This window comes from Flavobacterium sp. GT3P67 (genome assembly GCF_004349155.1).
GTDB lineage: Bacteria > Bacteroidota > Bacteroidia > Flavobacteriales > Flavobacteriaceae > Flavobacterium > Flavobacterium ranwuense.
On record NZ_SMLF01000005.1, the window covers coordinates 57672 to 115342 of the forward strand.

The window sequence follows — 57671 nt, forward strand, 5'->3', positions numbered from 1 at the left end:
TGATTATTCGGAGAAAATGAAACTTAAAAGTGTAATTTTGAACTTTTATAATCAGTTTTTGGAGGGTAAATTACAAGTAAACGGCATAGGATTACAACGTTATTCAAGAAAAAATCTTACCAAAGAATTGGTTGAACTGATCAAATAAAAGCTAAATTTCCAACAACTTTTAACCTTAAAAATTAAACTCCTACAATGGGAATAGTATTAAATCAATCTTTAAAGAATACGATAATTACCTATTTGGGTTTTGGAATTGGTGCAATAAATACCCTTTATTTGTATCCCTTTTTTTTAGGAACTGTATTTTATGCTTTAACAAACTATATACTTTCTTGGGCAAATATTATTATGCCATTGTTGGCTTTTGGGATGCAAAATACTTTGGTGAAGTTCTATACCCAGTATAAAACAGAAGAAGAACGCTCTCAGTTTCTATCATTTACAGTGCTAATCCCTTTCTTATTGTGCATTCCTTTGGTATCGATTGGCTTATTCTTTTTTGAACCTATTTCATTGTACTTGAGTAAAGAAAATCCTGTAGTTAAGGATTATTTGTGGCTTATTCCATTTATAGGGCTAAGTATGGCTTATTTCGAAATTTTTTATGCTTGGGCAAGAGTTCACATGCATTCGGTTTTTGGAAATTTTGTTAAAGAGGTAGGGCTCAGATTATTTTCTTTATTTGCCTTGATTGGAGTTTATTACAAATGGATTACTGTTGTTGAATTTATTTATGTTACTGCGATTATTTATTTTCTGGCTTTTATTATAACTATGTTTTATGCTTTCCATATAAAAAAACCTGTTTTCCAGTTCTCTATTCCTCAAAATGTGAAAGATGTTTTAGTGTATACCTTTTTCATTATTTTATCAGGGAGTGTTGCGGTTATGTTGTTGGATATTGATAAGATTATGCTTAATCAATATATTAAAATTGAGAATATAGCCTATTATTCAGTTGCGACTTATATTGCTTCTGTTATTGCTGTTCCAAGTCGTGCAATGCATCAGATTACATATCCCATAACAGCTAAATTGATGCATGAGAATAAACATGATGAATTAAATGATTTGTATAAAAAAACTTCCATTAATCTACAAGTAGTTGGAGGTTTTGTAATGCTATGCATTTTTGTTAATATCAATCAGTTATATGTAATGGTTCCAAAAGAATACTGTGGAGGAATTCTTGTGGTATTTTTGATTGGGATTTCTAAATATTTTGATTTGATTTTAGGAAATAACAATGCTATCATTTTCAATTCAAAATATTATCGAATGGTTTTGTTTTTAGGTTTATTACTTGTTTTTTTGACAGTAGGATTAAACATGTTTTTTATACCTAGATACGCTATAACAGGAACTGCAGTTGCTACTTTATTGTCAATTACTCTATATAGTTTGGCTAAACTGCTTTTTGTGGTCAAGCGTATGCATTTGTACCCATTTACAAAACAGACATTGTATTCTCTTGCAATTACTTTTGTATTGTTCTTGTTATTTTATTTTTGGGAATTTCCTTTTCATCCCATAATAAGCATTGGTTTAAAATCAATTTTGGTTACTCTTTTATATGTTTATATCAACTACAAATTTGTTATTTCTATTGAAATTAATGAAGCTTTAGATATAGTTTTGAAAAAATTGAAGAATTAATTTATAAATTTTTTTCAGTTCAAAAGAATGACTAATCTTAATTTCTAAAAATAATCTTTCTAACAAAATTTCATCTATGTTTAGCGTTTTTTCTCTTAAGAAGATAATGACATAAGTTTTTACTATATAAATGATTAAGGGATTTTATATGTGAATATTATAACTTTAAATGATTATTGTGTAACTTTTAAAGTATCTAAAAAAATATATTTGTATAGAACTTTAATAGTAAAAATTATAGTCGTTTAATTGTTTTTAGATGGATCAAAAATCACTAAAAGTGGGTATTGTACAAGTAAGAGACTATTCTTATTTTTGCAGTTGTTATCTTTATAAAAGACAATAATAAATAGCTAAAATAATTTCCCCAATAATTATGAAAAGCAATACATACATAAACGAAGAAAGCCTACAAAAATTTACTAGTATCATAGCTAATAAAATCCATAATGGATTTATAATTATCGAAAGGAACGATACATTGCCTTTTGCAGTTTTATCAAAAGGCAGGAAAGAAGTAGATCATACTTTTAATTTTTTTCTTTTTTGCGTAACATTAGGTCTATGGTCAGTAGCTTGGATTTATTTAACTTATGTTTCTTCTAAAGAGAAAAATATAGTGATAGCAATCGATGAAGATGGAAATACATTTGAAGAAAAATGCTATTTAGAATAGCATTTTTATAATTTTTCTTTTAGGTATTTTCCAGTAACTGAATCTTTTATTTTTACAATTTGTTCAGGTGTTCCTGCTGCCAATAATTTACCGCCATTTTCTCCACCTTCTGGGCCTAAATCAATAATCCAGTCGGCACATTTGATAAGATCAAGGTTGTGTTCAATTACTAGTATTGAATGACCTTTGTCTATCAATGCATCAAAAGAAGCCAATAACTTCTTGATGTCATGAAAATGCAATCCGGTTGTAGGCTCGTCAAAAACAAATAAAGCTTTGTCTTTTGTAGCGCCTTTTACTAAGAATGAGGCGAGTTTTATACGCTGTGCTTCTCCACCGGAAAGTGTAGAAGATGATTGTCCCAATTGCACATAACCCAATCCCACATCCTGTAAAGGTTGTAATTTTTGAGTGATTTTAGTTTGTTTATTGGCTATAAAAAAAGCAATTGCATCATCTATAGTCATGGTGAGAATATCGTGAATATTTTTACCCTCAAAGGCTACTTCCAAAACTTCTTTCTTAAATCGTTTCCCGTTACAGGTTTCACATGGTAATTGTACATCCGCCATGAAAACCATTTCTACATTTATGGAACCTTCTCCTTTGCAGGTTTCACATCTTCCACCATCAACATTAAAAGAAAAATGTTTGGCTTGATACCCTCTTATTTTTGATAGTTTTTCTTTGGCATACAATTCCCGAATGTCATCATACGCTTTAATATAGGTCACAGGATTAGAACGGGAACTTCTTCCTATTGGGTTTTGATCTACATATTCAATATGCTTGATTTGCGAAAAGGAACCGGTCATTTCAGTAAATTGACCTGCTTTTTCGCCAACATTCTCCAGCTTTTTTTGCATCGCGGGAAAAAGAATTTTCTTTACCAATGTGCTTTTTCCGCTTCCTGAAACTCCAGTAATAACGGTTAATACATCCAATGGAAAGATTACATCTATATTTTGAAGATTGTTTTCTCGAGCTCCTTTTATTTCAATAAAATTCTTGAAAAGCCTGCGTTTTTTGGGAACGGTAATTTCTAAGTCTCCATTCAAATATTTCGCTGTAAGTGATGTCGATTTTAATATTTCATCATACGTGCCTTGGGCCACCAGATTACCTCCAAAAGTTCCCGCTTCGGGACCAATATCAATAATCATATCCGCGGCTTTCATGATATCTTCATCATGTTCTACCACAATAACCGTGTTTCCTAAATCTCTTAACGATAACAATACTTTTATCAAGCGTTCTGTGTCTTTTGGGTGTAAACCAATGCTGGGTTCATCCAGGATATACATGGAACCGACTAAACTGCTTCCTAATGACGTCGCTAAGTTGATGCGCTGCGATTCTCCTCCGGAAAGCGTTGCTGAATTTCTGTTTAATGTCAGGTAGTCCAGTCCTACTTCGGTTAAAAAAGACAAGCGATTATTGATTTCTATTAACAATCGTTTCGCTATTTGTTTTTCATACACATCTAAATCAATATTTTCGAAAAAAGTAACCAAATGTTTAATAGGTAAATCAACTAAATCAGAAACTGTTTTTGAGTTAATTTTCACATACGAAGCTTCAATTCTCAAGCGTTTTCCTTTGCAGGAATGACATTTAGTTTTTCCTCTGTAACGCGAAAGCATAACTCTATTTTGGATTTTATAATTCTTTTCTTCCAGTTCTTTGAAGAAATCATTTAGACCTTGAAAATAGTTGTTTCCATTCCAAATCAATTCCTTTTGATCCTCAGATAATTGATAAAAAGGTTTATGTATTGGGAAATCAAATTTGTAAGCATTATTTACCAATTCGTCTCGAAACCAACTCATACTTTCACCACGCCAAGGAAAAATAGCATTTTCAAAAATGGATAAAGTTGTATTTGGTACCACTAATTCGGCATCAATTCCTATAATATTTCCATAGCCTTCACAAACGGGACACGCTCCGTATGGATTGTTAAAACTAAATAAATGAACGTTGGGTTCCAAAAATGTGATTCCATCCAATTCGAAATTATTGGAATACGAAAACTTTTTATCGGAGTTTAATTCCTGTAAATGGCAAATTCCTTTTCCTTCAAAGAAAGCAGTTTGTATCGCATCAGCCAATCTATTGTAGAATTCTTCTTCGTCTTTGACCACAATCCTATCAATAATGAGCGTTATGTCTTTATTGTCTAAAGAATGTTGGTCTATTTCGTCTAGCCGAACCATTTCATTATTCATCAGAATCCTTGCAAAACCTTGTTGTAGAAGCACTTTTAATTTGCCTTCCAGTTTTCGCCCTTCTTCTAAATGAATAGGAGCAAGAAGCAACCACTTGCTGTCAAGTTCAAAGCTTTTTACATCAGTAACCACATCAGTAACCGTATTTTTTTTGACTTCACGATCGGAAACAGGAGAATAAGTTCTTCCAATTCTGGCAAAAAGTAATTTTATATAATCGTAAATTTCTGTGGATGTTCCTACAGTAGAGCGCGCATTGGTTGTGTTTACCTTTTGTTCAATCGCAATTGCGGGAGCTATACCCTTTATATATTCCACTTTTGGTTTATCCAATCTTCCAAGAAATTGTCGTGCATAGGACGACAAACTTTCTACATAACGACGTTGACCTTCGGCATATAAAGTGTCGAAAGCCAAACTTGATTTTCCAGAACCCGAAAGTCCTGTGATAACCACTAGTTTATTTCGAGGAATCGCAACATCTACATTTTTTAAGTTATGTACTTGTGCGCCTTTTATAATGATATTTTTCTTGGGATCTAATTTCGAAAGGTCAACTTGCATAAAAATGATAATTTTTACAAAAGTAATCAATTTTCAACTGACTAAAAGGGTTGAACAAGTCACAAATAATGATTAAAAAAGATTGCAGTTGTTATTCCTTCAACGGTTATTATTTATCGATTCCGTAGTTTTATATGTTAAAGAATGTCAGTTGTTTATGTGGATATTGAGGGCTAAAAATAAGGTTTTTCAAAGTTCATTATTGGGCAAGTGGTATTTTGTTTTCTTAGTTTCAGAATTCATTTTGAGAAAAAAGGTTCCTAATGTTATTCATCAGTTTACTGTTTTTTATAGGAATGTAAAAAAAGAAGAAAAATTTTAACAAATTTGGAGCTACTTATGTTAATTTTTATTAATTTTACTTGCATGTTAAAACAATAATTAGTTAAATTTGAAAACTTAACAAACCTAAATAAACACTAGCCTATAATAGAAAACTACTTTTTAGAGATATCTCTTATTTATTTTAAAACTAAAAAGTATTATTATGGTTAATATACAACTCCCTGATGCGTCATTGGTAAAGGATTATGTCGCAGGTAACGAGGATGCCTTAGCTAAACTAATAAAAAGGCACGAATCAAAAATTTATGGTTTTATTTATTCGAAAATTCCGGATAAAGACATTACCAACGATATTTTTCAAGATACTTTTATCAAAGTAATTAAAACTTTGAAATCAAATTCATATAATGAAGAAGGTAAATTCTTACCTTGGGTTATGCGTATATCTCATAATCTGGTTGTAGATCATTACAGGAAAACAAAAAAAATGCCCATGTTCAGGGAAACAGAAGAGTTCTCTATTTTCTCTATAATGTCTGATGGGGCTCAGACTATAGAAAATAAAATAATTTCGGAACAAGTCGAAATGGATTTAAAAAAGCTAATCGAAGGACTTCCGGCTGATCAAAAAGAGGTATTGGTGATGCGAATGTATCAAGATATGAGCTTTAAGGAAATTTCGGAATCGACTGGAGTTAGTATCAATACCGCTTTAGGCAGAATGCGTTATGCTTTAATGAATTTGAGAAAAGTGATTGACAAACACCAAATTGTTTTAACCAATTAACAATATGTTTAAACTTGCTACGTTGTAATATAAAGAAAAATATATATTACTCTATGGCAAAAACTTACTCAAAAAAAGCATCAGTTTCAAAAAACAGGAAACCAAGTAAAGAAACAATTTCTTTCTTATTAAGCTATTCCAAAGCGTTGAGCATAATAAAAATAGACAATAAAAGTTTTGAAATCATATCTAATTAAAATAGCTTAACTCCAATTATGGTTGGTCTTATGTAAATTTAATTTGGTTTTAAATTATTAAAAAATCCCATTATTTTTTTAAAAAAAATAATGGGATTTTTTGTTTAATGAGGTTTTACTTTTTATGATAGGAATCAATAACCGTTTTTCTTCCAATTGTTTTAGTGATAATATCCTTCTCTAAATCCCAGCCACGAGCCGGCGAATATTGCCTTCCGTACCATATAATCTGAAGATGTAAATCATTCCAAAACTCCTCAGGAAAAATTCTTTTAGCATCTTTCTCTGTCTGAACAACATTTTTTCCGTTTGTCAAATTCCATCGGTACATCAACCTATGAATGTGTGTGTCAACTGGAAAAGCGGGAACTCCAAAGGCTTGCGACATTACAACACTTGCAGTCTTATGTCCTACGGCGGGTAATTCCTCTAGAAATTCAAAACTTTGAGGTACTTTTCCTTCGTGTTTATCGATTAAAATATGGGATAAACCATGAATCCCTTTCGACTTCATTGGCGATAAGCCGCAAGGACGAATGATTTCCTTAATTTCCTCAACAGACATTTTTATCATATCATAAGGATTATCAGCCTTAGCAAAAAGTAACGGTGTAATTTGGTTCACGCGAACATCCGTACATTGTGCCGAAAGTAAAACTGCAATCAATAACGTATAAGGATCCTTATGGTCTAAAGGAATAGGAATCGTCGGATATAACTCTTTTAACGTATTTATAACAAAGGTTACACGTTCTTGTTTATTCATTATTCATTAAATTTGATTTGTAAAGGAAAACAATTTCAATGGCAATAGCAAAATTCAATTTCAATTCAAATAAATAAAAAATATAAATAATGACAACATTAAAAAAAGGAGATAAAGCACCTAATTTTGCAGGTCTTGACCAAGACGGAAAATCACATCAATTGGCAGATTATGCAGGTAAAAAATTAGTCGTTTTCTTTTATCCAAAAGCAAATACACCGGGATGTACTGCAGAAGCTTGTGATTTAAGAGATAATTTCGAGCGATTCCAGGCTAATAATTATGAACTGCTGGGTGTTAGTGCTGATGTGCAAAAAGCACAAGCCAAATTCAAAGAAAAATACGATTTTCCTTTTCCGTTATTGGCTGATGAAGATAAATCAGTAATTGAAGCATTTGGAGTTTGGGGACCAAAAAAATTCATGGGAAAAGAATACGATGGCATTCACAGAACCACTTTTGTAATTGATGAAAAAGGAATCATCGAGGACGTGATTTTAGATGTAAAAACTAAGGTTCATGCCGCTCAGATACTAAAGTAAGTCAGTGTTCAGTTTTTAGTGATCATTTACTGCAATTGCAGATAAGAATACAAAAACTGAAATCAAATTATGACAACAACACAAAGTCCAGAGTTGAGGTGTTAAATGACCTCAATTTTGGACTTTGTGTTGTAATTTAAATCGAAATTTTACTACTGATTTTAATAGTTATCAGGACTAGCAACTGACCACATTCACTAATTACTTTCCTTCAAAACTTTATTTGGGTCATACCCAAAAAGGCGGTGCTCTTTGATTATTTCAGCAATACCAGTCGGAAGCATTGTTTCCCAACCCAGTTTTCCTTGATTAATCATATTGAGCACTTCACGAGAGAAAACCTCTAGAATTGCAGGATCGTAATCATTGATGTCTACTACTTTTCCATTGAATTTAAAGAATTTGTACAACTCTTTCATTCTAGGATGTACTTTTAAGTTCTCCGATGTGATGATTTCTCCATCTTCTCCAATCATTGGATACAAGAAAACTTTCATATCGCGATAGAATAATTTTCCAAATGCTTCTAGAATTCCTCCGCTTAAATGACGGTAATATTTCTCATCAAAAATATCTACTAAATTATTCACACCCATGGCTAATCCCATTCTGGCTTTGGTATAATTAGCAAAATACTCCACCACTTTATAGTATTCCTGGAAATTTGAAATCATTACTGTTTGCCCAAGAGAACACAGTAATTCAGCTCTATCCATAAAATCTCTTTCGTCGATTTCACCATCAGAACGTAAGTTTGATAATGTAATTTCAAAAACTACCAGTGTATTTTCGGCATTTACCTTATTCTCATTCAGGAACATTTTCAATGATTTCTCATACATGTCCATGTTCACTTTTGTAACGGGACGAAAACTACCTCTAAAAGCAAGAATATTTTTTTTGTATAGAATTGCAGCGGGAAGAATGTTTTTACCTTCAGGATTAAACATTACCGCATCTGTCATCCCGTTTTTTACTAATTGTAAACTCATCAAACGATTGTCGACATCAGCAAAACGAGGCCCTGAGAAATTTATAGTGTCTATTTCTAACTGATCTTTATCTAAGTGATCGTATAAATAGCGCAATAATCGTTTAGGATCATTGTATTTATAATACGCTCCATAAATTAAGTTTACACCAAGAATACCAAGTGTTTCTTGCTGTAACCGTACATCAGTTTCTTTAAATCGAATGTGAATGATAATTTCGTTATAATCCTCATCCGGTTCAATTTGATAACTAATTCCAACCCATCCATGTCCTTTGAATTGTTTTGCAAAATCAATAGTAGCTACAGTATTGGCATAACTAAAAAACATTTTATTAGGATGTTTCTCTCTGCTCAAACGTTTTTCTATTAGATTTACTTCGTGAGAAAGCATTTTTTTAAGTCGGCTTTCGGTTACGTAACGGCCGTCTTCTTCAATGCCGTATACAGCATCACTAAAGTCTTTGTCATAGGCAGACATTGCTTTTGCAATTGTACCAGAAGAACCACCAGATCTAAAAAAATGTCTTACAGTTTCCTGTCCAGCTCCAATCTCTGCAAAAGTTCCGTAAATATTTTCATTTAAATTAATACGAAGTGCTTTGTCTTTAATTGAAGGGATTTGTTCGATGATTTTGTCACCTTTTAATTTTATTTCTGTATCCATTTTCTTTTAATATGGCTAATATGTTGCAAAGTTAATGAAATAGGTTTCTAATGAAAGATAATTAACCCTATTTTTGTAAATAAAAGCAATAAAATTGAAGGTATATTTTTTAGGAACTGGTACATCACAAGGGATTCCTGTTATTGGGAGCAATCATCCAGTATGTAAAAGCACTGATTTTAAAGACAAAAGACTGAGAGTTTCCGTTTGGATATCTTGGGGAAATCATTCTTTTGTAATTGATTGCGGACCTGATTTCAGGCAGCAAATGCTTTCTTCAAATTGTCAAAAAGTAGATGGAATCCTATTCACTCACGAACATGCTGACCATACAGCGGGAATAGATGATATTCGTCCGTTTAATTTTAAGCAGGGTGAAATCCCAATTTATGCACATCAAAGGGTCATCGATAATTTGAGAAGACGGTTTGAATATGTTTTTGAAACGGTAAATAAATACCCGGGCGCTCCTTCTGTTGCAACGATTGAAGTTGTCAATAATCAACCATTTTCTCTCGGAAATAAAACGGTAATTCCTATTGATGTAATGCATGGGGATCTTCAGGTTTTTGGGTACCGAATTGATGATTTTGCCTATTTAACTGATGTGAAAACTATTGAAAAAAGCGAAATTGAAAAATTAAAAAACTTAAAGGTGTTGGTAATAAATGCTTTACGGGAAGAGCCTCATGATACTCATTTCAATTTGAAAGAAGCATTAGATTTTATAACTTTGGTGCAACCAAAAACAACTTATCTTACACATATTAGTCATATTATGGGATATCATGAAGAGGTTCAAAAAAACCTTCCTCCAACTGTTTTCTTAGCATACGACAATTTAGAAATTACACTATAATTCAATTCACAATGAAACAGTCACTATTCCTTTATCTCACTATTTTAGCGGTACTTTCTTCGATTTTCACTTATATGTTTTTGAGTAAACAGGTCGCATTTGAACAAACAAGGTATGAAAAAACTACAAAAAAGTTAAGAGACAGTTTAAGTTTAGTTTCGAATCAGTTAGCCGATGCGAACTATTTTTCTTTGGCAAAAAATGAAAATGCACAAAATTATTTTGATTCAGGAAGTTCAGAAAAAATAATTCAATACGAAAAATTAATTCCTGTTGTTACTGAAAAATTATTGGATTACAACTCCAACCCAAAAGGAAATCCTTACACAGGTCAAGATCAAATTGGGACGAATAAATTTATTATCAATAAAGTAAGAATCCTAAATCACAGATGGATTATTGCGGATTTTAGTGACGGTGAAATTTGGGGAGAAGTTTTATTGAAATACTTTGTCAATGCCGATGACAGTATTTCTTTCGAAGTAAATCAATCATTATTATATCAAAAATAAGTGGTCATTCGCAGTTCTCAGTGTTCACTATAACTGAAAACTGCGACTGAATACTGTACACTATTTTTCAAGAAGCCAATTTTTAAAGTCATAGAAATTTTGTGGTGCTACTCCATGACCTACAGGATATTCTTTATAGGTTGTATTTATTCCTAAATTTTCTACTATTGCAGGTGTTTTTCTAGCCCATTCTACTGGGATTACTTGATCTACCGTTCCGTGTGAAGCAAATATTTTTAAGTTAGTAAAGTTGTTTTTAAGATAATCATCAGCCACAATCTCTAAATTCAAATAGCCGCTCATAGCCACCACTTTTTGAACTTTTTCTGGGTAGGAAAGTGCCACAGCATAACTCAAGATTGATCCTTGGCTGAAGCCAACTAAAGCAATTTGTGTTTCATCGATTGGATAATTAGCAATTAACTCATCAATAAATCCAGCGATTAAATCCCTTGAAACTTTGGCTTGTTCGTGGTCTGAAAATTTATTTTGATCCGCATCAAAGTTTATCGCATACCATGCATAACTGCCGTATTGCAAGTCATAAGGCGCACGTGCTGAGATAATATAATATTCATCTGGAAGCTCAGTAGCAAATGAAAATAAATCTTCTTCATTGCTGCCGTATCCGTGTAATAAAAGTAAAAGAGGATTTTTGTCTAATTTTATTTTAGGTTCTCGTATTTTATATTCTAAAGATAAATTCATAGTTAGTATTCAGTTCTTAGTAATCATTTTTCAGTTTTCAAAAATTCTGCATTCAAAAAAAAAACAGTCTCAGTTTTCGGTTTTTCAGTTCTGCAATCAAAAATCGTTAATCAACAATCTTCAATCAATTAAGAGATGTTTTTAAGCCATTTTTGAAAATAAGTTCCCAATAAAGGAACCGGTTTCGTTTCTCCTTTTATAGCACTGGTAATACCATAAGACCATAAAACAAATACGAAAATCCACATCGGAGCTGAAATCATTAAGCTGTCAAAATTGCTGATAATTAATCCAAGTGATATAAAAGTTAATGTGAGTCCCAGTCCTTGGCGAATGTGAAAAGAAGCAAACTTATTTTTATCTTCGGAGTTCATAGACATCGCTATAAACACGCCAATTCCTAAAATATAGCTTGTGATGGCGGCAGTTTTTCCTGTTTCGGTAGTATTATTCATTTTTATTTGTGCTCACCTTGAGGTTTGTGAGGTTTTTTATTTATGCTAAAATTAATTTTCCTTGATTCACAATTCCGTGTACTTTCCCTTTCATTTCTGTTTCCAGAAAAGCAGAGTTTTTCGATTTTGATAAAATGGATGATTTTGTAAAAATACTTTTTGGTTCCGGATTAAATAAGGTAATATTTGCTTTTGAACCTTCATTTATGATTTGGATATCAATACCAAATCTAGATTTTCCAGCAGTCAATTTATCTATTACGGTTTCTAATGGCAATACGGTCATCAAAGCACCAAAAGCACTTTCCATTCCAATCGTTCCATTTTTGGCACCATCAAATTCCATTTTCTTGTGTTCAATGTCCATCGGATTATGGTCGGATGTAATCATATCGATCGTTCCTTCTTTTATTCCTTTCAGTAATGCTTTTCTATCAGCTTCAGTTCTAAGTGGCGGTGAAACTTTATATCTGGTGTCGAATCCTTCTAATTTTTCATCTGTTAAAACTAAATTATGCACAGCTGCACTGCAGGTTACATTTAATCCATTGGCTTTAGCCTCTTTGATTAATTGAACTGATTTTTTAGTCGAAATGGTCGGAATGTGTAGTTTTCCTCCAGTATATTCTAACAGAAATAAATTTCTTGCGATTTGTAATTCTTCAGCAAGATTTGGAATTCCTTTCAAACCTAATCGGGTAGAAACAATGCCTTCATTCGCCACTCCGTTTCCTTTTATATTTTCGTCTTGGGAAAAAGCAAGAATCAATCCATTAAAATCCTGAACGTATTGTAAGGCAATTTTCAGCAAATTAGCATTATCCAAACTTTTATTATAATCTCCAAAAGCTACGGCTCCAGCTTTTTTCATATCATACAATTCGGCCATGTCTTTTCCTGCACTTTCTTTACTTAAAGCGCCAATAGGATACAGTTGAGTTGCAAATCCTTGTGCTTTATTTAAAACAAAATTCACTTGGGATTGATTGTCAATAATAGGGAAGGAGTTGGGTTGTAATGCGATTGCAGTAAAACCGCTTTTGGCAGCTACATTAAGTCCGTTTGATATGGTTTCTCGGTCTTCAAAACCAGGTTCTCCAAGAGAAACGCTACTGTCAAACCAACCTTGTGATACGTGTAAATTATCAAGTTTTACCTCGTCTGCTTTATCTGGATTTGGAAGCGATGTTCCAATTTTTTTTATAAAACCATCAACAATTAAAATATCTACAGTCTTATTATGAAAGGGACTTTTAGAATCGATAATTTTTGCTTCTCTGATGATTATGTTCATATTGATTGTTTAATTATTTGGATCTTCGTTATTTACTTTACGAATCGTATAATTGCCATTTCGGTTATTAGAAATAACAGTGCAAAGATAACAAACCATTTCCAAATTTGATTATCAGTTCTGTCAGTTTGTAAAGTGTCAAATAGCGTTGGTATAGATTCGATGGTTTTATAGTCAGAAAGAATATTATCATTGGCTGAAGCCAAATCACTTTCTGTTCTATTGTAATTGAAACTGATGTTTTCGATCCACTCTTTTTTATTGTAAATTCTAAAATTTCCGGCTTGTTCCGGATAATCATTGAAAGTCATTTTGACTTTATTATTAAGAATTTGTTGGATAGGAATAAATTGTTCGTCTAGGCCTTTTACCGTTAAAATAGCGTCTTTGTTTAGCGAAGCTTCGGTCAAGTGTGGGTTGTTATTTCCTATTATCAAAGCATTTACACCGTTGTTTTGATTGTTCATCGCCATCTTGTAAAATGTAGGTACAATTAATGGAGATTGCTGAAAATTTGAATTTTCGATGTTGATAGGAGCTGCAAAAACAGCAACCGCCGAAACCGAATTTACTATCGAAGTCAAGAAAACACTTTGGTCCTCATAAGACAAAGCAGCAGGACTTGAGCTAGATATTATAAAGGAACTTTTTGTCTTTGGATATTGAAAATTAGTCACTTTCTTTTCGAATACGCTATTGAATATAGGATGATTGAAGTTGATTTTAGTAATCAGTTTTTCTCTGTTTTCTAAAGAATTGAATGTAAGTTTTCCAAAATTCGATAGAAAAGAATTCATATTTGTAGTTGAATTTATCACCGAAGGAATCACAATTAAATTGCCGCCTTTTTCTACAAAAGATTTTAAAGTGGTAGTCAAAGCTTGTGGGATTTCATCCAATTCATTTAAAACAATCGCGTCTTGTTCTTCCAGTTTATTGTAATCTAATGTACTTAAAGTGTAATTATTAAGATTGAATTCTTCACTGGTGTAAATTCGGGAAAGAAAGTTGCTTTTCGCTGGTTCTCCAATGCTGATAATGTTGGTTTTCTTGGTTTTAGAAATGCTGAAATACAACGTGTTATCATAATTCAACCCATTGTCAACTATAGAAAAATAGCCATGAAAGGCTTGTTTTGGAATCGTAAAATTGAGATTTTTTTTCTTCGTGTCTAATGTTACTATTGTCTTTGCAATGAGCTTGTTTTCATTGTATAAAGAAATAGGAATCGGGTTAAAATCCTCGCCATAACCGGATATTTGAACACTAATTTCATAAAAATTTTCTAAAGTTTTATTAATAAAAACGCTGTCAATAGAAACATTATTTTTTTGCTCTGCTTTTGTGATTATAAATAAAGGAGAGTCAGCTGCATTTATATTTTTTAATTGTTTTTCATCAAGTCCTACGGCATCGGTAATGATAACGATATCTTTTTTAAAAGCCGATTTATGCGCTTTTATTTTTGCCATTATATTGTCCAATTGGAACGGAGTAGCGCTGTATTTTAGATTTTGCAAAGCACCACGAACCGATTTTATATCCGTGTTCCAATAATTTTCGGAATTGGTAAGCAAAGAGAAATTTAAATTTTCAGGAGTTTCTTCAAGCAGTTCCTGAACAGCTCGTTTTAGCAATTCACCTTTTTTGCCTTTGGCTTGCATACTAAAAGAATTGTCCAAAATAATATACAGTTCATTGCTGGCATTTTTACTGTCTTTTGACTCAAAATAAGGCTGTGCAAATGCTATAATAATACAAGTTAACAATAATAATCGGCAGGTGAGAAGCAACCATTTCTTTATTTTAGAGCTTTTTCGGGTTTGTATGGAAAGTGCTTTTAAGAAACGAACATTGGTAAAATATTCTTTTTTGAAACGGCGTAATTGAAATAAATGGACCAAAATTGGAACAATCAATAAGAACAGAAAGTATAAAATTTCGGGATGTTTAAAATGCATTCTGAGGTTGAGTTTACTTCACTGGATTTTATTTTCAATGGAGCTCATTGAATTTCATGAGTCAAAAATACAAATTTGTTGACAGTTTTAGATGAAGTTGTTATAATTTTTCAAAGGAATAAACAATTGACATTCATTATGGATATAATGTGTATTTTAGCTTTTCAATAAAATTTAAAAACATGAAAAAACCGTTTGCTGTTGTTCTATTAATTTTCATTTTTGCAAGTGTTCAGGCACAAAAAAATAAATTTAATTTACTGATTGGAACCTACACCCAAAGTTGTGATAGCAAAGGAATTTATGTATATGATTTTGATTCAAAGACAGGTGATTTTAGTTTTAAAAATGCAACTGAAAAAGTTATAAATCCGAGTTATTTGACGGTTTCAAAAGACAATAACTTTATTTATTCCGTGAATGAGTATGGTGCTGAAAGTACGGTAAGTTCTTTCAGTTACACTCCATCAAGCGGTGAATTAAACTTAATCAACAAACAAAGTTCAAAAGGAGCAAATCCTTGTTACATTATAAACGATGATAAAAATGTGATAGTTGCCAATTATTCCGGCGGAAATATCTCCGTTTTTAGTAAAAATAACGACGGAAGTCTAGCTGAAGCAAAGCAAGTAGTACAACATTATGGAAAAGGAATTAATGTACAAAGACAAGAAGGTCCTCATGTGCATATGGTTCATTTTTCCCCAGATAAAAAGTTTGTTTTGTCTAACGATTTAGGGAATGACAAAGTATATTCGTATGTCTATAATCCTAATGCTGCCAGTACTGTTTTAGAATTAAAGGATAGCATTTCAGTTAAATCAGGAAGTGGACCAAGACATTTGACCTTTAGCAAGGACGGTAAATTTGTTTATCTATTACAGGAACTTGACGGAGCGTTAACGGTATTTAGTTATTCAAACGGGATATTGAAAAAGATTGATGAAACCACTATTTTAGCAAAAGACTTCAAAGGGACTTTTAGTTCTGCGGATATCCATATTTCACCTGACGGAAAGTTTTTATATGCTTCCAATCGCGGGGAAGCTAATAACATTACAATTTTTAAAATTCTAAAAAACGGAAAATTACTATTGAAAGGACAAACCAGTACTTTAGGGAAAGGACCTAGAAATTTTGCGATTGATCCAACTGGGAATTTTCTTTTGGTTGCACATCAATATACAAATGATATTGTAATTTTTAAAAGAAATAAAAATACGGGAGCACTTACAGATACTGGAAAGAAGATTGCTTTGTGTTCTCCGGTTTGCTTGGTTTTTACAAAGAATTAATATTACAATTCAAGAAAAAGGCTAAAAATGAGTATCATTTTTAGCCTTTTTTAGTTTACTATTTATTCTTGTCTTTTCTCTTTTTGTCTCTGGTTTTTAGCATGTTTCTATTTACAGAACCGTGCGTTTTTTTCTTGGTTACCCCAGGTCCACCCAAATTGACTTTCTTATTCTTTTTGCTTTTTTCTTGAAAAGCGCCATCTCCGTCAAGTTTTTGTTTTTTCATCATAAACTTAATCGGTTGTCTGTCTTTTTCAGGTTCGATTAATTTTGAAGAAACTTCAACGGTTTCCGGGAAAGGTTCGATAGCTAATTCCATATTCATCAGCACTTCTATTTCCACTTTGGATTCTTCTTCACGAGGCGCGATAAGACTTATTGCGGTTCCTGTAGCATCTGCACGACCGGTTCTACCAATTCTGTGCATATACAATTCAGGCATTTCAGGCATTTCGAAATTGATAACATGAGTAATATTGGAAATATCCAAACCTCTAGCCATAATATCAGTAGTAATCAAACCACGGAGATTTCCTTCTTGAAAGGAAGCCATCGTACTCAAACGATAATTTTGTGATTTATTCGAGTGAATTACCCCAAACTGACCTTCAAAATCTTCTTCGATACGTTCGTGAACCATATCTGAAATCTTCTTATTATTGACAAATACTAAAACACGACTCATGTCTTCGTTGTTTTGCAATAAGTATTTTAGAAGGTTTATTTTGGTATTAAAATTGGGAACATTATAGGCAATTTGTTTGATGTTTTCCAAAGGAGTTCCTGATGCTGAAAGAGTAACTTCTTCCGGATAATCAAAATAGTCATTCAAAATAGCATCCACTTCATCCGTCATTGTTGCCGAAAATAGTATGTTCTGACGTTTTTTAGGCATCATGGCCAAAATAGCGGTCAATTGGGTACGGAAACCTAAATTAAGCATTTCGTCAAACTCATCGATTACCAATTTTTGCATTTCTTCAAAACGAATCACATTATCCAGCGTTAAATCCATGATTCTTCCTGGAGTTCCCACTAGTATGTCGCAGCCTTTATAAACGGTTGTTTTTTGAGTATTAATGTTGACTCCTCCAAAAATACCAACGGTACGAACTGACATGTATTTTGTCAATTTTTCTACTTCTTCCACTACTTGCACTACAAGCTCACGTGTAGGAACCAGAATTACTATTTTAGGGGTATGTCCTGGAGTAAATTTATATAATTTTAATAAAGGTAATAGATAGGCAAATGTTTTACCGGTACCAGTTTGTGCAATTCCCATCATATCTCTTCCAGACATTATCACAGAAAAAGTTTTTTCCTGGATGGGAGTTGGAGATGTAAATCCTAAATCATCTATTGCTTTTTGCACAGATTTAGGGAGATTGAATTGTTCGAAAGTACTCATTTGCTTAAATTTTGTGCAAAGATACGTTTTTTATGAGGATACTAACATTAGGTAATAGTATTGTTATTTTTAGATTAGTTTAAACACAACCTTTTAAACAAAACGTTTTACTCTTAAAACTAATTCGATAGGATTAAATGGTTTGGCTATGAAATCATCCACACCTAATTTAAAACCTTCAATAACTGTTAAATCTTCCTTACCTAAAGCTGAAACTATAATCACTGGAATACTGGGATAGTTTTTTTTAGAATAGGCCGTAATTTCCAGTCCTGATTTATAAGGCATCATAATATCGGTGATAATTAAATCAGGTTGAAGAATCCCTATTTGTTCTATTCCGTCGTTACCATCTTTAGATATATAAGTTTCATAACCTTCTTTCTTTAAAATAAAATCTAGAATTTTAATTATTAGATTGTCATCTTCTATTATTAATATTTTTTTTGGGCTCATTTTAAGTTTTTTTATTTATTATAGAGTTCAATCTCATCAATCATTATCATTGGTTTTTTTTGCTTTCGCTTTCGCCAAATTGGTAAATCATCTTGATTATCAATTAGTAGCTTTATTTTATCAAATTTACTAAAGTTTTTACTGTTCATCTCTATCAGTTCTGTTTTAATAACAGAATCTTCTGTTAAATTCCCTATAAATTTCTCTGTAATCAGCAACCATTCTTCATTATTAAAACCATAAATAGAAATTTTCTTTGGTTTAAAAATCCAATGTCTTTGATCATCGAGAAAATTTATTTTTATTTGATTGAAATCTAGTTTGTTGGTAATTAGTTCTATCTCTGGATTGGTTCCATACCATCCAATCCAGTTGATGTTATAGTCTTTATAACCTCTAATCCCATCAACAAGCCCGTAGCTTCCTTTTCCTGTAAATTCTTCGGCTGGGAATGTCAGAAAATTAACCTTTAGTTTTTCTCCCAGATGATTTGTCGAGTCTTTGGCTATTAGGAGCCATTCTTCATAATATTTTTCTGGAGATAAACCACCTTCACTTAATTCATAGATTCCTAGTTCTGAACAGTTTTTTGTGAAATTTCGAACTCTTTCTGTTATCCCTTTTTTTATTTCTTTTTGGCCTTTTTCATTAGCCATAAACATACCATGTTGATCCTTGCCATAAAATTTTGATTGTTCAAAAAATACATATTCCAAAGCTAAACGTAATTTTTTGACTCTCGACTCTAATATAGGATCTTGATTAACTGCAAGTGTTGCCTCATTAATTAAATAGTCATATTGATCCATTGCTTCCGGTGATAAAAATGTATTTCTGCTTTGAACCGGACCTGAATAGATGTCTAGGTATGAATTAGATTTTTGTTGATTTTCGGCTAAAAGATTTAAATACTTTCTAATTTGAGGTGCCGCTTTACCATAAAAACCTCTTAGGAAATCATCTGTAGTGGCTTCAATATCAATATCAGTATTCCATAATAATTTGGCCAAAAGATATTGTCTTAATTCTGTAAAATCACCAGGAACATCTGCATATCCTTGTACAAATAATCCTTTTACATTATTTTTTTCAAAGAATTTATAGTTGTCTGAAAAAGTATGAATGTTAGGAAAAGGAGATAAATAGTTTGAAAATTGTACCGTATAATCCCATAAATATAAATGAGATGTAGTTTCGTTCCAATCTTGCAATGTTTTTCTAAAAGACTTACTGTAAGTATCGTCCACAATAGCTTTTCCTCGATTCAATTCAATTGGGCAAAACAGGGTATATATATTTGGTTGTAATTTTAAATTTGTCGGAGGCTTAAATGTATGAAGATAAGCTAAAGTTACTATTTTTGTTTTAGGGAAATATACTGCAATTTTGTTTAAAAAATAATAGAGAGACCCTTGAGGACCTCCGTATTTATTGTTTATAGATTTGCATTCTTGACATTCACAATAGATTACATCGTCATTTTGACTTACAGAATAGAATGGAGCATTGGGGTTTTGCGCAATCACTTTCTGTATTTTTTGTATTACTAAATCCACCACAGTGTCATTAGTCATACAAATGGATTCGCCGTTTCGGTTTCCTTCATACAATGCAAAAAAAGTTGGATTCTTTTTGAAATATTCTTGAGGTGGTAAAAGTTTACTAAAGGAATGTCCCCAAACGCTAAAGTCTTCTAAATGCCAATCTAATTTATGCCAATCTCTGAAATTTTCATCGTAAGCATCTGGATATAATAATGCTCGATACTCAAAAGAAGGTTTATGGTACTGCTCCGTGTTTTTTGGAAATACAACTACATCTAACTTTGGAATGTAGGTTTCTTTAGCAGTGAATTTTCTAAATCCCCAAGTTTCTAATAAGGTATAAACCGCATAGCGTAACAATTTTTCATTTGGAGCAATCAAAAAAATATCAGTTGTATTGCTTTTAATTATAAAACTATTATCAGTATTTAATTTTTTTATGTTTGATATGCTGAGATGAATTTTTGAGTTTTTCTCAATCGAATTATTTTCGTTTTGAATCAAAAATGAATTAGAAAAAAATTTATCTAAATACGATTTTAAGACTATTGCAGCAGGTCTTGCTCTCTCGGATGCAATACTGATCGAGTTCTCGTTAGCTGTTAGATTCTTAATAACAATATCAGATTGAGCCATCATTTTGAAGCTTAAAAGAAACAGGATAAATAGTATTCTATTTAAATTGAATTTTTTATAAAACATTTTAGAATTTATATTGGAGCATTAAAGATATTTCTAATTCGTTTTGTTTTAAGTTTGGAACATATTCCTGATTATTAAATGTTGCTTGGATTCCAGTTAAATAGTGATTATTGAATAATTTGTAATATCCAGCGCCAATTCTATAGGAATCAAGACTTACTCTTTGTTCAAATTGACCTATAGTAGTTCTCTCATCTGGTGACGTTCCATATCCTGCAACTAATGAAATATAATCATATTTTGTATCAAAATAATATCTGGTTGTCAGCGAGAATGAAGGATGGTAGTCCTTGTCATTATTTTGTAGGTAGGATCTAAAATTTATCCAATAGGAACCGATATATTTACCAACTCCCAAAACAATTGTTTTAGTTTCTGTATTTTCTGATTTAATGTATCGAAACCCTAAATCAGCTTCCCATCCCTTTTTGAAATTTTGATAAAAAGAATATCCTACTCTTAACTTTGGGAAAACTACATCTTGACTGTAGGCTATACTTGCGTAAGAATAATTATTTTTTCCTGTAAAAAAATAGGATTCTGCTTCAAATTGTTTGCCTTCAGCAATACTTTTTCCAGAAGACAATCTATTCGCATAATTAATTCGGCCTATTAAAGAACCCCAGCCACGTTCTCGGATGTATTGTATGCTTCCTAAATGCCAAGGGCCATAACCATTTCTGTTGAAAGTTGTATAACTGTAATTAAAGCCCAACCTGTCAGACTTTATTTTTGACTCTATGAGAAAAAGGCTTTGTTTAATTTCAGGATCGTTAGGGTATCTTACATGTAACGATTGTACATAGTTATATTCTTTTTTAGTTTCTTTTTGTAATTGATAAACCACTATTTTCTTTTTCTGAAAATCTCTGTTTTCAGGATGCATTTGAATGGCTTGATCTATTGTTTTATCGGCTTCCAGATAGTTTTCTTTTTCTAATTCGATGTTGATTAGATAGTTAAAAGCATCTTCGTTAGAGTTGGTTTTTTTGATGTAATAGTTGTAATAGTAGCTCGCGCTATCTTTATTTTTCAACAAATCATGGTTACGTCCTAATATCAAATAATAATCAAGATAATTTGGTGCTATTTTTTTAGCCATTAATGCTCTTTGAATATTTTTAGTATAATTTTTTTCATGCTGCATGTCTTTTATGATTACTGTTAAAAGACTATCGGTATCAATTTTTTGGGCGTTTATTTTTTGATTTGAAAAAATGAATATAAAAATGAAAAAACCGACTATATTTAAAATTTTGCTATTCCTCATGATGTTTGTTTTTGTTCAGTTGTAAATCCTTGACGTACCATCACTCCCCATTTTTGCTCTTTTTGTCTTATAAAGTGCCAATAACCCTTTAAGGAAGCGTAAACATTGAGGGGATGAAAGACAAAAGGTTCAATAAAAATCATTGCTATTAATATTAACACCTCTTTAATACCAGTGTAATGTTTATAAATTAATTGATCTAAAAATACAGAAATTAGAGTTATGCTTATATAAAATAAATATACAAAAGCACTGCCAATCAATAAAAAATCATAGTTAATACTGAAAAAGAACATATCAATTGTTAAGACAATTAAGCCTAAGATTTCTAAAATAGGAACTGCAAATTCATAAAGCAAATAATAAGGAAAAATGAGGAGGCCAGTTTTACCGTATTTTGGATTTAAAAAGACATCTTTATGTAAATATAATGTTTGAACTAATCCTCTGGCCCAACGCACTCTTTGTCTTAAGAATATAGTCATACTGGCAGGGACCTCAGTCCAACAAAGAGATTCCGGTATATATATTATTAAGAACTTTTCTTTTTTCTTGTGCATCAGTTTTCTCATTCGAGTGATGAGTTCCATATCTTCACCAAGTGATTTATGCCAATATCCGCCAGCTTCAATGACCGTTTCTTTATCGAACATTCCTAAACCGCCAGAAACTAATAGTAAACCATTAATTTTGCTCCAAGCCATTCTTCCAAATAAAAACGAACGAATATATTCCAGTTCCTGAAAACGGGCAAAAAAATTATCTGGAAAATGTGATTTAAAAAGCATTCCATCTTTAAACTCACATGAATTTGAAATTCGTATTGCAGCCCCGGTCGCGATTACTTTTTCAGTATTTTCAATAAAAGGTTTGGCGAGCATTGAAATCGTATCTTTTCTTAAAATGCAATCTACATCTGTACAGATAAATAAGGAGTATTTAGCAGAGTTGATACCGGCATTTGATCCGTCAGCTTTACTCTTTCCGTTTTCTTTATCGACAACTAAAAGTTTGGAGTATATAGGATTCGTTGACTTATAATGCCCTCTTACAGGTTGTGTCGGTATTTTTTCTTGATAGAAAAAATCTACTTTAACTAAATTAAACTCTCTAATTAATATTTCTAGAGTAGCATCGGTACTTCCGTCATTAACAATAACCACTTCAAATTTTGGGTACTCTTGAAAAAGTAGTGATTTAACGTTGTATACAATAGTAGTTGCTTCATTGAATGCTGGAGCTACTATAGAAACGCCAACAGTATGATTAGATTTAACCAATATTTCTTTAAGTAGGAAATATTTAGATTTATAATACTTTTTTATAGCTGTCCAAGATAATATAGCCAGTAATAAATAAAATACAATATAACTAATGGAATAATAAGCAATATAGGTTTCGTAGGTTTTAATAATGTTTTCTAGGGTGCTCAATTTAAATATGGGTTATTTACATGTAAAACAATTCTTTTTATGATTTCATTTTCTGATGCATCTTCTGTTTTATAGGTATTAAAGAAAGTGGTATCAATTTTATTAATACAATTAACAATTTCGAATTTTATTTCTAAATCGACTTCTTTTAAAAGAATGCTTAAAGCAAAATCTTTGGTGTCATTATCACCAATGGCTCCCATTGTTTTCAAAGCAGAAATTTTATTTCGTTTATCTGTTTCTTTTGGATAATGGTTTATTAAAAGCTCATTTGCTTCTATAATGTATAAGTTTCGAATGACTAAGAAAGTTTCTTTTCGGACCTTATTACTAGCATTGCTTAAAAGATGGCTTATTTGTGTAGTTGTTAGAGTTTCTCTATATCGAATCATTAATTTAATAGCCAGTATTACTACAGAACTATTTTTATTGTAGAGCCATTCGTTAATTTTTTTAGGTAAAGCAGACTTTTTTTGATGAATTATGTCAAGGATTTTGAGCTCGTCGGCATATGATATTTGTTTTTCATAATTGCTTAAAAAATCAAATTTTTGATCAGAAAGAGAAATTACGGCAATCAATGCATTCGATTTTAAGAATTTATTTTTAACATATATATTAGGTCTTATATATCCTGTTTTGATTTTATATTCTAATATTTGATAATGGTATATCCCTAACAATTTATTTTCCCAGCTCCTGCTTTTTATCAGTTTATCACTATAATCGTGAAATCCAAAATATTTGTAAATTAAGAGCATTTGATGCGGATTAACTCCGTTAATATTTCTTTTAATGGTAATGATTTTATTTAGAATAATACCTTTACACCATTTTTTTTTAAAAGGTACTTCTTCTATAAATAGTTTTATTTGTTCTTTTATATACTTAGAATCATAATTAGAAAATATAATCTCAGTAAGAAAATCGTTTGTTTTAATATCTACCTCATTTTTTATAATTATTTTTTTTTCAAAACCATAACGATTTACAATCAATAATAGTACTAAAGAAACAATAACAATTAAAAGAAAAGGAATGATGATGTATTTAAAAAGATTAAAAGAAAATTCAGCTTTAAAAAATGAATAATTAAGATTTAATAATTCATTTTTAATAGCAATATAACTTATGTCAGTATCTAATTTTTTAAATAAAAACGCGGTAATATTGGTAATGTCTTTGAACAAATTATACAAGTAATTGGTCATACTTTTATTTCATTAGGCCCCAAATTAAGCGATTCATAAGTCGATAAATATAGAAATAAAATGCACATTAAATGGGTGTTAAGTTTAAAACTTTTCAAAAACACCCAATCCAAATAATGCAAAGTCATATTTAACGGGATCAATTGGGTCGAATTCACGTAGTCTTAAATCTAATTCGGCTAATGCTTTTGCATCATTTTGTTTTCGGGTCAGCAATCCTAATTTTCGCGCTACATTACCGGAATGCACATCCAAAGGACAGGATAAAGAAGCTGGAGAAATACTTTTCCATATTCCTAAATCGACACCTTTAGTGTCCTGGCGCACCATCCAGCGTAAAAACATGTTAATCCTTTTTGCTGCAGAATTGTTCAGAGGGTCTGAAATGTGTTTTTGTGTTCTATATTGATGCGGGATTTCAAAAAAAATTTTCTTGAATTCATGAATGCTTTTTTGCATTGAATCGGTCCCGACGCTTCGGGATTGATTGGTACTAAAAACAGCTTCCAATCCGTTGTGGTTTTTATAAATGTGTTGCAAATTTCTGATAAAGCTGGCAAAATCCTGTCCGTTAAAAGTTCGATGAACAAAAATTTCTAGTCGCTCCAAATCATTTTCGGTATGTGACATAACAAAATCATAAGGGGCATTCCCCATTAAAGCCATCATTTTATGGGAGTTTTTGATTATCATTTTACGATTTCCCCAAGCGATTGTAGCACTTAGAAAACCAGCAATTTCGATATCTTCTTTCTGTGAAAATAAATGTGGAATTTGGACAGGATCACTTTCTATGAAGTCGAGCGTGTTGTACTGTACCACTTTTTCGTCGAGGAAGGATTTTAGTTCTAGGTTTGTCATTTTATTGGAACACGGATAACACAGATTAAACTGATTTCCACGGATTTTTTTATTTCTGAATACTGCAAACTGAACACTGATTACTGACCACTAATTTGTCCATCTATCATTACTAACTTTCTATCGGCCATATTCGCTAAATCCTCATTATGGGTAACAATAACGAAGGTTTGTCCCAACTCATCACGCAGTTTAAAGAATAATTGATGCAGGTTTTCAGCCGAAGCAGTATCGAGATTTCCCGAAGGTTCATCTGCAAAAATGATTGCCGGTTTGTTGATTAAAGCTCTTGCGACAGCTACACGTTGTTGTTCTCCACCGGAAAGTTCATTGGGTTTATGATTCATTCGATGGGAAAGCCCAAGATAAGTCAGCAGTTTTTTTGCTTCGATCTCTGTTTCCTGTTTTGATTTATTGGCAATGAAAGCAGGAATGCAAACATTTTCTAATGCGGTAAATTCGGGTAATAATTGATGAAATTGAAAAATAAAACCTAAATTTAGATTTCTGAATTTAGATAAAATTTTGTCATTCATAGTCAGAATGTCTTCATTGTTGATGCGTAATTCAATTCCATTTTCAACGGTTGGCTTGTCTAAAGTTCCAAGGATTTGCAAAAGTGTCGTTTTTCCGGCTCCCGAAGCACCCACGATAGAGACAATTTCTCCTTTTTGAATATGTAAATCAACTCCTTTCAACACATGTAGTTGATCGTAATATTTATGTAGATTTTTGGCTTGTATCATTTTGAAACTGTTTTGGCAAAGAAACAAAGATTTTAATGATTATTAAATGCATCGCAATATATTTTACTTTGACAAAATATAAACTTTAGTTAATATCGGATAATCAGTTCGTTTTAATGAATAAATTTGATTCTAAATCGGGAATGATGAAAAAAATAATTGGAATTTTTCTGGTACTATTGCCTTTTTCATTTTGTGCGAAAGAAAAGAATAGTAGAGTGCCAAAAAGTAAAGAAACAAAAAATATGGAAATGCAAAACGGATTAGAAGTTGCAACCTTTGCTGGAGGTTGTTTTTGGTGTACTGAGGCAGTTTTTTTAGAATTGGCGGGAGTAAAAAAAGTTATTTCGGGATATATTGGCGGCAATACTATAAACCCAACATACAAGGATATTTGCAATGGAGACACCGGTCATGCGGAAGCCACTGAAATTACTTTTGATCCTAAGGAAATAAGTTTTGGAGAACTGTTGGAAATATTTTTTGCCACACATGATCCCACTACGTTAAATCGTCAGGGGAATGATGTTGGGACACAATATCGTAGTGAAATTTTTTACCATAATCCTATTCAAAAGCAACTCTCCGAAGATTATATTGATTTGATGACCAGCGAGAATACATTTGGGAAACCAATTGTAACCAAGATTTCGGCAGCTTCTAAATTTTATGAAGCCGAAGACTATCATCAAAATTATTACAATCAAAACAAGACTCAAGGATATTGCAGTTATGTAATTACTCCAAAAATTGAGAAACTGAAAAAAGAGTATCAAGACAAGCTCAAAAAATAATTGGCATTAGATTTGTACAATTTTCTAAAAATAATTGAAATAGTATGACAGAAAAAGCGCAGATTATTACAGAAAATAATAAAACTAGAAATCTTATATTAGGGATTCTGTTTGATGCAATAGGATTAGTATCGTTTACGGTTCCGTTGGTTGGAGAGTTCTCCGATGTGATTTGGGCACCTTTGGCTGGGTTTCTAATGACTTGGATGTATAAAGGAACCATAGGGCGAGTAGGAGGAGTAGTTACTTTTTTGGAAGAAATTTTACCCTTTTCGGATTTTATACCAACATTCACATTGACTTGGATTTATAATTATTGGATTAAAAACAAAAACGCCTCGTAATTGAGGCGTTTTTGTTATTCTTTAAAAAGAAATCCCAATGCCATGCGTTTTAACATCTTTTTTTCGAATGCCCAAAAGAATTTGAACTGTCCAAAAAGAAATCCAATTAGGACTAAAAGCACTTGATATATTGGAAAAATTAAAAGTAATCGAACAGGGGTAAACCAATAACCTAAATCTGATTTTGTAATTCCTAACCAAAGACAAAATGGTTTTGATAGCCAAGCCGAAGCCGAACCGGTAATCGCAAAAACGATAAATATGATGGTGAGTTGGAAATTAGTGTCTATTCCCCAACGCTGTTTTAGTTTATTCATTTCTATTTATAATGATTACAAATATAGTAACATTATCTGATGGGGACAAAACCAAAAAGTTTTTGTTTATCGGTGTTTTGAAAATAAATCATGTAATTGTATATCAAATAATTTACTTCGTAGCCATAATCAATATTTGGATCATAATTGATTGTCATTTCATATAGATTTGAATCGTATCGCATTGGTTGTAAAACGCGACTATTCCATTCACTGACATACAATTGATTTTTATTCTCTAAATAGCTTTGAGAATGATATCCTCTTTGATAAGCTCTTGAGTTCAACCACGTACTAAAACCTGCATCAATAATAATTACTTCATATTCTAACGCGTCATTGGCAATTCGAATCGTATCGCCCTGAGCAGCAACGGACTTTTCATTGCTTGGGAAATTTGACTTTGAAGTAGTACATCCCAAAAAAGCGCAAAAAAGAATGAATATAATGTAATAATTATTTTTCATGATAAATAAATGAATTATAAAGTTACAAAAACAAAGGATTAATCTGTAGTATTTTAACAAAAAAAAAGAGACTGTCCTTTTTTCTCGGACAGTCTCTTTTAAAGAGTTAAAAAGGCAGACTAGCTTAACAAACTAATGATTTGTTGTGCTAATTCAGTTCCAATTCTATCTTGTGCTTCTCCAGTTGCAGCTCCAATATGTGGAGTCATTGATATTTTTGGATTCATTAGAATTGTCATTTCAGGAGTTGGTTCGTTTTCAAAAACGTCTAGTCCGGCAAACAATACTTTTCCACTGTCCAAAGCTTTTACTAATGCTACTTCATCAATAACACCACCACGAGCACAGTTTACGATACCGACACCGTCCTTCATAATAGCCAATTCTTTCTCTCCAATGATGTAACCGTCTTGAGCAGGAACGTGTAAGGTAATGAAATCAGCTTCTTTGAATAAAGATTCCAATGATTGAGAAACGATTGTTGTTGTAATCGATTGGCCATCAAAAAATTCTACTTTAACGTCAACTTGTGGGATAAACATATCTGCAGCAATCACTTTCATACCTAGACCTAATGCCATTTTAGCAGTAGCTTGACCAATACGCCCAATTCCTACTACTCCAAGTGTTTTTCCTCTTAGTTCAACTCCATTTGCATACGCTTTTTTCAAACCTTCAAAGTTTGTATCTCCTTCAAGGGGCATGTTTTTATTAGAGTCATGCAAGAAACGAACCCCAGAAAATAAATGTGCAAAAACTAATTCTGCCACTGATTCTGATGAAGAGGCCGGTGTATTTATTACGTGAATTCCTTTGCTTTTCGCATATTCCACATCAATATTATCCATTCCTACACCGCCACGGCCTATGATTTTTAATCCTGGGCAAGCATCAATGATATCCTGACGAACTTTAGTCGCACTTCGTACCAAAACTACACATACATTATTTTCGTTTACAAAGTTAGCCACTTGTTCTTGCGCTACTTTTGTAGTTATAACTTCAAATCCACCTTTTTCTAAAGCTAGAATTCCACTTTTTGAAATTCCGTCATTGGCTAATATTTTCATTTGTGTTTTATATTTAAAGATTGAAAAATTAAATAATTTAAAGATTCAATCAGGATTTTTTAAATTTTAAAGTATAATTTTAATTGAAAGATGTACTAATTGGTTTTCATAATTATTAATTTTTTCAATTTTTAAATCATTAAATCTTTTTTTCAAGTTCTTTCATTACATCAACCAATACTTGAACACTTTCTAATGGAAGTGCATTGTACATAGAAGCTCTGTAACCACCTACGGAGCGATGTCCAGGTAATCCAGATATTCCTGCTGCTTTCCACATTGCATCAAACGTTGCGGCATGCGCTTCGTCATTTAATAAGAAAGTAGCATTCATGTTTGAACGGTCTTCAACAGCTGCAGCTCCTTTAAATAAAGGGTTTCTGTCTATTTCTCCATAAAGTAATACTGCTTTAGCATTGTTTATTTTTTCAATAGCAGCAATTCCACCAAGGTTTTTCAACCATTGTAATGTCAATAATGAAGCATAAACGGGGAAAACAGGAGGAGTATTATACATACTTTCTGCTTTGATATGTTTAGTATAATCCAACATACTTGGGATAATTCGGTTGTTTTTAGCAAGAATTTCTTCTTTTACAACAACCAAAGTAGTTCCAGCTGGACCCATATTTTTTTGTGCTCCTGCATAAATCAAATCAAATTTAGAAAAATCCAATTCTCTTGAAAAGATATCAGAACTCATGTCACATACAAGCGGCATGTCAACTGATGGAAATTCCTTCATTTGTGTACCAAAAATAGTATTGTTACTGGTGCAATGGAAATAATCAGCATCTGAAGGTACAGTATATCCTTTTGGGATATGGTTGTAATTTTGTTCTTTAGAAGAAGCTACAACAACGGTATCTCCAAAAAGTTTTGCTTCTTTTATAGCGCCTGAAGCCCATGTTCCGGTATCAAGATAAGCCGCTTTTCCACCTTCTTTCATTAAGTTATAAGGAACCATCAAGAATTCTAAACTTGCTCCGCCAGCAAGAAATAATGCTTGATATCCTTTGCCTTCAAGGCCTAAAAGTTCAATAACAATTGCTCTAGCCTCATCCATAACGGCAACGAAGTCTTTACTTCTATGCGAAATTTCTAAAAGGGATAACCCAGAATCGTTAAAATTTAGTATAGCTTGTGCTGATTTTTCAAAAACTTCTTGTGGTAAAATACAAGGTCCTGCGCTGTAGTTGTGTTTTTTCATGGTGTAGTTTAAGTCCAAAAAATTAAAGTGCAAATTTCGGGAATAGGAATTTAAAAGGCGTTAATTAATTCGAAATAATTGAACATATTTCAACTATGTTGTTAACAAAAACGAAATAGTATCGATGTTATCTGCGTAATTCCACAATTTAGGTTTTTGGGTTTGTCCAAAACCAATACTGCTCTCTATAAGATTGTCACTTACAATGCACTGAATTTGCTCATTTTCGGATTGTAACCTTGTTTTCAAATCATTGATGTCATCATAAAACTCATAAAATACACTAGAAATAGGCGAGGCATGGCTTTTATCTTCTTTTATTGTTAAAAAACCATTGTCTAATAATTTGAAATTACTCATCAGGAAAACGGCTTTGTTGTAATCGTAATTATTCGCATATTTTTCATAATGAATAACGTCTTGGTACTCAAATATGGCTTCAAAAAAAGCGTCAAATGAGTATCCTTTTGGAACAAAAATTTTAGAAACATTGCGACAACCCAATCCAAAATATCGGAATATATCTTCCCCTAAAGAAGCTAGTTGCTCTTTGGTTTCTTTTCCATTCAAAACTGCAATTGAGTTTCTGCTTTTTCGAATGATAGAAGGTTTGTCTTTGAAATAATATTCAAAATAACGGGCAGTATTATTACTTCCCGTTGCTATTACAGCATCAAAATTTTCTAATTTCCCTGCTACGAAAGTGATGTTATTGGCTAATTCAGAATCAATTGCAATGATGTATTTAGCCAAAAAAGGCAACAAATGTTGATCATTTGAGGATGTTTTTACCAATACATTATTTCCTGTAATTAAAACCGAAAGAAAATCATGAAAACCCACTAGCGGAATATTTCCGGCAAGAATTAAGGCGATGTTTTTAGGTTCGTTTATTGGGAAATCATAAGCAGAAAGCCATAGATTTAAGTTTTCTGCCGTTAAAGCTTCTGCCCAAGATTGAATAGCAAAATACACTTGTTCCGGTGTATACCATCCATTATGGGATTGAGATAATTTTATTAATTCGATAAAATCATCAAAAAACAGATCGTTGTGCAAAACACTTGGATTCATAGAAGTATTATCTTCGGAAAACTGACTTAAGAATTTCCCTAATTCAACAAAAACACTTTTTTTTGTTTCTAATGTCATAATGTTTGCTTATGAATAGTTTTGATTGTAATTTTGCACAAAAATAAGGATAAAGTAATTAGGCATTGTTAAAAAAACATAAGTTTTAAAACAAACTTTAAACCTAAAACGTTATACTTTTAAACAAAGAACAATGGCAATTATTATAACAGACGAATGTATCAATTGTGGTGCTTGTGAACCAGAGTGCCCAAATACAGCAATATACGAAGGAGCAGATGATTGGAGATATAAAGACGGAACAAAATTGAAAGGAAAAGTAATTTTACCTGATGGTTCTGAAGTAGATTCTGATGAAGCTCAAACTCCAATTTCTGACGAAGTGTATTACATTGTGCCAGGAAAATGTACCGAGTGTAAAGGTTTTCACGATGAGCCGCAATGTGCTGCAGTATGTCCTGTGGATTGTTGTATTCCGGATGACAATCATGTAGAAAGCGAAGAAACGTTACTAAACAGACAAGCGTTTTTACATAACGAATAAAGATTAAATTCTAATTTTAAAAAAAAATCCTGAGATAACTCAGGATTTTTTTTGTTGTATTCCGAAATAGATTATTTTTTGATAATTACAAAAGTTTCTACGGTTATTTTGTCTGTTTTGTCATCATAGGATTCTAAAACTAAATTCCCATTGGCATCAAAGTAACCATAAGAAGTTTTGTTTTTTGAACTATAGATATAATTGTTGTTTGATGTTTTTCTCAAAACAGCTGCTTTTTCTTGATTAGGTTGGTATATAGTATATCCACTTTCAGCTAGTTTAACCTGATATTTTTCTCCGTTTAAATCATAATAAGCTGACCTGTCAATGTCAACAATATTTGTAACTCCATTTGCTGTAATTGTAGTAATTGCAGTAACTTCAACCGGTGTTTCTTTTCTTTCTTTGTTTAAAGCATTAGATTCGGCGTCTTTTAATTCAATTTTTTGAATTTCTTTTACTTCTTGAGTTTTTATTGATTTTTTCTGACCATCAGAATTTTTTACTGTAGTAACTGTCGTTTTAACTTCAGATTTAACATTTTTATTTTGAGCTTGAATATTTATTGAAAATAGAAAAGCAACCATTCCAAGAATTATAGTTTTCATAATATTTAATTTAGTATTAATATAAATCAAATTTACAACCGTCTGGCTGATCAGTTGTTACGTAATTATAATAAAAGATTGTATAATTTACAGAAAGTGTTACAAGGAGTATGTTTTACTTTTTTCTTGCGACAATTACATAGGTGTCATAAGCATAGGTTTTTCTATCAATTGTTCTTATGATTTCAAAGTCATTTAAATATAGAAATAATTGTATTTCATTTAAGGTAAAAACGCGAACTGTAGAAAAATCGTCTGCAATTATTTCCTTTTCATCATTTTTCAAAGTGTAATATTGCGCGGTCCACTCCAGCATAAAATTTTCTGATGATGTTGTTTTCCATTTGCTGTTTCTATAATATTTTACTCCATCATATTCAGCTTTATGAATTATGATTTCATTTTCTTTAGTGAAAGGAATAAATCGATTGGCATCAATAAAATCAAAAATGAGAGTTCCGTCTTTGTTTAGGTTTTTATAAATAGAGTCAAAAGTATTGTTCACATCTTCATTTGTTATTAAATAACTGGTGGAACGTCCTGTAATGAGGATACAATCAACCGGTTTTTCAAGTTCAAATTCTCTCATGTCGCCATGTATGAAAGTAACGTTTTTATTCCTCTCTTTGGCAATTGCAATCATGCTTTGACTATAATCCAGGCCAATATAATCTTGATTCTTTTCCTGAAATCGTTTGGCAAGATTTCCTGTTCCGCTTCCAATTTCGAGTATGGTTTTACAATTGTTTTCTTGGATTAAACTATTATAAAAATGATACTCTTCGTCATAATCAATAAAGGTTTGGTACATAGCATCAAAAATTGCCGCCATTTTTCCGTCATAAAGATTTGCCATGATATTTGTGTATTAAGAACTAAATTTAGGGAGAATAAACGAAATAAAAAAAGGGCTGTCGAAAGACAGCCCTTTAGAAATTATTCGATAACCGAATTAGAATTTATAGTTTAAAGATAAATTAAACATAGTTCCTAATTGGCTAAAGTGATATCCATCATACGTCATTTGAGAATAACGTTGGTTGAAAGTAATCAGATTAGATTGTGTTTTTACTTGTGCAGGGTCATTTAAAAGTGCTACACCATTAGCATTTTCTGCTACAAATTTCCATTCAGGTAGTACATTTAATAGATTGTTTACATTCAATGCCAAAGTTAGCTTTTCAGTAGCAGAAAAAGTAATTCCTAAATCTGTAACAACTTTTGGAATAAACTCAGTTTTTAAATTAGCTTTTAAATAATTTACAGATCCAACTGGAGCAGTCGGGTCATTTGTGGCTAAGCCATCTTGATTAAAGGTTGTCTTACCGAAGTAAGTGTTGTTAAGAGAGAAACCAAATTTTCCAATTTCATAATTCGCTCCTAAAATCCATTTTGTCTCAGGTCTTGAGGTAAACATTAATGATTCAAGTATTGGTCCAAAATTATTGCTTTTTACAGGAGAGATTCTTTCATTTTGAAAAGTAATGTTTCCAGATAAATTGAATCCTAATTTTCCTGTTCCTAATTCGATGTTGTTGTAATTAGCAACCACATCTAAACCAGAAGTTCTAGAGTCAAATGAATTTTCAAACCAAGCTACTGTACCAAATTGAGTATTTACTTTGTCTCCTAAAACGATTCTGTCTTCCACTTTAATGTTATAGTAATCGATAGTGAAATTAAAGTTTTTCATTGGTTTTGCTCCAATTCCTATAGTGATGTTTGTAGACTTCTCAGCATCTAAACGATCAATGCCTAACTGGCGTGCTTGTGGAGAAACGTTATTTATAATTCCGCTCACTTGAATTCCTTGTCCTGGAACGAATGAATATTGTGATTTTTGAGTATAAATTTGGTGTAACGTAGGGGCTCTAAATCCAGTAGAAACAGATCCTCTTAATGTGATTTTGTCATCTAAAAATTTATATCTAGAACTCAATTTCCAAACTGTTGCATCACCAAAATCGCTATAGTCTTCATAACGAACGGTACCATTTATTAAGAAATCTTCCGTTACATCATAAGCAAGGTCAAAATAAGCACCTAAATTATAACGGTTCCATTTTCCTGAATTTTCAGGTCTGTTACCAGCGAATGAATCGGCTCCAATACCATCCCAAGAAGCTTTGTCTCCTTCTGTTACTTCAAAAGTTTCTGTTCTGATTTCAGATCCAAAACCAATGCTGATTTTATCTGATAATACTTTAGAGATATCTAAATTCCCTACAACATGATTAAAAGAAGTTCCTCCTGGTTTAAAATTGATCGGACTGTTTTCTAAGTACACATTATTTCCATCAGCATCTTGAATGTCAGATCTGTTAAAAGAGTTGTCAACTGAATAAGTTTGTGTATTTCCGCCTACAGTAATACTGGCATCAGTATTCCAGTCGTTTTTTGTTGATTTATATCCCAATGTAGCATTGTAATCATTTAAATCTCCTGTAAATGTTGGTACATAACCTTGATAAGAAGCTGGTGTTCCGTTCCCAAAAAAGTCTTTTAGGAATGGGTAATCAGCTAAAGTTCTCCAGTATGGAGTTCTGTAATTAGCAAATGAGTTTACTTTTTTGTAAACATAAGCAGCATTGTAATATAATAATGTTTCATCAGATAAACTAAATCCACCATTTACCAAGAACTTAGCCGCTGCAGTTTCTGGAGACCCATTGATATTTCCAGCATCTGGTTTTTTAGCAAGAAAAGCTTGAACATCAGAAAGAGAAGCTCCAAAATCTCCAGCTTCACCAGCAGCATCTACTGTTCCGGGTCTGTTAGATAAATTTACTTTTGAAAAATCAACTGTATAGTTTACAAATCCTTTTTCTCCTACAGTAGCGCCATTATTCATGCTTACTCCTAACATTTCACCATCACCTTCAGAAGTCATTCCACTTCTTACCGTTACAGATCCACCGTTTGTATTCTTTTTTAAGATAATATTCATAACTCCGGCAATAGCATCAGAACCGTATTGAGCAGATGCTCCATCACGAAGTATTTCTACTCTTTCGATAGCATCAGTAGGAATTGCTGATATATCAGCACCTGTTTCTCCACGTCCCGGAGACGTTTGCACGTATAATAAAGAACTTAAATTTTTACGTTTCCCGTTAATAAGGATTAAAGTTCTACTAGGTCCCATGTTTCTGATTTCATAAGGATCCAATAATGAAGTAGCATCATTCACAGGCGTTTGCACCGTGTTGAAAGATGGAATTTTATACTGTAACGCTTTGTCAAAAGAAGCTTGTCCAGTTGATGTTAAGTCTTTTGAAGACAATACATCTATTGGAAGTGCTGATGTCGTGTTACTCCTTGGCGCCGTTCTGGTTCCAGTAACCACAACTTCGTCTAGATTTTGCCCGCCTTCTTCTGATAAAACAACATTTATTACAGCATCTGTTGCGGCTTTTTCTAATTTAGAAAAACCTACGTAGCTGAAAACTAGTGTAGCTCCTTCTTTAACTTTTATCTTGTATGCGCCATCCATATCGGTAGAAACCCCATTCTGAGTCCCTTTTTCAACAATGTTTACACCTGGCAAAGGGTTGCCAGTATTGTCTTTAACGACACCCGACACTTCTTTTTGCGCGAAAAGAAACGAGACGTTTAATAGGAATAATAAGAATGCAAATTTTTTCATAATTAGTTGAGTTTGGTTATTTTTTGTTATTTAATCGGTGGCAATATATAATTTTTTAACGTATCATTAACAAATCAATAAAAATTATATTAAAAAATTATCAACTGTGGAATAATGTGCTTTTTTTGGTTTTTCAGCATCTAATAAATCTTATATTTGCAAACTTTTAAAGTAAGTACTAAAACTTTTGGCTGGAAAGGCTGTCAGTAAACAAGAATATCATGACATCGCCATGATTCAAGTGAAAAAGGAATGTGAAGAATGGCGATTGCATATTCCATAAAAAAAAACAAATATTATCTACATATGAAAGCAGGAATTGTAGGATTACCGAATGTTGGAAAATCAACATTATTCAATTGTTTGTCAAATGCAAAAGCACAAAGTGCCAACTTTCCTTTTTGTACAATCGAGCCTAATATTGGTGTTGTAAATGTTCCGGATTCCAGAATAGAAAAACTGGAAGAATTAGTAAAGCCAGAGCGTGTGCAAATGGCAACTGTTGATATCGTTGATATTGCAGGATTGGTAAAAGGAGCCAGTAAAGGAGAAGGTTTGGGAAATCAGTTTCTAGGAAACATTAGAGAGTGTAATGCAATTATTCACGTATTACGTTGTTTTGATAACGATAATATTGTTCACGTTGATGGGAATGTAAACCCAATTCGTGACAAAGAAACAATTGATATCGAGTTGCAGTTGAAAGATTTAGAGAATGTTGAAAAACGTTTAGAAAAAGTAAAACGTGCTGCCAAAACTGGAAATAAAGAAGCAATCGTTGAAGAAGCGTTGTTGAACAGAATTAGAGAAACGCTGCTTCAAGCGAAATCAGCGAGAACTATAACGCCACAAAACAATGATGAAGAAGTTTTGATGGAAGGTTTTCAATTGATTACGGCAAAACCAGTATTGTATGTTTGTAATGTTGATGAAAATTCGGCAGTTAACGGAAATAAATATGTAGATCAGGTTCGGGAGTTGGTAAAAGATGAAGATGCGGAAGTTATCGTACTTTCTGTAGGTGCGGAAGCTGATATTACGGAATTAGAAAGTTACGAAGAACGCCAGGTTTTCTTAGAAGATATGGGGTTAAGTGAGCCAGGTGCGTCTGTGTTGATTCGTGCAGCTTACAAATTACTAAAACAACAAACTTATTTTACGGCAGGAGTTAAAGAAGTTCGTGCTTGGACTATTGATGTTGGTTCAACTGCGCCACAAGCTGCTGGAGTTATTCACACTGATTTCGAAAAAGGATTTATCCGTGCCGAAGTTATTGCTTATGAGGATTTCGTTCATTACGGTTCAGAAGCTAAATGTAAAGAAGCTGGAAAATTCAAGGTAGAAGGAAAAGAATATATTGTAAAAGATGGTGATGTGATGCATTTTAGATTCAACGTCTAAAAAAGTCATAAAGTCGAAAGTCATAAAGTCGAAAGTTAGTAATAGCTTTCGACTTTTTTTTGTACCTAATTCCAGCTTTCCACTTCAAGATTTTCCCATCAATCTCTTTTTCTAAGACAAAAAAGGAGCTTCCTTTGGTCGCTCTTTTTTATCAAGAAAAAATAAGATTGATCTGAAAAATGCTTTCTGTTTCTATCTGGGGTAAAATAGATTTAGAAGAAAATGAAATTTCGTTTTTGCTTATTTGTTTTCTTAATCTGTGAATCTGCGGACAATTATTTTGTTGTTATTTTATTTTTAGTACTTTTAGTAAAAATAAATCATCATGAAAATTATCGCTTTTGGCGCAAGCCCCAGCAAAAACTCCATCAATAAAAAATTAGCGACGTACGCAGCAAATCTTTTTGAAAATGCCGAAGTGGAGGTTTTGGACTTAAACGACTTTCAAATGCCAATTTTTAGTGTTGATATAGAAAAAGAAATCGGTGAGCATGAATTGGCAAAAGCATTTCTGGCTAAAATTGCCGGAGCCGATATTTTAGTGGTTTCACTTGCTGAAAACAATGGCAATTACTCCGTAGCTTTCAAGAATGTTTTTGATTGGTGTACCAGAATAAATACTAAGGTTTTTCAAGAAAAACCAATGTTACTGATGGCAACTTCACCTGGAGCCAAAGGCGGAGCAAGCGTTTTGGGTATTGCAAAAAATGCTTTTCCTTTTTATGGAGGAAATATAAAAGCAACGTTCTCATTGCCTAGTTTTGATGCTAATTTTGATGCTATAAATGATAAGATTTCCAATGCGGAATTAGATAATCAGTTAAAAGAGATTATCAAGAATTTTTAAATTTGAACATCAAAAATCAATATCAATTTGAAATCTGCAATCTAAAATTGTTAATCCTAAATTCTCAATCGGTTGTCAATATCATTCTTGATAACTTTGATAGCTTCCTGTTTTAAATTTTATCGAATTACACTACATTAGCACAAAATCCACAAATTTTACAATGTCCGAACAAAATCAATATACCGAAGATAATATTCGGTCGCTCGACTGGAAAGAACATATTCGCATGCGTCCCGGAATGTATATCGGGAAACTGGGTGATGGTTCTTCTCCGGATGATGGTATTTATATTCTTCTAAAAGAGGTGCTCGATAACTGTATCGATGAATTTGTCATGGGTGCCGGTAAAACTATCGAGGTGACGATTAAAGACAAAACGGTTACAGTTCGAGATTACGGCCGTGGAATTCCATTAGGGAAAGTGATTGATGTAGTTTCTAAAATGAATACTGGAGGAAAATACGATTCCTTGGCATTTAAGAAATCCGTTGGTTTGAATGGGGTAGGGACAAAAGCCGTGAATGCTTTGTCTAATTATTTTCGTGTAGAATCTGTTCGAGACGAAAAACAAAAAGCTGCGGAATTCTCTGCAGGAAATCTTGTTCTTGAAGAAGATATTATTGAAACGACCAAGAGAAAAGGAACTAAAGTAATTTTTACTCCTGACGAAGCGATTTTCAAAAATTATAAATTCAGGTATGAATATGTAATCAAAATGCTCAAAAACTATTGTTACTTAAACAATGGTTTGACCATTTTATTCAATGGTGAAAAATATTTTTCTGAAAATGGTCTGAAAGATTTATTGGAAGAAACCATTCACGCCGATGATTTAGAATATCCAATCATTCACTTGAAAGGTGACGATATCGAAATTGCCTTAACGCACAGTAAAACACAGTACAGCGAAGAATACCATTCCTTCGTAAATGGGCAAAATACAACTCAAGGGGGAACACATTTAGCAGCCTATCGGGAAGCAATTGTAAAAACCATCAGGGAGTTTTACAATAAAAGCTTCGAAGCATCGGATGTTCGAAAATCCATTGTTACGGCTGTCAGCATCAAAGTGATGGAACCGGTTTTTGAGTCGCAAACCAAAACCAAATTAGGTTCTACGGATATGGGTTCTGAACCGGGAATGCCATCAGTGCGTACTTTTGTAAATGATTTTGTGAAAACGAAATTAGATAATTATTTGCACAAGAATCCTACCACTGCAGACGCATTATTACGCAAAATTCTTCAAGCGGAAAGAGAGCGTAAAGAACTCTCTGGCATTAGAAAATTAGCGACAGATCGTGCCAAAAAAGCGAATCTGCACAACAAAAAATTAAGAGATTGTCGTGCGCATCTTCCGGATACTAAAAACCCGAAAAATTTAGAGAGTACCCTTTTTATTACTGAGGGAGATTCGGCTTCCGGATCTATTACCAAATCACGGGATGTAAATACACAGGCCGTTTTTAGTTTACGTGGTAAGCCTTTGAATTCGTATGGAATGAGCAAAAAAATTGTTTATGAAAATGAAGAATTCAATTTATTGCAAGCGGCTTTGGATATTGAAGACGGTTTGGAAAAATTGCGTTATAACAACATCGTAATTGCAACGGATGCTGATGTTGATGGAATGCACATTCGTTTGTTATTGATTACTTTTTTCTTGCAGTTTTTCCCGGAGTTAATCAAAGAAGGACATTTGTACATTTTGCAAACGCCACTTTTCAGGGTTCGAAACAAGAAAGAAACGATTTACTGTTATTCTGATGACGAAAGAAAAGCAGCAATCGAAAAACTAAAACCAAAACCGGAAATCACTCGATTTAAGGGATTGGGAGAAATTTCTCCGGATGAGTTCAAGAATTTCATTGGCGAAACCATTCGTTTAGATCCGATTATGATGGACAAAAACACTTCGATTGAGCAATTATTGTCTTTCTATATGGGTAAAAATACGCCGGACAGACAGGAATTTATCATCAAGAATTTGAAAGTGGAATTAGATGTAATTGAGAAAATTTAAATAGTTATAAAATGCCTACAAAAAGAACACTAATTTTTATCGCTTTATTATTTGTGATTAGTTTTTCAACTACCTTTTTTATTATAAGGAGTAATGATCATAAAGAATGTGATACACTTGTAAAAAAAGAGCTGGATAAAAACGGAAATAAAATTACTATAAAAGAACATGTCTGTAAAGAAAAATATTCTTTTTAGAAATTTTAGAACAAAATTAGAATTAATTAGTATTCAATAGAATATATTTAATGAAAGACGAAGAAAATACAATTCCAGAAAATCTTCAAAATAAAATTTTATTTTCTCAAGTAGTCGCGCTTTTGCAAAATGCTCGGCAACAGGTTTTACGTACCGTAAATTCAACAATGGTTTACACCTATTTTGAAATAGGAAGAATGATTGTGGAAGAGGAGCAAAACGGAAAAAATAGAGCTGAATATGGGAAGCAATTATTAAAAGGGCTTTCCGAACGGCTGACTACTGAGTTTGGAAAAGGGTTTTCTGTAGAAAATCTTGATCGAATGAGGAAATTTTATAAAACATATTCAATTTCGTCATCACTGATGACGAAATTGAATCTTGAGAAATCCGATACACTGTTGTGGATTTCTCAAGATTCTATTTCACAGTCACTGACTGGGGTTTCTGAAAATCAAAAAGCACAGTCACTAATTTCGTTTTTTAAACTGACTTGGACACATTATGTTTTTTTAATGCGAATTGACGATGAGAAAGAAAGACGTTTTTACGAAATAGAATCCGAAAAATACAATTGGAGTGTTCGAGAGTTAAAAAGGCAGTATGATTCGGCACTTTATACACGATTGGCTTTAAGCCGAGATGTAGCAGGTATTTTAAAACTTTCGGAGCAAGGTCAGATTATAGAGAAACCCAAAGACCTTATCAAAGATCCTTATATTTTAGAATTTTTGGGTTTACCAGAATTGCATCACTATTCTGAATCGGAATTAGAAGAAGAAATCATCAATAAACTAGAGCATTTTTTATTAGAATTGGGTCATGGTTTTACTTTTGTAGCAAGACAAAACAGAATTACTTTTGACGATAAACATTTTCGAATCGATTTGGTCTTTTACAACCGAATTCTGAAATGTTTCGTTCTGATTGATTTGAAAATAGGAGAATTGAAACATCAGGATTTAGGACAAATGCAAATGTATGTGAATTATTACGACAGAGAAATGCGTTTGGAGGATGAAAATAAAACCATAGGAATTGTGCTATGCCAAAACAAAAGTGATTTGGTTGTAGAATATACTTTACCTGAAAATAATGAGCAAATTTTTGCCAGTAAATACAAAACAATTCTGCCAAGCAGAGAAGATTTAATACAATTAATTTCGGAATCAAGATAATGAAAGACGAAGAAGACGATAACACAATCCCAGAAGGTCAGGATGAAGAAAATAATTCAGAGGATCATTCCATTGATGAAAATCAAGATGAGAATGATACTGATGGAATTATTGAAGTAGACGCCAAATCTTTTGAAGGACAACATTTTTACGATAATCAAGAAGACGGAAACGATACCATTACCAAAGTTACGGGAATGTATAAAGACTGGTTTCTGGATTATGCTTCCTATGTAATTCTGGAGCGTGCAGTGCCTGCAATTGAAGACGGATTTAAACCGGTACAACGCCGTATCATGCATTCTTTGAAAGAATTAGATGATGGTCGTTACAATAAAGTGGCGAATGTTGTTGGGCACACCATGCAGTATCATCCTCACGGAGATCAGAGTATTGGTGATGCGATGGTACAAATTGGCCAAAAAGAATTATTGATAGACTGTCAGGGAAACTGGGGGAATATCCTAACGGGAGATGGCGCAGCGGCTTCCCGTTACATCGAAGCGCGTTTGTCTAAATTTGCTTTGGAGGTTATTTATAGTCCAAAAATCACTGATTGGGGCGTCTCTTATGATGGAAGACGAGCGGAGCCGAACAATCTTCCGGTGAAATTCCCGTTGCTTCTGGCACAAGGAGCCGAAGGTATTGCGGTAGGTCTTTCGACGAAAGTATTGCCACATAATTTCAATGAATTAATCGATTCTTCGATAAAAATATTAAAAGGGAAACCTTTTACACTGTATCCTGATTTTATGACGCAAGGTATTGCCGATGTGTCCAATTATAATGATGGATTGCGTGGCGGACGTGTTCGGGTTCGTGCCAAAATTGGTCAGCTTGACAAAAATACCTTGGTGATTACCCAAATTCCGTTTTCTACTAATACGACTACTTTGATTGACAGTATTTTGAAAGCGAATGATAAAGGGAAAATCAAAATAAAGAAAATTGAGGACAATACCGCTGCTGAGGTAGAGATATTAATTCACCTTTTTCCGGGTGTTTCTCCAGATAAAACTATTGATGCATTGTTTGCTTTCACGGCTTGCGAAACTTCTGTAGCACCATTAGGTTGCGTGATTGAGGACAATAAACCGTTGTTTATTGGGGTTTCTGCAATGTTGAAAATTTCAACGAACAGAACTGTCCAATTGCTGAAAAGTGAACTCGAAATTCAGTTGAGTGAATTGGAGGAACAATGGCATTTTCTTTCTTTGGAACGTATTTTTATCGAAAATAAAATCTATCGCGATATTGAAGAGCAAACGACAAGAGAAGGCGTAATCAAATCAGTTGATGATGGTTTAAAACCACACACGCAACACTTAAAACGCGATGTTACCGAAGAAGATATTCTGCGTTTATTGGATATCCGAATCATCCGTATTTCCAAATTTGACAGCAATAAAGCACAGGACAAAATCGAAGCACTGGAAGGTGACATCGAACAGGTAAAACACAATTTAGAGCATCTGATTGATTTTGCTATTGCCTATTTTGCCAAATTAAAAGAGAAGTACGGAAAAGGACGGGAACGTCAAACAGAGCTTCGTATTTTTGATGATATCGAAGCTACCAAAGTAGTTTTAAGAAATACTAAATTATACGTCAATAAAGAAGAAGGATTTGTTGGAACAAGTTTGAAAAAAGACGAATATGTTACGGATTGTTCTGATATTGATGATGTAATTGTTTTTCTGCGTGATGGGAAAATGATGATTACCAAAGTAGATGCGAAAACCTTCGTAGGTAAAGATATTATTCACATTGCTATTTTTGACAAAAGTGATAAGCGTACCATTTACAATATGATTTACCGTGATGGAAAATCTGGGCCTTCTTACATTAAACGATTCAATGTTTCAGGAGTTACCAGAGACAAAGCATACGATTTAACCAATGAAACTGCGGGTTCTCAAGTAGTATATTTTTCTTGTAATCCAAATGGAGAAGCAGAAGTAATTACAATACTATTGCGTCAGGTAGGAAGTGTCAAAAAACTGAAATTCGATATTGATTTTGCCAGTTTAGCAATAAAAGGAAGGGCTTCCAAAGGAAATTTGGTAACTAAATATCCAATCAAAAAAATAGAATTGAAGGAGAAAGGCATTTCTACTTTATTACCAAGAAAAGTTTGGTTTGACGATACGGTTCAACGATTAAACGTTGATGCAAGAGGTGAATTACTGGGTGAATTCAGACCGAATGATAAGATTTTGGTCCTATCGCAATCCGGAAAAGTAAAAGTAATTACACCAGAATTATCTACACATTTTGATGAAGATATGGTAGTTCTGGAGAAATGGGTTCCAAAAAAACCAATTTCGGCTATTTATTATGATGGCGAAAAAGAGCGTTATTACATCAAACGTTTCTTAGTGGAAACGGAGAACAAAGAAGAAAGTTTTATCACGGAACATCCTAATTCACAATTAGAGATTGTATCAACGGATTATCGTCCTGTGGCTGAATTGGTTTTTACAAAAGTAAAAGGAGTTCAAAAAGAAACAATGACGATAGATATAGAATCATTCATTTCGGTGAAAGGATTTAAAGCTTTAGGGAATCAATTGACAACCGATAAGTTGAAACAAGTAAACTTGCTGGAACCTTTGCCGTATGAAATTCCTGTTGAGGTTATTCCTGAGGAATTAGAAGTTATGGGTGATACTAATGCCGATGATTCAGACATTCAAGATGATGGTCAGATTACTTTGTCTTTAGAATAAAAAAAAGCTCCCGAAAAGGAGCTTTTTTATCAAAAAATAGTTTGAATTATTTATTTTTCTTCATTTTCATATTCAGTACTTCAACTAATAATGAGAATGATATCGCAAAATATAAATAGCCTTTTGGTACTGGTGTAACGTGATTTCCAAAGATTAATGCATTCGATAAATGTGCACTTTCAGTAAGTAACATCATTCCAATTAGAATCAAAAAGGATAAACCCAAAATTTGAATAGAAGGATGCTTGTTGACGAAATTTCCAACAGGAACTGCAAACTGCATCATTACTAATACTGATATCACAACAGCAGTAATCATAATATATATTGCACCTTCAACCCCGTTTGTCATACCTACTGCCGTAAGAATACTATCGAACGAGAAAACTAAATCAATCATGATAATTTGTAACAGTACATTTTGAAATGATTTTGTTGCCGCCTTACCTAATTCTTTTTCTTCATGACCTTTCTCGTCTACTTTTTCACGGATTTCATTTGTACTCTTGTAAATTAAGAATAATCCACCGCCTAGTAAAATAAGGCTCTGACCTGTAATTCCCGCTGAAAACCAACTGAAATCTATATGAAACCAAGGTTCTTTCATTTGAATCAATAAATTGATACCAAACAAAAGCGCGATTCTCATAAACATGGCAAGGAACATCCCTATTTTTGTAGCTCTCTTACGTTGTTCAGCAGGTAATTTTCCTGTGGCAATTGATATAAAAATAATGTTGTCGATTCCTAATACAATTTCCAAAAAAGTCAATGTTAAAAGGGCAATCCAAGCATCTGGATTTAAAAATACTTCCATGTTTATTTAGTTATTATTTGTGATTAATTTGATTTGCTTAATCGGAAATCTTAGTGACAGTTCCTCTTTGTTTTTCATCAACACCAACCATTCCAAATTCAAAGGTATAAGAATTTTTTGTTGTTGTCAAAATTTTCATGCCAATTGCCTTTTCCTCAGCCATATTTTTTGGATGAATTTTTTGTAATATATATTCACAATCGTTTACCCAGCGTATCGAAGCGGTATCTGTTTTTCCTTCAAAAGTTTCAATTTCAATACTGTCATTGCGTTCAAAAAGGGTAATTTTTTTTATGCCGTTAACTTCATATTCAAACTTGAATTTCCCGGTTTTAAAATCCTTACAATTGCGCTCCGCATCATAACACGACATTAGTAGCAGTAGTGGGAGGAGGAATATTATTTTTTTCATTTCTTAATATGTTTATTTTTTAACTATTGTATTTTAATATCGTATTTGTCCAGAAGTCCAACGATTCCCTGTGTTGAAAATTTTGCTTTTTTCATAGGATTGAATTCGGGGTCAATTTTAAAATTAGATGCTTTTGAGAAATCGGCTCCGGCTAATTGCGTATTGTTAAAAATAGCGCCATCCAAATTACTGTTGTCAAAAACAGAACTTGTAAGATTGGCTCCAATAAAGGTAGTGTCTTTCAACGAGCAGGAATTGAATTTCGTCTTAGACATTTTTTTATTGGCAAACGACGAATAATCCAAAACACATTCTTGAAAATTTACATTAAACAAGAAATCATCGCATTCCTCAAATAGGATACCCAGCAATTTGCAGTTTTTGAATTGTACCCCTTTTAAGCTTGTTCCTGATAATTTGGTCATGGATAAATTGCAATCAATGAACTCGCAATCCATAAAAGTGTTATAGGAGAAATCACTATTTGATAAATCACAGTTTTTAAAAACGCAATCTTCAAATTCCCGATTATTGATTTTTTTGTCAATGTAAACGATTTTTTCAAATGTTTTTTGAACGTGAATTAGGTTTTCCATTAGTCGTTAAATAAACTTTTCATAATTATTTTTAATCCCAAATACATCAAAAGCATTGCTGCTAAACAAGCAATTATGCCTATTGCTAGAACCAAATAATGCCATACATTTTGCTGATTCATAAAGGCATTATAAATCACTGCCGGCCCCAAAAATAACAATGGTAAAGCTCCTGCTAAATATTTGATTCCTTTGGATAAAAGTTCTTTGTTGGTTGCCATTTTGAGTTATGAATTATAAGTTATGAATTATAAGTTATGAATTATGGGTGACTGTAATTGACCACTGATCACTGACCACTATAATTATCAACTGCTTTTCTAACGCTGCCATGTTTTTTCAATAATTCGCTGGCTTCTTCGTAGGAAACAGGAATTTCTCCCATAATCATTTTTACACCTCGGTCAACTAATTTGCTATTACTCAATTGCATATCGACCATTTTGTTGCCTTTCACTTTCCCAAGTTGAATCATGGTTGCAGTTGTAATCATGTTGAGTACTAATTTTTGGGCAGTTCCTGCTTTCATACGGGAACTTCCGGTTACAAATTCTGGTCCTACAACTACTTCAATAGGGAATTTTGCCGTTTGCGAAAGCGGACTTCCTGCATTGCAAGAAATGCTTCCGGTGCTAATATTATTTTCGTTGCAAGTTTGTAATCCTCCAATTACATAAGGTGTTGTTCCCGAAGCTGCAATTCCTACAACTACATCATTCTCGTTGATATTGTATTGTTGTAAATCAATCCAAGCTTGTGTTACATTGTCTTCGGCGTTTTCTACGGCTTTGCGAATGGCGGTATCACCGCCGGCAATAATCCCAATTACTAAATCGAAAGGAACGCCAAAGGTTGGCGGACATTCCGAAGCATCCAGAATTCCTAAACGACCGGATGTTCCTGCGCCAATGTAAAACAATCGTCCACCGAGTTTCATTTTAGTAACGATTTCAGCAACTAAATTTTCTATTTGTGGCAAGGCTTTTTCTACGGCAAGCGGAACAGTTTTGTCTTCCTGATTGATATTAGATAACAATTCTTGAACCGACATTTTTTCCAAATGTTCGTATTTTGAGGATTGTTCGGTGGTTTTAGTAAAGGTCATAGTTATTTTTTTTGAAGGACGACTTGCGAGTTGTCCGTACATTTATTTTTTTGCGTGAGGGATAATAGCGGAAATCCTTTTTTACTCCTGTAGCGAGAGCGAAGGGAGAAAAAAGATTGCAGCGAATAGCCCGACCCTTGCGGTCACGCCCAATTATAACTTATATAAAATACGCCAAGGCAATTCCTATCACAATCATCGAAACTTTGGCGATATTGAACTTATGTCCTTCGCTGCTTTCGAAAATAATGGTAGACGAAATATGAAATAATATTCCTATTACAATAGCTGTGATTTCAGTATAATACACGTTTAATATTGGCAAATAATCAGATAAGATGGTTCCTAGCGGTGTCATGACTGCAAAGGTGATCATAAAGAAAAAAATTGCTTTTTTATTCAGACTCGCATTGATAAAAAAAGTAGTCAGAATAATGGCAATAGGTAAATGATGGATTGCGATTCCTATGGCTAAATCATGATGATGGCTTACGGGAAACCCTTCTAGAAACGCATGTATGCAAAGACTTACGAATAACAACCACGGGATTTGTGTCATTATTTCATGTCCGTGAACGTGACCGTGTTCGGCTCCTTTTGAGAAAAACTCCAATATAATCTGGAACAATATTCCCAGCATGATAAAAAGTCCAATGTTTGGGTTTTCACTTTCGTAAATTTCAGGCAATAAATGCATTACCGTTAATGAAAGTAAAAAAGAACCACTGAAGGCCAATAACAATTTTAGATTGGTTTTGTTCTTTGGTCGTATAATCAACGCAACGATATAGCCTATAATTACGGAAAGTAATGGTAAAAGGTAATTCATTTATTTGAAAATCATGATTAGGCGTTCACTATCTGTTTTATGGAATTTTTTCAATTTGTAATCACCAAAAATATCCAATAGATAAATTCCGGCTTCTTCCATTAATTCCTCAAAATCTTTTAGGGTAAGGGCTTTTACTTTTTCGGTAAAATGAAATTTTTGACCTTTGTCTTCAAAGTCAATTTCTTTGTAAATATGACCGTCTTTTAAATAGCGTTTGATATGAAAATCGATGCCTTCGACCGTTTTTGTTTCTTCGGAAACCAGAGTTTCGAGTACTTGAGCAACATTCATGAAGTCTATCACGGCAAAACCATATTCCGAAAGGCTTTCTTTGATTGCTTTTAGCGTGGTAAGATTATCTTCGTCATTTTCGAAATAACCAAAACTGGTAAATAAATTGAAAATGGCATCGAATTTTTCTTCAAAAGGTTCGCGCATGTCGTGAACTTTGAAATGTAGCGTTTCATTCGTGTTTTTAGAAGCCTCAGCAATGCTGTTTTCAGATAAATCAGCACCAAGGACAGTAAAGCCTAATTGGTTCAAATAAATAGAATGACGGCCTTTTCCACACGCTAAATCCAATACTTTTGCCTTTTCAGGAAGATTAAGATAATGCGTAAGATTATCCATAAAAACCTGGGCTTCTCTATAGTTTCGTTCTTTGTAAAGAATGTGATAATAGGGAGAGTCAAACCAAGAGGTATACCAGTTTTCAGATGATTTCAGTTGATTTTCAGTTGGCGGATTTTGTGCTGCAGACATTTATTCTTTTTCAATTAATTCGATTGATGCAAATTTAGTGTATTTTTGCACCGAATACTTGATTTTACAATGGAAAATAATTATAAAATGATTGCCAAAACCTTTTTTGGTTTTGAAGAAATATTAGCAAAAGAATTGCAAATGCTTGGCGCACAAAACGTGGAGCAAGGCGTAAGAATGGTGAGTTTTAAAGGAGACAAAGGGTTTATGTACAAAGCGAATATAGCATTGCGTACGGCTTTGAAAATCCTGAAACCTATTTATTTTTTCAAGGCAAATAATGAACAGGCTTTATACAAAGGCATTTCAAGTATGAATTGGTCTAAATTATTGAATGCCAATCAGACATTTGTAATTGATACAACAGTACATTCAGAATATTTTAATCACTCGGAATTTGTTTCCCAAAAGTGTAAAGATGCTATTGTAGATCAGTTCAGAGAAAGAACGGGTCAACGTCCAAGTATTGATAAAGTACACCCTGATTTAAGAATCAACATCCATATCGATAAAGACCAGGTTTCTGTTGCACTTGATACATCAGGTAATGCTTTGAACCAACGTGGCTACAGAACCGCAACCAACATTGCTCCTATAAACGAGGTATTGGCAGCAGGAATTCTATTGCTTTCCGGTTGGGATGGGCAAACTGATTTCTTGGATCCAATGTGTGGTTCGGGAACATTCTTAGCCGAAGCAGCAATGATTGCCTGTAACATTCCGGCAAATATCAACCGTAAAGAGTTTGCTTTCGAAAAATGGAACGATTGGGACAATGATTTGTTTGATAGTATTTCAGACAGTTTGTTGAAACGAATTCGGGAGTTTCATCATACTATAAAAGGCTATGATAAAGCACCAAGTGCCGTTCAAAAAGCCAAAGACAATATCAAAAATGCCAATCTTGATGAGTATATCTCTATTGAAGAAAAGAACTTTTTTGATACTGAGAAAACTTCAGAAGGGAAATTGCACATAGTTTTCAATCCGCCTTATGATGAGCGTTTGGATATTCACATGGAAGAATTCTACAAAAGTATTGGTGATACCTTGAAGAAAAATTATCCGGGAACTAATGCTTGGATGATTACAGCAAATCTGGAAGCACTGAAATATGTAGGCTTAAAACCTTCGAGAAAAATCAAGCTTTTTAATGCTGGTTTAGAAGCACGTTTGGTAAAATACGAAATGTACGAAGGAAGTAAGAGAACTAAGTTTCAGGTAACATCTGATAGTGTTGAATAAGCAGTATTCATTTTTTTTACTTTCGACCTTTGACTTTAAAACTTTAAGACTTAAAATAAAATGACCAAATTACAAATCCGAGCATTTCTATACCAATTGGGATGTTTTGCAATATTATTTATTTCCGCTCGATATGTAGTGGAACGTTTTACTAATTTAACTAGTTTTTGGATTCCGTTAACCGCATTTGTTATAGGAACGCTTTTAGCACCAAAATTTCAATCTGTAAAAACGAAAGACGGAGAGAAATTATTCATGAAATGGATTTTCATGAAAGGAATTAAGGAAATAGGATAGTTAGAAATTACGAATTACGAATTGAAAATTACGATAATCGCAAAAAACTAATTAATAGCTTTTATGAAAGAAAATATTATTCAGATTAAAAGCTATGCTTTCGCAGTTCGGATTGTGAAAGTTTATAAATACTTGTGCGAAGAGAAAAAAGAGTATGTTTTGAGTAAACAATTACTTCGCTCGGGCACATCTATAGCAGCAAATATTGAGGAAGCTATTGGTGGACAAACCGATAAAGACTTTTTTGCAAAACTAACCATTGCTTATAAAGAAGCCAGAGAAACCCATTATTGGATTAGATTATTAACCGATACGGATTATATTTCTAAAAAAGAAAATGAAAGTTTACTATTTGATATAAACGAGTTATTGAAAATTATTGGCTCTATTCAAAAAACTTTACGTTCTAAAAATCAATAAAATTTAATTACTGATTTTCATTCGTAATTCTCGTAATTCCTAATTCGTAATTATTTTTTCTTGTCAGTTTTCTTAGGAACTGCTACAGGTTTTACTTTTTTCTTATAAATAGGAACAAAATAAGTAACGGTATAGTTGAATCCTACTCCAAAATCGCCATCGTAGGTCCTGTTAAATCCTGGAATATATAAGTTGGAGAAATTTTCCGGCTCTTTGTTGGTTACTAATCGATTCAATCGAAGGCTGAAACCTACAAAAATATTATTGAATACTTTCGCTTTCACCCCAGCAACCACTTCAATCCAACTGGCAGTTAAGCCATCAAATTTTTGACCGGAAGGAATTACAGGAACTTCACCAAAGTAGGGATTGGCATTGTAAATTCTATAACTGTTTAATTGCTGATTAAAAGTACTAAAGCCGTAACGCATTCCTATAGAAATGATATTCTCCATATCCAGCCAGTTCTCATAGGCATTGTAATCAAAACCTGCTTTTAGGTACGAACCTTTGGTGGTGAAATTCACACGGTCATCATCAGTGGTTTTATTTTCGTTACCAATTTCGGCAGCCAAAAAATATTTTTTTGTCAATCTATAATCTCCCACAAACTCAATTCCTTTATAATCTTTGTCATATAAAGCACGTGTCAATTTGAATAAATCTAGTCCCACACGAATCCCGTATCGGTCAGTTTTTACAGGAATTGAATCGCTCTTTATAATTTCAGGACTAATTTCGACCAGTGGTAAAGGCGCTTCAGGAACTATTTGATCCGTTTTGGTGCTTTTTGGATCACTTTTGACAGGAGTAGTCTCTTGTGCCTGTGCCAAAGTCAACGATAATAGGAGACAAAAACTAAAAAAAGATCTTAATGTGTGTTTCATTTTCGTTTTCTATGTTACTTTTTTCAACCGAGATGTGTTTTATCCATTTTGTATCTGCAACTGCAGCATCGGTATGTGTGTATGGATTTGTTGGGTCTAATGTAAAAATGGTTTTGTAGCCACAAGCTCTCGAGACAAATAACTCTTGTGCCGTATAATCAAATTTTACATTGTCTTGGTTCACCAAAGCTGGATTTGGATTACCGGAATTTAAAGTAAAACTATAACTGGTTGTAGTTCCTATCGTTCTTAACGGAATCGAAATCGTGCTTCCGTTTGTCAGGTATTTAGCATCTCCAGTAGCAGTATTAAATACAATTCCATCAGTCATTCCTTCGCCAACTACTTTTAGATTTGTCACGTTTTTTAAAACCGAAGGATTCAAGAAATCATAAAAGCCAATCACCAAACGAGGAGTGGTGGGTGTATTTGCATCGCAAATGTCATCTTTCTCACAACTGGAGAAGGATAGCGCTAATGCGAATACCAATAAAATTATTTTTTTCATTTACAATTTGTTTTTATGTAATTCGGTGTACAATAGGATGGCTGAATTGAAAAATTTCAATGACAATATCAATTTTTAAAATCTGCAATCAACATTCAAGAATCTGCAATCTAAAATGGCTATCTTCTTTCCAAAAGTACAACATTCTCCACGTGATGCGTTTGCGGAAACATATCCACAGGACGTACACGAGTCACTTTGTATTTCTCGTCCATCAAAGCCAAGTCACGAGCCTGAGTAGCCGAATTACAACTTACATAAACCACTTTTTCAGGAGCAATTTTCATAATTTGTTCAATTACATCTTTGTGCATTCCGTCTCTTGGAGGATCAGTGATAATTACATCAGGATGCCCGTGTTGCGCGATGAAACTATCGTTAAAAACGACTTTCATATCCCCTACAAAGAACTCACAATTGGTAATTTCATTGCGTTCAGCATTCAGTTTGGCATCTTTAATTGCTTCAGGAACACTTTCCACACCAATTACTTTTTTTGCTTTTTTCGAAACAAACTGTGCAATTGTTCCCGTTCCTGTGTATAAATCATAAACGATTTCATTTCCGGTCAATCCGGCAAAATCACGTGTTATTTTATACAATTCATACGCTTGGTCGGAATTGGTTTGGTAAAAAGATTTTGCATTAATGCTAAACTTCAACCCTTCCATTTCTTCCAAAATGTAATCTCTTCCTTTGTATAATTTAATGTCAGTATCGTATAAAGTGTCGTTCGCTTTATTGTTTATCACGTATTGCAGCGAAGTAATTTGCGGAAATTTCTCGTAAAGATGATCCAAAATCAATTCTCTATTGGCTTTGTCATTCTCAAAAAACTGAATCAAAACCATAATTTCACCTGTAGAAGCCGTACGCAACATCAAAGTTCTAAGCAAACCTTCGTGCGCTCTTGGATTAAAGAAAGTCAAACCATGTGCATTGGCAAAATCTCTCACTTCGTTACGAATCGCATTCGATGGATCTTCCTGCAAATGACATTTATTAATATCCAGGATTTTGTCCCACATTTTCGGAATGTGGAAACCAAGTGCATTCCTGTTTCCTAAATCTTCGGTGCTGTCAATTTCTTTTTCGGTCAACCAACGACTGTTCGAAAATGAAAATTCCATTTTGTTCCTGTAAAAAAACTGTTTTTCTGAACCTAGAATCGCTTCAAATTCCGGAAGTTCTATTTTTCCAATGCGTTGCAAATGATTTTTCACCTCATTTTGCTTGTAATACAACTGTTGGCTGTATTTCATATTCTGCCATTTACAACCGCCACAAACACCAAAATGCTCGCAAATAGGTTCTACACGATGTTCTGAATATTCATGAAAATGAACTGCTTTTCCTTCGTAATAGGCCTTGCGCTTCTTGAAAGTCTGCACATCAACCACATCCCCGGGAACCACATTCGGGATAAAAACTACTTTCCCATCGGGAGCCTTTGCTACCGAAACGCCTTTTGCACCAGCATCAAGGACTTTTATTTGATGAAAGACAACTTTGTCTGTATTTTTCTTTGCCATAGCGCAAAAATAAGCGTTTGAATGGTTTTATAAATTCAAATTAGGAAATATTTTTTATTTCAAGTGTTTTTTATTTGAGCCTAATCCCGCTTTCCGCTACAAATCCTCATTACACAAGCAGCAACACTAGGTCCGTAAAGGAGCTTCCGCAGGTCGCTCTTTACCGGCAAGTGTTCCAAAGCTTTCGCAACTGCGGGTTTTTTGGTGCAATCGGGGGCAGCGGAGTTGATGGTGAGAATTGAGTTTTGTTGTTCAATGAAGATTTCAGATAAGCACAATTGTGTTTTATTTTTGTAGAAAATTGTAAGTTAGAATATAGTGGTGACTTTTAAGAACTAAATACCCTTTTCACACGTAAATAGTTTGAAATAAAAACACTTAATTTAGAAAGGAATAAGCATTAGTAAGAAATTAATCACTTATTTTGTTGTTTATAGTTTTCGGTTGTTAAAAAAATGAAAATAAAATAGTCTATGCAGTTATATAAAAAATTGTCACATATAGGTTTTCTTAAAAATAGTTATGCGTTCAAATTTTTGTTTGTCGCATTTATAGGAATTCATATCCCGCTGATTGGGTTGTTGTTTTTTGTGCTCTATGGCAGTAAAACCATTTCTGCAGACACTATTTTGATTTTTGCACTTATAATGACCTTAGCCGCTACAGGTACTACGTTACTGTTTTTAAAGCTACTGATTAAGCCCATTGAAGTGGCATCTAAAGCCTTGAATGAATATAGAAACAAAAGAACTATTCCTTCATTGCCAACTAATTTCTCTGACGAAGCAGGTTTGTTAATGAGCAATATTCAGGATTCCATCGCAGAAAATGAAAAATTCATTACTGAAAAACAAGATTTAGTCTATTTGCTTTCCCATGATTTAAGAAACTTTGTCGGGAATTCTAAATCGGTGGCATTGCTTATCCTAGAGGAGAAACCTTCAGAGTCTATAACAGAGTTAGCGGAATTAATACTTCAATCTGCGGAGCAACAATATAATTATATTGAAAATTTCATCAAATTACTAAAAGAGCAAGATCAAATTATAGAAAAAAAATCCGAAAATGATATTGTTCAATTTTCTTCTGTTTTTTCTGTTGTATTAAAGCAATTGAATCAGTTGTTAAGTCATAAAAACATTAAATTAAATTTGTCAATTGAAGTTGAAGAAGCACTCTTGAAAATTGATAAAATTTTGTTGATTCGAGTTTTAGTGAACTTGATTGATAATGCTATAAAATTCTCGTTTCAGAATAGTGAAATCAAAGTTCGTGTTTATGTTCAAGGCGGTAAACTGTTTTTTAAAATAACGGATAACGGTTTGGGTTTTGATCAAAAACAAAGCCATGAATTGTTTAGAAAATTCACTAAAATGAGTAAATTAGGAACGTCAAATGAGCCTTCAACAGGAATTGGGTTGTATTTATGTAAAAAAATAATAGAAAGACACGAAGGACAAATTTTAGCAGAAAGTGATGGAATTAATAAAGGAGCTACTTTTTCTGTTGTTTTTATCCAAAAATAAGAAACTGAAATCCAATAAAATAAGTATAAAATAAAAAGCATGATGCTGAATTTCAGTATCATGCTTTTATGTTTTATTAGAAAATGAATAAACGTTACTTTGATTTATTTTTGCTTTGGAAACACTATCGTTATATGTTTCATATTCATTTTTTGTTTGACTAAGGAAAGTCCGTATTTGTATTTTAATTGACTATTTAAGCTTTCAAAACCCTTGGTTTTAAGCGTGAAATTGTAATTGTCTTTGATATCCGTTTTATCAAAAATTATTGTGTTACTTTCTTTAGTCAAAGCATCAACAAGCGTTTTAATCTTAGATTTTTTTATAATAATTTCTTCTGGGTTTACAGTAACCATGTTTCCATAAGAGTTATTCTCCGTTTTGTATTTCCCCAAAATTTCCGGATTCATAATTTTTAAATGCCAGACCTCAGTTTGTATTGTGTTTTTTTTAATTGTAAAATCATAGCTTTTTGCTAATTGATTCAAGGCAATGCTTTTTGTTTGGGAACTGTCTTTCGATTTGTTTTTAAAGTTTAAATTTAACGTTTTGTCAAACATTTTTTCATCATTCGTTTGTAGTAATATTTCATTTGTATTCAGTAAATAAGATAGGGTTGTTTTCAGGCTCACGTTTTTATAGGCAATGCTATCAGGATAATTTTGTTGCGTACTTGGGCTGTATATATCGTTAGTTTCCTCTATCTTGATGGAATATAAACTGGTTTCAACGTTTAATTTTTCGGAATGGTTTAACATGGACAATAATCCGAATCCTATAAAAACGGCATTGTGAAGCGCGTGCATTAGAAACCCTAAAACAAATCCATAACGAACTCTAAGAAAACCAATAAAAAAACCTAATATTATTTGTGGCGCCACTAATATTGGAGATAAAAGTAAAATAGTATAAGAGAATTCAAAATTAGTGATGTGAATCAACCCGAAAAGCACACCAGAAAAATAAAAGATGAACTTGTATCTTTTTCTCCAAAGAGAAATCAGGAAAGTTTCCGCAGAGAAATCAGGAAAGTTTCCGCTTTTTGTTCATTACGAACGCCTGTAAACGAAACTAATGAAATTGCAAAATGCAGTGCATAGTTATTTTTATAACGCAGATACAGCCTAAATATTAATTCTTCGAAAAAAGGTATAATTACAACCGTTAAGATTAGGAGTAATGCAACCGGAACCGACTTGATCAAATCCAGAATTTTGTGGTTATCTGAATCTACAAGTCCCAATGTTTCCAAACCACTTATCAGAAGAATCAAAATGACCATGATTGGAATCTCAATTATCAATAAAGAAATTAGTTTTTTAAATTTCTCAGCTACTGTAAGTTTTGGCCCCGATTCGTCTTTTGGGTTTCTTAAAAAAGCCATTAAATCAGTATAGGTTTCTTTTATGGTGTCCTGCATTATTGTTGCTATTATTTAATTTTTATTTTTTAAGTTTTTGTAAAAAAAAATCTATTTTAATAATGGCACAATTTGTTTGTATTATTTAAAATTGGTTTTGCTTTATCTATGCAGAAATTTTTTCTTTTACAACAAACATAATTAAATAAATACGAAAAATAGCACATATGGATTTGATTTAAAACTAAGGTTGTATTTCTTGTTATAACATTTCCTTTAAAATAGTATCAAAATATAATGTGAAATGGGGAATTACAATTTTAAGAGGATAAGTAACTTTAAATTTTAGTTAAAAAATCCCATTTCTGAAAGTGGTTTTTCACAAATGAACTAAATTTGAGAAAACATAAATTGTATAATTATGAAAAGAAATGCAACCGCAGTCTGGAATGGTTCACTGAAAGAAGGAACCGGAAAACTAACCACACAAAGCACAACATTAAAAGACACGCAATATTCGTTCAAATCTCGTTTCGAGGAAGGAGTAGGGACCAATCCAGAAGAACTTATTGCAGCGGCGCACGCAGGCTGTTTTACGATGCAACTTTCGGCTTATATCACCGAAGCTGGTTTTGAAATCGAAAGTATCGAAACCAAATGCGACATTGATTTGGTTGAAGGGACAATTGTAACATCACATCTAACACTTCAAGCAAAAATCAGTGGGATAACAGAAGATGCTTTTCAACAATTAGTTACAAAAGCGGAGAAAAACTGTCCTATCTCTAAAGTGTTGAATGCAGCAATTTCTTCAACGGCTAC

57 protein-coding genes (2 of these 57 cut by a window edge) are annotated in these 57671 nt (G+C 32.9%); 22 read left to right on the forward strand and 35 right to left on the reverse strand.

The window, feature by feature from the left end; all coding sequences use genetic code 11:
* The 3 genes from E0H99_RS09660 to E0H99_RS09670 form a co-directional block, all read left to right on the forward strand.
* On the forward strand, nt 1-148 hold the 3' end of the coding sequence (locus tag E0H99_RS09660; protein ID WP_131994475.1) for a glycosyltransferase family 4 protein. It extends 1142 nt beyond the left edge of the window; the window shows 148 of its 1290 coding nt (coding positions 1143-1290); its start codon lies off the left edge, out of view; it ends in the stop codon at nt 146-148.
* Nucleotides 149-195: 47 nt separating this feature from the next.
* Entirely contained in the window at nt 196-1659 is a 1464-nt protein-coding gene (locus tag E0H99_RS09665; RefSeq protein ID WP_131994478.1) for a lipopolysaccharide biosynthesis protein, read from the forward strand.
* A 376-nt stretch (nt 1660-2035) separates the two neighbouring features.
* On the forward strand, nt 2036-2335 hold the full coding sequence (locus E0H99_RS09670) for a hypothetical protein (RefSeq protein ID WP_131994481.1): 300 nt from the start codon (nt 2036-2038) through the stop codon (nt 2333-2335).
* A gap of 5 nt (nt 2336-2340) precedes the next feature.
* Here E0H99_RS09670 and uvrA read toward each other — a convergent pair whose 3' ends face one another.
* A complete protein-coding gene (gene uvrA / locus E0H99_RS09675; RefSeq protein ID WP_131994484.1) occupies nt 2341-5127 on the reverse strand; it encodes an excinuclease ABC subunit UvrA in 2787 nt (928 codons plus the stop codon).
* A 487-nt stretch (nt 5128-5614) separates the two neighbouring features.
* On the opposite strand from uvrA, the gene E0H99_RS09680 reads away from it, so the two are divergent.
* Nucleotides 5615-6199, forward strand: coding sequence for an RNA polymerase sigma factor (locus E0H99_RS09680; protein WP_131916883.1), 585 nt, complete (start codon nt 5615-5617; stop codon nt 6197-6199).
* A gap of 312 nt (nt 6200-6511) precedes the next feature.
* Here E0H99_RS09680 and E0H99_RS09685 read toward each other — a convergent pair whose 3' ends face one another.
* Nucleotides 6512-7162 (reverse strand): endonuclease III domain-containing protein, encoded by a 651-nt coding sequence (locus E0H99_RS09685; protein WP_131994487.1) that lies wholly within the window; start codon nt 7160-7162, stop codon nt 6512-6514.
* 89 nt (nt 7163-7251) lie between these two features.
* On the opposite strand from E0H99_RS09685, the gene bcp reads away from it, so the two are divergent.
* Nucleotides 7252-7704, forward strand: a complete 453-nt coding sequence (gene bcp / locus E0H99_RS09690) for a thioredoxin-dependent thiol peroxidase (protein ID WP_131994490.1) — start codon at nt 7252-7254, stop codon at nt 7702-7704.
* A gap of 197 nt (nt 7705-7901) precedes the next feature.
* Here bcp and E0H99_RS09695 read toward each other — a convergent pair whose 3' ends face one another.
* Nucleotides 7902-9362 (reverse strand): TonB-dependent receptor, encoded by a 1461-nt coding sequence (locus E0H99_RS09695; protein WP_131994492.1) that lies wholly within the window; start codon nt 9360-9362, stop codon nt 7902-7904.
* Between the two features lie 94 nt (nt 9363-9456).
* Here E0H99_RS09695 and E0H99_RS09700 point away from each other — a divergent pair, with 94 nt between their 5' ends.
* Together E0H99_RS09700 and E0H99_RS09705 are read left to right on the forward strand one after the other, a co-directional pair.
* Nucleotides 9457-10221, forward strand: a complete 765-nt coding sequence (locus E0H99_RS09700; RefSeq protein ID WP_131994495.1) for an MBL fold metallo-hydrolase — start codon at nt 9457-9459, stop codon at nt 10219-10221.
* An 11-nt stretch (nt 10222-10232) separates the two neighbouring features.
* Nucleotides 10233-10733, forward strand: coding sequence for a hypothetical protein (locus E0H99_RS09705; protein ID WP_131994498.1), 501 nt, complete (start codon nt 10233-10235; stop codon nt 10731-10733).
* 60 nt (nt 10734-10793) lie between these two features.
* Here the strand turns inward: E0H99_RS09705 and E0H99_RS09710 are convergent, their stop codons facing one another.
* The 4 genes from E0H99_RS09710 to E0H99_RS09725 form a co-directional block, all read right to left on the reverse strand.
* A complete protein-coding gene (locus tag E0H99_RS09710; RefSeq protein ID WP_131994502.1) occupies nt 10794-11441 on the reverse strand; it encodes an alpha/beta hydrolase in 648 nt (215 codons plus the stop codon).
* A 128-nt stretch (nt 11442-11569) separates the two neighbouring features.
* Nucleotides 11570-11896, reverse strand: coding sequence for a hypothetical protein (locus E0H99_RS09715; RefSeq protein ID WP_131994505.1), 327 nt, complete (start codon nt 11894-11896; stop codon nt 11570-11572).
* Between the two features lie 40 nt (nt 11897-11936).
* A complete protein-coding gene (locus E0H99_RS09720; RefSeq protein ID WP_131994508.1) occupies nt 11937-13190 on the reverse strand; it encodes a dihydroorotase in 1254 nt (417 codons plus the stop codon).
* A 32-nt stretch (nt 13191-13222) separates the two neighbouring features.
* On the reverse strand, nt 13223-15151 hold the full coding sequence (locus E0H99_RS09725; protein ID WP_131994511.1) for a BatA domain-containing protein: 1929 nt from the start codon (nt 15149-15151) through the stop codon (nt 13223-13225).
* Between the two features lie 182 nt (nt 15152-15333).
* Here E0H99_RS09725 and E0H99_RS09730 point away from each other — a divergent pair, with 182 nt between their 5' ends.
* The gene (locus E0H99_RS09730; protein ID WP_131994514.1) at nt 15334-16446 is read left to right on the forward strand and encodes a lactonase family protein; all 1113 of its coding nucleotides are present in this window, start codon (nt 15334-15336) and stop codon (nt 16444-16446) included.
* Nucleotides 16447-16504: 58 nt separating this feature from the next.
* Here E0H99_RS09730 and E0H99_RS09735 read toward each other — a convergent pair whose 3' ends face one another.
* The 8 genes from E0H99_RS09735 to E0H99_RS09770 form a co-directional block, all read right to left on the reverse strand.
* The gene (locus E0H99_RS09735) at nt 16505-17857 is read right to left on the reverse strand and encodes a DEAD/DEAH box helicase (RefSeq protein ID WP_131994517.1); all 1353 of its coding nucleotides are present in this window, start codon (nt 17855-17857) and stop codon (nt 16505-16507) included.
* 93 nt (nt 17858-17950) lie between these two features.
* Nucleotides 17951-18313, reverse strand: a complete 363-nt coding sequence (locus E0H99_RS09740; protein ID WP_131994520.1) for a response regulator transcription factor — start codon at nt 18311-18313, stop codon at nt 17951-17953.
* 11 nt (nt 18314-18324) lie between these two features.
* Nucleotides 18325-20496, reverse strand: a complete 2172-nt coding sequence (locus E0H99_RS09745; RefSeq protein WP_131994523.1) for a DUF4838 domain-containing protein — start codon at nt 20494-20496, stop codon at nt 18325-18327.
* Between the two features lie 64 nt (nt 20497-20560).
* Nucleotides 20561-21829, reverse strand: coding sequence for a YaiO family outer membrane beta-barrel protein (locus tag E0H99_RS09750; RefSeq protein ID WP_131994526.1), 1269 nt, complete (start codon nt 21827-21829; stop codon nt 20561-20563).
* Complete coding sequence (locus tag E0H99_RS09755) at nt 21826-23262, reverse strand: glycosyltransferase family 2 protein (RefSeq protein WP_131994529.1); 1437 nt, start codon at nt 23260-23262, stop codon at nt 21826-21828. Before E0H99_RS09755 ends, E0H99_RS09750 begins: the two co-directional genes overlap by 4 nt.
* Entirely contained in the window at nt 23259-24452 is a 1194-nt protein-coding gene (locus E0H99_RS09760; RefSeq protein WP_131994532.1) for a hypothetical protein, read from the reverse strand. The genes E0H99_RS09755 and E0H99_RS09760 overlap by 4 nt, the downstream gene beginning before the upstream one ends.
* Nucleotides 24453-24557: 105 nt before the next feature.
* Nucleotides 24558-25334, reverse strand: coding sequence for a TIGR02757 family protein (locus E0H99_RS09765; protein ID WP_131994535.1), 777 nt, complete (start codon nt 25332-25334; stop codon nt 24558-24560).
* A gap of 80 nt (nt 25335-25414) precedes the next feature.
* Nucleotides 25415-26080, reverse strand: coding sequence for an ABC transporter ATP-binding protein (locus E0H99_RS09770; protein WP_131994538.1), 666 nt, complete (start codon nt 26078-26080; stop codon nt 25415-25417).
* Nucleotides 26081-26325: 245 nt separating this feature from the next.
* Here E0H99_RS09770 and msrA point away from each other — a divergent pair, with 245 nt between their 5' ends.
* A complete protein-coding gene (msrA, locus tag E0H99_RS09775) occupies nt 26326-26874 on the forward strand; it encodes a peptide-methionine (S)-S-oxide reductase MsrA (protein ID WP_131995004.1) in 549 nt (182 codons plus the stop codon).
* 44 nt (nt 26875-26918) lie between these two features.
* Nucleotides 26919-27218 carry a hypothetical protein gene (locus E0H99_RS09780; protein WP_131994541.1) on the forward strand — a complete coding sequence of 100 codons (300 nt, stop codon included), beginning with the start codon at nt 26919-26921 and terminating at the stop codon, nt 27216-27218.
* 14 nt (nt 27219-27232) lie between these two features.
* Here E0H99_RS09780 and E0H99_RS09785 read toward each other — a convergent pair whose 3' ends face one another.
* The 5 genes from E0H99_RS09785 to E0H99_RS09805 form a co-directional block, all read right to left on the reverse strand.
* Entirely contained in the window at nt 27233-27535 is a 303-nt protein-coding gene (locus E0H99_RS09785) for a DUF6787 family protein (protein WP_131994544.1), read from the reverse strand.
* 32 nt (nt 27536-27567) lie between these two features.
* Nucleotides 27568-28002, reverse strand: coding sequence for a DUF6146 family protein (locus E0H99_RS09790; protein ID WP_131994547.1), 435 nt, complete (start codon nt 28000-28002; stop codon nt 27568-27570).
* A gap of 119 nt (nt 28003-28121) precedes the next feature.
* Nucleotides 28122-29072: a D-2-hydroxyacid dehydrogenase gene (locus tag E0H99_RS09795; RefSeq protein WP_131994550.1), complete on the reverse strand. Its 951-nt coding sequence runs from the start codon at nt 29070-29072 to the stop codon at nt 28122-28124.
* Nucleotides 29073-29211: 139 nt separating this feature from the next.
* Complete coding sequence (serC, locus tag E0H99_RS09800; RefSeq protein ID WP_131994553.1) at nt 29212-30282, reverse strand: 3-phosphoserine/phosphohydroxythreonine transaminase; 1071 nt, start codon at nt 30280-30282, stop codon at nt 29212-29214.
* A gap of 93 nt (nt 30283-30375) precedes the next feature.
* The gene (locus E0H99_RS09805; RefSeq protein ID WP_131994556.1) at nt 30376-31434 is read right to left on the reverse strand and encodes an acyl-CoA reductase; all 1059 of its coding nucleotides are present in this window, start codon (nt 31432-31434) and stop codon (nt 30376-30378) included.
* Nucleotides 31435-31567: 133 nt separating this feature from the next.
* Here E0H99_RS09805 and E0H99_RS09810 point away from each other — a divergent pair, with 133 nt between their 5' ends.
* On the forward strand, nt 31568-31918 hold the full coding sequence (locus E0H99_RS09810) for a 4Fe-4S dicluster domain-containing protein (RefSeq protein ID WP_126454541.1): 351 nt from the start codon (nt 31568-31570) through the stop codon (nt 31916-31918).
* Between the two features lie 71 nt (nt 31919-31989).
* Here the strand turns inward: E0H99_RS09810 and E0H99_RS09815 are convergent, their stop codons facing one another.
* The 3 genes from E0H99_RS09815 to E0H99_RS09825 all read right to left on the reverse strand — a co-directional run bounded on the left by E0H99_RS09815 (nt 31990) and on the right by E0H99_RS09825 (nt 36172).
* A complete protein-coding gene (locus E0H99_RS09815) occupies nt 31990-32526 on the reverse strand; it encodes a hypothetical protein (protein ID WP_131994559.1) in 537 nt (178 codons plus the stop codon).
* A gap of 115 nt (nt 32527-32641) precedes the next feature.
* Nucleotides 32642-33382 carry a class I SAM-dependent DNA methyltransferase gene (locus E0H99_RS09820; protein ID WP_131994562.1) on the reverse strand — a complete coding sequence of 247 codons (741 nt, stop codon included), beginning with the start codon at nt 33380-33382 and terminating at the stop codon, nt 32642-32644.
* A gap of 96 nt (nt 33383-33478) precedes the next feature.
* The gene (locus E0H99_RS09825) at nt 33479-36172 is read right to left on the reverse strand and encodes a TonB-dependent receptor (RefSeq protein ID WP_131994565.1); all 2694 of its coding nucleotides are present in this window, start codon (nt 36170-36172) and stop codon (nt 33479-33481) included.
* Nucleotides 36173-36478: 306 nt separating this feature from the next.
* Between E0H99_RS09825 and ychF the strand changes: the two genes are divergently transcribed.
* The 6 genes from ychF to E0H99_RS09855 all read left to right on the forward strand — a co-directional run bounded on the left by ychF (nt 36479) and on the right by E0H99_RS09855 (nt 44550).
* Nucleotides 36479-37573 (forward strand): redox-regulated ATPase YchF, encoded by a 1095-nt coding sequence (gene ychF, locus E0H99_RS09830; RefSeq protein WP_131994568.1) that lies wholly within the window; start codon nt 36479-36481, stop codon nt 37571-37573.
* Nucleotides 37574-37898: 325 nt separating this feature from the next.
* Nucleotides 37899-38420, forward strand: coding sequence for an NADPH-dependent FMN reductase (locus tag E0H99_RS09835; RefSeq protein WP_131994571.1), 522 nt, complete (start codon nt 37899-37901; stop codon nt 38418-38420).
* Between the two features lie 163 nt (nt 38421-38583).
* Nucleotides 38584-40446, forward strand: a complete 1863-nt coding sequence (locus E0H99_RS09840; protein WP_131994574.1) for a DNA topoisomerase IV subunit B — start codon at nt 38584-38586, stop codon at nt 40444-40446.
* An 11-nt stretch (nt 40447-40457) separates the two neighbouring features.
* A complete protein-coding gene (locus tag E0H99_RS09845; protein WP_131994577.1) occupies nt 40458-40643 on the forward strand; it encodes a hypothetical protein in 186 nt (61 codons plus the stop codon).
* A gap of 50 nt (nt 40644-40693) precedes the next feature.
* Nucleotides 40694-41821: a YhcG family protein gene (locus tag E0H99_RS09850; protein ID WP_131994580.1), complete on the forward strand. Its 1128-nt coding sequence runs from the start codon at nt 40694-40696 to the stop codon at nt 41819-41821.
* The gene (locus tag E0H99_RS09855) at nt 41821-44550 is read left to right on the forward strand and encodes a DNA gyrase/topoisomerase IV subunit A (protein ID WP_131994583.1); all 2730 of its coding nucleotides are present in this window, start codon (nt 41821-41823) and stop codon (nt 44548-44550) included. The genes E0H99_RS09850 and E0H99_RS09855 overlap by 1 nt, the downstream gene beginning before the upstream one ends.
* Nucleotides 44551-44596: 46 nt before the next feature.
* Here the strand turns inward: E0H99_RS09855 and E0H99_RS09860 are convergent, their stop codons facing one another.
* From E0H99_RS09860 to E0H99_RS09890, 7 genes are all read right to left on the reverse strand, one after another.
* The gene (locus tag E0H99_RS09860) at nt 44597-45367 is read right to left on the reverse strand and encodes a TerC family protein (RefSeq protein WP_131994586.1); all 771 of its coding nucleotides are present in this window, start codon (nt 45365-45367) and stop codon (nt 44597-44599) included.
* Between the two features lie 37 nt (nt 45368-45404).
* Nucleotides 45405-45779: a DNA topoisomerase IV gene (locus E0H99_RS09865; RefSeq protein WP_131994589.1), complete on the reverse strand. Its 375-nt coding sequence runs from the start codon at nt 45777-45779 to the stop codon at nt 45405-45407.
* A gap of 23 nt (nt 45780-45802) precedes the next feature.
* Nucleotides 45803-46375, reverse strand: a complete 573-nt coding sequence (locus E0H99_RS09870) for a pentapeptide repeat-containing protein (protein ID WP_131994592.1) — start codon at nt 46373-46375, stop codon at nt 45803-45805.
* Nucleotides 46375-46596, reverse strand: a complete 222-nt coding sequence (locus tag E0H99_RS09875) for a DUF6095 family protein (RefSeq protein WP_099714792.1) — start codon at nt 46594-46596, stop codon at nt 46375-46377. The genes E0H99_RS09870 and E0H99_RS09875 overlap by 1 nt, the downstream gene beginning before the upstream one ends.
* 68 nt (nt 46597-46664) lie before the next feature.
* Nucleotides 46665-47480: an N-acetylmuramic acid 6-phosphate etherase gene (gene murQ / locus E0H99_RS09880; RefSeq protein ID WP_131994595.1), complete on the reverse strand. Its 816-nt coding sequence runs from the start codon at nt 47478-47480 to the stop codon at nt 46665-46667.
* A 160-nt stretch (nt 47481-47640) separates the two neighbouring features.
* The gene (locus E0H99_RS09885) at nt 47641-48309 is read right to left on the reverse strand and encodes a ZIP family metal transporter (protein ID WP_131994598.1); all 669 of its coding nucleotides are present in this window, start codon (nt 48307-48309) and stop codon (nt 47641-47643) included.
* Entirely contained in the window at nt 48310-49074 is a 765-nt protein-coding gene (locus E0H99_RS09890; RefSeq protein ID WP_131994601.1) for a class I SAM-dependent methyltransferase, read from the reverse strand. It lies immediately after the preceding gene.
* Between the two features lie 69 nt (nt 49075-49143).
* Between E0H99_RS09890 and E0H99_RS09895 the strand changes: the two genes are divergently transcribed.
* The 3 genes from E0H99_RS09895 to E0H99_RS09905 all read left to right on the forward strand — a co-directional run bounded on the left by E0H99_RS09895 (nt 49144) and on the right by E0H99_RS09905 (nt 51036).
* Nucleotides 49144-50319, forward strand: a complete 1176-nt coding sequence (locus tag E0H99_RS09895; RefSeq protein ID WP_131994604.1) for a class I SAM-dependent RNA methyltransferase — start codon at nt 49144-49146, stop codon at nt 50317-50319.
* A gap of 60 nt (nt 50320-50379) precedes the next feature.
* Nucleotides 50380-50616 carry a hypothetical protein gene (locus tag E0H99_RS09900; protein ID WP_131994607.1) on the forward strand — a complete coding sequence of 79 codons (237 nt, stop codon included), beginning with the start codon at nt 50380-50382 and terminating at the stop codon, nt 50614-50616.
* Nucleotides 50617-50679: 63 nt separating this feature from the next.
* Nucleotides 50680-51036, forward strand: coding sequence for a four helix bundle protein (locus tag E0H99_RS09905; RefSeq protein ID WP_131994610.1), 357 nt, complete (start codon nt 50680-50682; stop codon nt 51034-51036).
* Nucleotides 51037-51086: 50 nt separating this feature from the next.
* Here the strand turns inward: E0H99_RS09905 and E0H99_RS09910 are convergent, their stop codons facing one another.
* The 3 genes from E0H99_RS09910 to rlmD form a co-directional block, all read right to left on the reverse strand.
* Nucleotides 51087-51923: a DUF6048 family protein gene (locus tag E0H99_RS09910; RefSeq protein ID WP_131994613.1), complete on the reverse strand. Its 837-nt coding sequence runs from the start codon at nt 51921-51923 to the stop codon at nt 51087-51089.
* The gene (locus E0H99_RS09915) at nt 51895-52431 is read right to left on the reverse strand and encodes a DUF6452 family protein (RefSeq protein WP_131994616.1); all 537 of its coding nucleotides are present in this window, start codon (nt 52429-52431) and stop codon (nt 51895-51897) included. The genes E0H99_RS09910 and E0H99_RS09915 overlap by 29 nt, the downstream gene beginning before the upstream one ends.
* Nucleotides 52432-52550: 119 nt before the next feature.
* Nucleotides 52551-53963 carry a 23S rRNA (uracil(1939)-C(5))-methyltransferase RlmD gene (gene rlmD / locus E0H99_RS09920; RefSeq protein ID WP_131994619.1) on the reverse strand — a complete coding sequence of 471 codons (1413 nt, stop codon included), beginning with the start codon at nt 53961-53963 and terminating at the stop codon, nt 52551-52553.
* A 473-nt stretch (nt 53964-54436) separates the two neighbouring features.
* Here rlmD and E0H99_RS09925 point away from each other — a divergent pair, with 473 nt between their 5' ends.
* Complete coding sequence (locus tag E0H99_RS09925; RefSeq protein WP_131994622.1) at nt 54437-55489, forward strand: sensor histidine kinase; 1053 nt, start codon at nt 54437-54439, stop codon at nt 55487-55489.
* Nucleotides 55490-55593: 104 nt separating this feature from the next.
* On the opposite strand, the gene E0H99_RS09930 is transcribed toward E0H99_RS09925, so the two are convergent.
* Nucleotides 55594-56442 carry a CPBP family intramembrane glutamic endopeptidase gene (locus E0H99_RS09930; RefSeq protein WP_165930286.1) on the reverse strand — a complete coding sequence of 283 codons (849 nt, stop codon included), beginning with the start codon at nt 56440-56442 and terminating at the stop codon, nt 55594-55596.
* Between the two features lie 47 nt (nt 56443-56489).
* The gene (locus tag E0H99_RS09935; RefSeq protein WP_131994628.1) at nt 56490-56909 is read right to left on the reverse strand and encodes a hypothetical protein; all 420 of its coding nucleotides are present in this window, start codon (nt 56907-56909) and stop codon (nt 56490-56492) included.
* Between the two features lie 361 nt (nt 56910-57270).
* Between E0H99_RS09935 and E0H99_RS09940 the strand changes: the two genes are divergently transcribed.
* A protein-coding gene (locus tag E0H99_RS09940) for an OsmC family protein (RefSeq protein ID WP_131994631.1) crosses the window boundary here: on the forward strand, nt 57271-57671 show its 5' portion. Its footprint extends 10 nt past the window's final position; the window shows 401 of its 411 coding nt (coding positions 1-401); it begins with the start codon at nt 57271-57273; its stop codon lies beyond the right edge, outside the window.

Bases quoted from the DNA above. Each gene is read 5' to 3' on its own strand.
- E0H99_RS09665 (WP_131994478.1), top strand. From the start codon at position 196: ATGGGAATAGTATTAAATCAATCTTTAAAGAATACGATAATTACCTAT.
- E0H99_RS09670 (WP_131994481.1), top strand. From the start codon at position 2,036: ATGAAAAGCAATACATACATAAACGAAGAAAGCCTACAAAAATTTACT.
- uvrA (WP_131994484.1), bottom strand. From the start codon at position 5,127: ATGCAAGTTGACCTTTCGAAATTAGATCCCAAGAAAAATATCATTATA.
- E0H99_RS09680 (WP_131916883.1), top strand. From the start codon at position 5,615: ATGGTTAATATACAACTCCCTGATGCGTCATTGGTAAAGGATTATGTC.
- E0H99_RS09685 (WP_131994487.1), bottom strand. From the start codon at position 7,162: ATGAATAAACAAGAACGTGTAACCTTTGTTATAAATACGTTAAAAGAG.
- bcp (WP_131994490.1), top strand. From the start codon at position 7,252: ATGACAACATTAAAAAAAGGAGATAAAGCACCTAATTTTGCAGGTCTT.
- E0H99_RS09695 (WP_131994492.1), bottom strand. From the start codon at position 9,362: ATGGATACAGAAATAAAATTAAAAGGTGACAAAATCATCGAACAAATC.
- E0H99_RS09705 (WP_131994498.1), top strand. From the start codon at position 10,233: ATGAAACAGTCACTATTCCTTTATCTCACTATTTTAGCGGTACTTTCT.
- E0H99_RS09710 (WP_131994502.1), bottom strand. From the start codon at position 11,441: ATGAATTTATCTTTAGAATATAAAATACGAGAACCTAAAATAAAATTA.
- E0H99_RS09715 (WP_131994505.1), bottom strand. From the start codon at position 11,896: ATGAATAATACTACCGAAACAGGAAAAACTGCCGCCATCACAAGCTAT.
- E0H99_RS09720 (WP_131994508.1), bottom strand. From the start codon at position 13,190: ATGAACATAATCATCAGAGAAGCAAAAATTATCGATTCTAAAAGTCCC.
- E0H99_RS09725 (WP_131994511.1), bottom strand. From the start codon at position 15,151: ATGCATTTTAAACATCCCGAAATTTTATACTTTCTGTTCTTATTGATT.
- E0H99_RS09730 (WP_131994514.1), top strand. From the start codon at position 15,334: ATGAAAAAACCGTTTGCTGTTGTTCTATTAATTTTCATTTTTGCAAGT.
- E0H99_RS09735 (WP_131994517.1), bottom strand. From the start codon at position 17,857: ATGAGTACTTTCGAACAATTCAATCTCCCTAAATCTGTGCAAAAAGCA.
- E0H99_RS09740 (WP_131994520.1), bottom strand. From the start codon at position 18,313: ATGAGCCCAAAAAAAATATTAATAATAGAAGATGACAATCTAATAATT.
- E0H99_RS09745 (WP_131994523.1), bottom strand. From the start codon at position 20,496: ATGATGGCTCAATCTGATATTGTTATTAAGAATCTAACAGCTAACGAG.
- E0H99_RS09750 (WP_131994526.1), bottom strand. From the start codon at position 21,829: ATGAGGAATAGCAAAATTTTAAATATAGTCGGTTTTTTCATTTTTATA.
- E0H99_RS09765 (WP_131994535.1), bottom strand. From the start codon at position 25,334: ATGACAAACCTAGAACTAAAATCCTTCCTCGACGAAAAAGTGGTACAG.
- E0H99_RS09770 (WP_131994538.1), bottom strand. From the start codon at position 26,080: ATGATACAAGCCAAAAATCTACATAAATATTACGATCAACTACATGTG.
- msrA (WP_131995004.1), top strand. From the start codon at position 26,326: ATGGAAATGCAAAACGGATTAGAAGTTGCAACCTTTGCTGGAGGTTGT.
- E0H99_RS09780 (WP_131994541.1), top strand. From the start codon at position 26,919: ATGACAGAAAAAGCGCAGATTATTACAGAAAATAATAAAACTAGAAAT.
- E0H99_RS09785 (WP_131994544.1), bottom strand. From the start codon at position 27,535: ATGAATAAACTAAAACAGCGTTGGGGAATAGACACTAATTTCCAACTC.
- E0H99_RS09790 (WP_131994547.1), bottom strand. From the start codon at position 28,002: ATGAAAAATAATTATTACATTATATTCATTCTTTTTTGCGCTTTTTTG.
- E0H99_RS09795 (WP_131994550.1), bottom strand. From the start codon at position 29,072: ATGAAAATATTAGCCAATGACGGAATTTCAAAAAGTGGAATTCTAGCT.
- serC (WP_131994553.1), bottom strand. From the start codon at position 30,282: ATGAAAAAACACAACTACAGCGCAGGACCTTGTATTTTACCACAAGAA.
- E0H99_RS09805 (WP_131994556.1), bottom strand. From the start codon at position 31,434: ATGACATTAGAAACAAAAAAAAGTGTTTTTGTTGAATTAGGGAAATTC.
- E0H99_RS09810 (WP_126454541.1), top strand. From the start codon at position 31,568: ATGGCAATTATTATAACAGACGAATGTATCAATTGTGGTGCTTGTGAA.
- E0H99_RS09815 (WP_131994559.1), bottom strand. From the start codon at position 32,526: ATGAAAACTATAATTCTTGGAATGGTTGCTTTTCTATTTTCAATAAAT.
- E0H99_RS09820 (WP_131994562.1), bottom strand. From the start codon at position 33,382: ATGGCAAATCTTTATGACGGAAAAATGGCGGCAATTTTTGATGCTATG.
- E0H99_RS09825 (WP_131994565.1), bottom strand. From the start codon at position 36,172: ATGAAAAAATTTGCATTCTTATTATTCCTATTAAACGTCTCGTTTCTT.
- ychF (WP_131994568.1), top strand. From the start codon at position 36,479: ATGAAAGCAGGAATTGTAGGATTACCGAATGTTGGAAAATCAACATTA.
- E0H99_RS09835 (WP_131994571.1), top strand. From the start codon at position 37,899: ATGAAAATTATCGCTTTTGGCGCAAGCCCCAGCAAAAACTCCATCAAT.
- E0H99_RS09840 (WP_131994574.1), top strand. From the start codon at position 38,584: ATGTCCGAACAAAATCAATATACCGAAGATAATATTCGGTCGCTCGAC.
- E0H99_RS09845 (WP_131994577.1), top strand. From the start codon at position 40,458: ATGCCTACAAAAAGAACACTAATTTTTATCGCTTTATTATTTGTGATT.
- E0H99_RS09850 (WP_131994580.1), top strand. From the start codon at position 40,694: ATGAAAGACGAAGAAAATACAATTCCAGAAAATCTTCAAAATAAAATT.
- E0H99_RS09855 (WP_131994583.1), top strand. From the start codon at position 41,821: ATGAAAGACGAAGAAGACGATAACACAATCCCAGAAGGTCAGGATGAA.
- E0H99_RS09860 (WP_131994586.1), bottom strand. From the start codon at position 45,367: ATGGAAGTATTTTTAAATCCAGATGCTTGGATTGCCCTTTTAACATTG.
- E0H99_RS09865 (WP_131994589.1), bottom strand. From the start codon at position 45,779: ATGAAAAAAATAATATTCCTCCTCCCACTACTGCTACTAATGTCGTGT.
- E0H99_RS09870 (WP_131994592.1), bottom strand. From the start codon at position 46,375: ATGGAAAACCTAATTCACGTTCAAAAAACATTTGAAAAAATCGTTTAC.
- E0H99_RS09875 (WP_099714792.1), bottom strand. From the start codon at position 46,596: ATGGCAACCAACAAAGAACTTTTATCCAAAGGAATCAAATATTTAGCA.
- murQ (WP_131994595.1), bottom strand. From the start codon at position 47,480: ATGACCTTTACTAAAACCACCGAACAATCCTCAAAATACGAACATTTG.
- E0H99_RS09885 (WP_131994598.1), bottom strand. From the start codon at position 48,309: ATGAATTACCTTTTACCATTACTTTCCGTAATTATAGGCTATATCGTT.
- E0H99_RS09890 (WP_131994601.1), bottom strand. From the start codon at position 49,074: ATGTCTGCAGCACAAAATCCGCCAACTGAAAATCAACTGAAATCATCT.
- E0H99_RS09895 (WP_131994604.1), top strand. From the start codon at position 49,144: ATGGAAAATAATTATAAAATGATTGCCAAAACCTTTTTTGGTTTTGAA.
- E0H99_RS09900 (WP_131994607.1), top strand. From the start codon at position 50,380: ATGACCAAATTACAAATCCGAGCATTTCTATACCAATTGGGATGTTTT.
- E0H99_RS09905 (WP_131994610.1), top strand. From the start codon at position 50,680: ATGAAAGAAAATATTATTCAGATTAAAAGCTATGCTTTCGCAGTTCGG.
- E0H99_RS09910 (WP_131994613.1), bottom strand. From the start codon at position 51,923: ATGAAACACACATTAAGATCTTTTTTTAGTTTTTGTCTCCTATTATCG.
- E0H99_RS09915 (WP_131994616.1), bottom strand. From the start codon at position 52,431: ATGAAAAAAATAATTTTATTGGTATTCGCATTAGCGCTATCCTTCTCC.
- rlmD (WP_131994619.1), bottom strand. From the start codon at position 53,963: ATGGCAAAGAAAAATACAGACAAAGTTGTCTTTCATCAAATAAAAGTC.
- E0H99_RS09925 (WP_131994622.1), top strand. From the start codon at position 54,437: ATGCAGTTATATAAAAAATTGTCACATATAGGTTTTCTTAAAAATAGT.
- E0H99_RS09935 (WP_131994628.1), bottom strand. From the start codon at position 56,909: ATGCAGGACACCATAAAAGAAACCTATACTGATTTAATGGCTTTTTTA.